54 protein-coding genes, 1 rRNA gene and 1 pseudogene (1 of these 56 running past the window's edge) are annotated in these 57,671 nt (G+C 46.8%); 25 read left to right on the top strand and 31 right to left on the bottom strand.

The genetic code is table 11. From position 1 onward, the window contains the following. The 3 genes and pseudogenes from SHD_RS22115 to SHD_RS14660 form a co-directional block, all read left to right on the top strand. A protein-coding gene (locus SHD_RS22115; RefSeq protein WP_023267842.1) for a transposase domain-containing protein crosses the window boundary here: on the top strand, positions 1 to 484 show its 3' portion. It extends 41 nt beyond the left edge of the window; 484 of the gene's 525 nt are visible here — the last part of the coding sequence; the start codon falls outside the window, past its left edge; it ends in the stop codon at positions 482 to 484. Positions 485 to 502: 18 nt separating this feature from the next. Then, positions 503 to 988 (top strand): annotated as a pseudogene (locus SHD_RS22110) (IS4 family transposase); the annotation flags it as partial. A 423-nt stretch (positions 989 to 1,411) separates the two neighbouring features. Next, on the top strand, positions 1,412 to 2,971 hold the full coding sequence (locus SHD_RS14660; protein ID WP_023267840.1) for a SulP family inorganic anion transporter: 1,560 nt from the start codon (positions 1,412 to 1,414) through the stop codon (positions 2,969 to 2,971). Positions 2,972 to 3,415: 444 nt separating this feature from the next. Here the strand turns inward: SHD_RS14660 and SHD_RS14655 are convergent, their stop codons facing one another. From SHD_RS14655 to SHD_RS14645, 3 genes are all read right to left on the bottom strand, one after another. Then, positions 3,416 to 3,625, bottom strand: coding sequence for a cold-shock protein (locus SHD_RS14655; RefSeq protein WP_011072720.1), 210 nt, complete (start codon positions 3,623 to 3,625; stop codon positions 3,416 to 3,418). A 306-nt stretch (positions 3,626 to 3,931) separates the two neighbouring features. Further along, positions 3,932 to 4,747, bottom strand: coding sequence for a 23S rRNA (guanine(745)-N(1))-methyltransferase (gene rlmA / locus SHD_RS14650; protein ID WP_039978483.1), 816 nt, complete (start codon positions 4,745 to 4,747; stop codon positions 3,932 to 3,934). Between the two features lie 33 nt (positions 4,748 to 4,780). Further along, positions 4,781 to 5,587 (bottom strand): hypothetical protein, encoded by an 807-nt coding sequence (locus SHD_RS14645; RefSeq protein WP_023267838.1) that lies wholly within the window; start codon positions 5,585 to 5,587, stop codon positions 4,781 to 4,783. 175 nt (positions 5,588 to 5,762) lie between these two features. Between SHD_RS14645 and sbcB the strand changes: the two genes are divergently transcribed. Together sbcB and cdd are read left to right on the top strand one after the other, a co-directional pair. Further along, entirely contained in the window at positions 5,763 to 7,175 is a 1,413-nt protein-coding gene (sbcB, locus tag SHD_RS14640) for an exodeoxyribonuclease I (RefSeq protein ID WP_023267837.1), read from the top strand. A 212-nt stretch (positions 7,176 to 7,387) separates the two neighbouring features. Continuing rightward, entirely contained in the window at positions 7,388 to 8,278 is an 891-nt protein-coding gene (cdd, locus tag SHD_RS14635) for a cytidine deaminase (RefSeq protein WP_023267836.1), read from the top strand. Between the two features lie 92 nt (positions 8,279 to 8,370). Here cdd and SHD_RS14630 read toward each other — a convergent pair whose 3' ends face one another. From SHD_RS14630 to SHD_RS14620, 3 genes are all read right to left on the bottom strand, one after another. After that, entirely contained in the window at positions 8,371 to 8,577 is a 207-nt protein-coding gene (locus tag SHD_RS14630; protein WP_039978481.1) for a DUF1289 domain-containing protein, read from the bottom strand. Then, positions 8,561 to 8,905 (bottom strand): VOC family protein, encoded by a 345-nt coding sequence (locus SHD_RS14625; protein WP_023267835.1) that lies wholly within the window; start codon positions 8,903 to 8,905, stop codon positions 8,561 to 8,563. The genes SHD_RS14630 and SHD_RS14625 overlap by 17 nt, the downstream gene beginning before the upstream one ends. Before the next feature lie 73 nt (positions 8,906 to 8,978). Beyond that, positions 8,979 to 9,683, bottom strand: coding sequence for a DUF445 domain-containing protein (locus SHD_RS14620; RefSeq protein WP_011717477.1), 705 nt, complete (start codon positions 9,681 to 9,683; stop codon positions 8,979 to 8,981). Positions 9,684 to 10,035: 352 nt separating this feature from the next. Between SHD_RS14620 and SHD_RS14615 the strand changes: the two genes are divergently transcribed. From SHD_RS14615 to SHD_RS14605, 3 genes are all read left to right on the top strand, one after another. Beyond that, the gene (locus SHD_RS14615) at positions 10,036 to 10,416 is read left to right on the top strand and encodes a VOC family protein (RefSeq protein ID WP_023267833.1); all 381 of its coding nucleotides are present in this window, start codon (positions 10,036 to 10,038) and stop codon (positions 10,414 to 10,416) included. Between the two features lie 231 nt (positions 10,417 to 10,647). Then, positions 10,648 to 13,851 carry a DUF748 domain-containing protein gene (locus SHD_RS14610; RefSeq protein WP_023267832.1) on the top strand — a complete coding sequence of 1,068 codons (3,204 nt, stop codon included), beginning with the start codon at positions 10,648 to 10,650 and terminating at the stop codon, positions 13,849 to 13,851. A 234-nt stretch (positions 13,852 to 14,085) separates the two neighbouring features. Then, the gene (locus SHD_RS14605; protein ID WP_023267831.1) at positions 14,086 to 14,442 is read left to right on the top strand and encodes a glutaredoxin family protein; all 357 of its coding nucleotides are present in this window, start codon (positions 14,086 to 14,088) and stop codon (positions 14,440 to 14,442) included. 59 nt (positions 14,443 to 14,501) lie between these two features. Here SHD_RS14605 and SHD_RS14600 read toward each other — a convergent pair whose 3' ends face one another. Then, on the bottom strand, positions 14,502 to 15,191 hold the full coding sequence (locus SHD_RS14600; RefSeq protein WP_023267830.1) for an energy-coupling factor ABC transporter permease: 690 nt from the start codon (positions 15,189 to 15,191) through the stop codon (positions 14,502 to 14,504). 178 nt (positions 15,192 to 15,369) lie between these two features. Here SHD_RS14600 and SHD_RS14595 point away from each other — a divergent pair, with 178 nt between their 5' ends. After that, the gene (locus SHD_RS14595; protein WP_023267829.1) at positions 15,370 to 15,834 is read left to right on the top strand and encodes a single stranded DNA-binding domain-containing protein; all 465 of its coding nucleotides are present in this window, start codon (positions 15,370 to 15,372) and stop codon (positions 15,832 to 15,834) included. 130 nt (positions 15,835 to 15,964) lie between these two features. On the opposite strand, the gene SHD_RS14590 is transcribed toward SHD_RS14595, so the two are convergent. From SHD_RS14590 to SHD_RS14575, 4 genes are read right to left on the bottom strand one after another with little or no spacing between them, the layout of a single operon-like run. Next, positions 15,965 to 16,144, bottom strand: a complete 180-nt coding sequence (locus SHD_RS14590) for a Trm112 family protein (RefSeq protein WP_011623174.1) — start codon at positions 16,142 to 16,144, stop codon at positions 15,965 to 15,967. Then, positions 16,134 to 17,141 (bottom strand): tetraacyldisaccharide 4'-kinase, encoded by a 1,008-nt coding sequence (gene lpxK, locus SHD_RS14585; protein ID WP_023267828.1) that lies wholly within the window; start codon positions 17,139 to 17,141, stop codon positions 16,134 to 16,136. Before lpxK ends, SHD_RS14590 begins: the two co-directional genes overlap by 11 nt. Next, the gene (gene msbA / locus SHD_RS14580) at positions 17,142 to 18,947 is read right to left on the bottom strand and encodes a lipid A export permease/ATP-binding protein MsbA (protein ID WP_023267827.1); all 1,806 of its coding nucleotides are present in this window, start codon (positions 18,945 to 18,947) and stop codon (positions 17,142 to 17,144) included. Between the two features lie 32 nt (positions 18,948 to 18,979). Continuing rightward, on the bottom strand, positions 18,980 to 21,301 hold the full coding sequence (locus tag SHD_RS14575; protein ID WP_023267826.1) for a DNA internalization-related competence protein ComEC/Rec2: 2,322 nt from the start codon (positions 21,299 to 21,301) through the stop codon (positions 18,980 to 18,982). A 32-nt stretch (positions 21,302 to 21,333) separates the two neighbouring features. Between SHD_RS14575 and SHD_RS14570 the strand changes: the two genes are divergently transcribed. The 6 genes from SHD_RS14570 to SHD_RS14545 all read left to right on the top strand — a co-directional run bounded on the left by SHD_RS14570 (position 21,334) and on the right by SHD_RS14545 (position 25,499). After that, entirely contained in the window at positions 21,334 to 21,843 is a 510-nt protein-coding gene (locus SHD_RS14570) for a DUF2062 domain-containing protein (RefSeq protein WP_023267825.1), read from the top strand. Positions 21,844 to 22,247: 404 nt separating this feature from the next. Beyond that, a complete protein-coding gene (locus SHD_RS14565; RefSeq protein ID WP_023267824.1) occupies positions 22,248 to 23,420 on the top strand; it encodes an NnrS family protein in 1,173 nt (390 codons plus the stop codon). 149 nt (positions 23,421 to 23,569) lie between these two features. Continuing rightward, complete coding sequence (locus SHD_RS14560) at positions 23,570 to 23,974, top strand: phosphate-starvation-inducible protein PsiE (protein WP_011623180.1); 405 nt, start codon at positions 23,570 to 23,572, stop codon at positions 23,972 to 23,974. 148 nt (positions 23,975 to 24,122) lie between these two features. Continuing rightward, positions 24,123 to 24,425: a PilZ domain-containing protein gene (locus SHD_RS14555; RefSeq protein WP_023267823.1), complete on the top strand. Its 303-nt coding sequence runs from the start codon at positions 24,123 to 24,125 to the stop codon at positions 24,423 to 24,425. 77 nt (positions 24,426 to 24,502) lie between these two features. Further along, the gene (locus tag SHD_RS14550; protein ID WP_011623182.1) at positions 24,503 to 25,171 is read left to right on the top strand and encodes an AAA family ATPase; all 669 of its coding nucleotides are present in this window, start codon (positions 24,503 to 24,505) and stop codon (positions 25,169 to 25,171) included. Beyond that, positions 25,158 to 25,499: a hypothetical protein gene (locus tag SHD_RS14545; RefSeq protein ID WP_023267822.1), complete on the top strand. Its 342-nt coding sequence runs from the start codon at positions 25,158 to 25,160 to the stop codon at positions 25,497 to 25,499. Before SHD_RS14550 ends, SHD_RS14545 begins: the two co-directional genes overlap by 14 nt. A gap of 267 nt (positions 25,500 to 25,766) precedes the next feature. Here SHD_RS14545 and SHD_RS14540 read toward each other — a convergent pair whose 3' ends face one another. Further along, positions 25,767 to 26,018 carry a YecH family metal-binding protein gene (locus tag SHD_RS14540; protein WP_023267821.1) on the bottom strand — a complete coding sequence of 84 codons (252 nt, stop codon included), beginning with the start codon at positions 26,016 to 26,018 and terminating at the stop codon, positions 25,767 to 25,769. A 127-nt stretch (positions 26,019 to 26,145) separates the two neighbouring features. Between SHD_RS14540 and SHD_RS14535 the strand changes: the two genes are divergently transcribed. The 4 genes from SHD_RS14535 (at position 26,146) to SHD_RS14520 (ending at position 30,686) form a co-directional block, all read left to right on the top strand. Next, a complete protein-coding gene (locus tag SHD_RS14535) occupies positions 26,146 to 27,828 on the top strand; it encodes a sensor histidine kinase (protein WP_039978479.1) in 1,683 nt (560 codons plus the stop codon). Continuing rightward, the gene (gene btsR, locus SHD_RS14530) at positions 27,825 to 28,535 is read left to right on the top strand and encodes a two-component system response regulator BtsR (RefSeq protein ID WP_023267819.1); all 711 of its coding nucleotides are present in this window, start codon (positions 27,825 to 27,827) and stop codon (positions 28,533 to 28,535) included. The genes SHD_RS14535 and btsR overlap by 4 nt, the downstream gene beginning before the upstream one ends. A gap of 195 nt (positions 28,536 to 28,730) precedes the next feature. Further along, on the top strand, positions 28,731 to 30,179 hold the full coding sequence (locus tag SHD_RS14525; protein WP_023267818.1) for a carbon starvation CstA family protein: 1,449 nt from the start codon (positions 28,731 to 28,733) through the stop codon (positions 30,177 to 30,179). A gap of 138 nt (positions 30,180 to 30,317) precedes the next feature. Beyond that, a complete protein-coding gene (locus SHD_RS14520) occupies positions 30,318 to 30,686 on the top strand; it encodes a VF530 family protein (RefSeq protein ID WP_023267817.1) in 369 nt (122 codons plus the stop codon). A 131-nt stretch (positions 30,687 to 30,817) separates the two neighbouring features. On the opposite strand, the gene SHD_RS14515 is transcribed toward SHD_RS14520, so the two are convergent. Further along, positions 30,818 to 31,861 carry a PQQ-dependent sugar dehydrogenase gene (locus SHD_RS14515; RefSeq protein WP_412085171.1) on the bottom strand — a complete coding sequence of 348 codons (1,044 nt, stop codon included), beginning with the start codon at positions 31,859 to 31,861 and terminating at the stop codon, positions 30,818 to 30,820. A 412-nt stretch (positions 31,862 to 32,273) separates the two neighbouring features. Here SHD_RS14515 and SHD_RS14510 point away from each other — a divergent pair, with 412 nt between their 5' ends. Next, positions 32,274 to 32,726, top strand: coding sequence for a FlxA-like family protein (locus SHD_RS14510; RefSeq protein WP_039978478.1), 453 nt, complete (start codon positions 32,274 to 32,276; stop codon positions 32,724 to 32,726). Between the two features lie 63 nt (positions 32,727 to 32,789). Here SHD_RS14510 and SHD_RS14505 read toward each other — a convergent pair whose 3' ends face one another. The 7 genes from SHD_RS14505 to rssA form a co-directional block, all read right to left on the bottom strand. Then, positions 32,790 to 33,659: a hypothetical protein gene (locus SHD_RS14505; protein ID WP_023267814.1), complete on the bottom strand. Its 870-nt coding sequence runs from the start codon at positions 33,657 to 33,659 to the stop codon at positions 32,790 to 32,792. Positions 33,660 to 33,773: 114 nt separating this feature from the next. After that, positions 33,774 to 34,385 (bottom strand): GTP cyclohydrolase II, encoded by a 612-nt coding sequence (gene ribA, locus SHD_RS14500; RefSeq protein WP_023267813.1) that lies wholly within the window; start codon positions 34,383 to 34,385, stop codon positions 33,774 to 33,776. Between the two features lie 263 nt (positions 34,386 to 34,648). Further along, positions 34,649 to 35,005: a YibL family ribosome-associated protein gene (locus tag SHD_RS14495; RefSeq protein ID WP_011717500.1), complete on the bottom strand. Its 357-nt coding sequence runs from the start codon at positions 35,003 to 35,005 to the stop codon at positions 34,649 to 34,651. 125 nt (positions 35,006 to 35,130) lie between these two features. After that, the gene (gene nrdG, locus SHD_RS14490; RefSeq protein WP_039978477.1) at positions 35,131 to 35,592 is read right to left on the bottom strand and encodes an anaerobic ribonucleoside-triphosphate reductase-activating protein; all 462 of its coding nucleotides are present in this window, start codon (positions 35,590 to 35,592) and stop codon (positions 35,131 to 35,133) included. Positions 35,593 to 35,697: 105 nt separating this feature from the next. Beyond that, positions 35,698 to 37,815 carry an anaerobic ribonucleoside-triphosphate reductase gene (gene nrdD / locus SHD_RS14485; RefSeq protein ID WP_023267810.1) on the bottom strand — a complete coding sequence of 706 codons (2,118 nt, stop codon included), beginning with the start codon at positions 37,813 to 37,815 and terminating at the stop codon, positions 35,698 to 35,700. A gap of 307 nt (positions 37,816 to 38,122) precedes the next feature. Next, complete coding sequence (locus tag SHD_RS14480) at positions 38,123 to 38,818, bottom strand: hypothetical protein (RefSeq protein WP_039978505.1); 696 nt, start codon at positions 38,816 to 38,818, stop codon at positions 38,123 to 38,125. Positions 38,819 to 38,982: 164 nt separating this feature from the next. Further along, positions 38,983 to 39,930 carry a patatin-like phospholipase RssA gene (gene rssA / locus SHD_RS14475; RefSeq protein WP_023267808.1) on the bottom strand — a complete coding sequence of 316 codons (948 nt, stop codon included), beginning with the start codon at positions 39,928 to 39,930 and terminating at the stop codon, positions 38,983 to 38,985. 284 nt (positions 39,931 to 40,214) lie between these two features. On the opposite strand from rssA, the gene SHD_RS14470 reads away from it, so the two are divergent. The 4 genes from SHD_RS14470 (at position 40,215) to SHD_RS14455 (ending at position 43,253) form a co-directional block, all read left to right on the top strand. After that, on the top strand, positions 40,215 to 41,564 hold the full coding sequence (locus tag SHD_RS14470; protein ID WP_023267807.1) for a DEAD/DEAH box helicase: 1,350 nt from the start codon (positions 40,215 to 40,217) through the stop codon (positions 41,562 to 41,564). 98 nt (positions 41,565 to 41,662) lie between these two features. Beyond that, a complete protein-coding gene (locus SHD_RS14465; protein WP_023267806.1) occupies positions 41,663 to 42,100 on the top strand; it encodes a DUF3010 family protein in 438 nt (145 codons plus the stop codon). 58 nt (positions 42,101 to 42,158) lie between these two features. Continuing rightward, on the top strand, positions 42,159 to 42,668 hold the full coding sequence (locus SHD_RS14460; RefSeq protein ID WP_023267805.1) for a M48 family metallopeptidase: 510 nt from the start codon (positions 42,159 to 42,161) through the stop codon (positions 42,666 to 42,668). Positions 42,669 to 42,794: 126 nt separating this feature from the next. Beyond that, positions 42,795 to 43,253, top strand: coding sequence for a hypothetical protein (locus SHD_RS14455; protein ID WP_023267804.1), 459 nt, complete (start codon positions 42,795 to 42,797; stop codon positions 43,251 to 43,253). 352 nt (positions 43,254 to 43,605) lie between these two features. Here SHD_RS14455 and SHD_RS14450 read toward each other — a convergent pair whose 3' ends face one another. The 4 genes from SHD_RS14450 to SHD_RS14435 form a co-directional block, all read right to left on the bottom strand. Further along, complete coding sequence (locus SHD_RS14450) at positions 43,606 to 44,901, bottom strand: peptidoglycan DD-metalloendopeptidase family protein (protein WP_039978476.1); 1,296 nt, start codon at positions 44,899 to 44,901, stop codon at positions 43,606 to 43,608. A gap of 266 nt (positions 44,902 to 45,167) precedes the next feature. Continuing rightward, entirely contained in the window at positions 45,168 to 48,224 is a 3,057-nt protein-coding gene (locus tag SHD_RS14445) for an AAA family ATPase (protein ID WP_023267802.1), read from the bottom strand. Further along, positions 48,221 to 49,423 carry an exonuclease SbcCD subunit D gene (locus SHD_RS14440; RefSeq protein WP_023267801.1) on the bottom strand — a complete coding sequence of 401 codons (1,203 nt, stop codon included), beginning with the start codon at positions 49,421 to 49,423 and terminating at the stop codon, positions 48,221 to 48,223. The genes SHD_RS14445 and SHD_RS14440 overlap by 4 nt, the downstream gene beginning before the upstream one ends. Before the next feature lie 283 nt (positions 49,424 to 49,706). Then, positions 49,707 to 50,477 carry a TSUP family transporter gene (locus SHD_RS14435; protein ID WP_023267800.1) on the bottom strand — a complete coding sequence of 257 codons (771 nt, stop codon included), beginning with the start codon at positions 50,475 to 50,477 and terminating at the stop codon, positions 49,707 to 49,709. Between the two features lie 140 nt (positions 50,478 to 50,617). Here SHD_RS14435 and SHD_RS14430 point away from each other — a divergent pair, with 140 nt between their 5' ends. Then, positions 50,618 to 51,511 carry a LysR substrate-binding domain-containing protein gene (locus SHD_RS14430; RefSeq protein WP_023267799.1) on the top strand — a complete coding sequence of 298 codons (894 nt, stop codon included), beginning with the start codon at positions 50,618 to 50,620 and terminating at the stop codon, positions 51,509 to 51,511. A gap of 55 nt (positions 51,512 to 51,566) precedes the next feature. On the opposite strand, the gene SHD_RS14425 is transcribed toward SHD_RS14430, so the two are convergent. From SHD_RS14425 to rrf, 7 genes are all read right to left on the bottom strand, one after another. Then, entirely contained in the window at positions 51,567 to 51,962 is a 396-nt protein-coding gene (locus SHD_RS14425; RefSeq protein ID WP_023267798.1) for a hypothetical protein, read from the bottom strand. Between the two features lie 35 nt (positions 51,963 to 51,997). After that, positions 51,998 to 52,462, bottom strand: coding sequence for a GNAT family N-acetyltransferase (locus SHD_RS14420; protein WP_023267797.1), 465 nt, complete (start codon positions 52,460 to 52,462; stop codon positions 51,998 to 52,000). Positions 52,463 to 52,534: 72 nt separating this feature from the next. Continuing rightward, the gene (locus SHD_RS14415; RefSeq protein ID WP_023267796.1) at positions 52,535 to 53,137 is read right to left on the bottom strand and encodes a GNAT family N-acetyltransferase; all 603 of its coding nucleotides are present in this window, start codon (positions 53,135 to 53,137) and stop codon (positions 52,535 to 52,537) included. A gap of 337 nt (positions 53,138 to 53,474) precedes the next feature. Further along, positions 53,475 to 54,605: a sodium ion-translocating decarboxylase subunit beta gene (locus SHD_RS14410; protein WP_023267795.1), complete on the bottom strand. Its 1,131-nt coding sequence runs from the start codon at positions 54,603 to 54,605 to the stop codon at positions 53,475 to 53,477. 8 nt (positions 54,606 to 54,613) lie between these two features. Continuing rightward, a complete protein-coding gene (oadA, locus tag SHD_RS14405) occupies positions 54,614 to 56,449 on the bottom strand; it encodes a sodium-extruding oxaloacetate decarboxylase subunit alpha (RefSeq protein ID WP_039978474.1) in 1,836 nt (611 codons plus the stop codon). Positions 56,450 to 56,460: 11 nt separating this feature from the next. Further along, complete coding sequence (locus tag SHD_RS14400; RefSeq protein WP_023267793.1) at positions 56,461 to 56,748, bottom strand: OadG family protein; 288 nt, start codon at positions 56,746 to 56,748, stop codon at positions 56,461 to 56,463. Positions 56,749 to 57,313: 565 nt separating this feature from the next. Continuing rightward, positions 57,314 to 57,429, bottom strand: a 5S ribosomal RNA gene (gene rrf, locus SHD_RS14395). Positions 57,430 to 57,671: the final 242 nt, after the last annotated feature.

The following is a 57,671-nucleotide window of genomic DNA, read 5'->3' as shown; positions in this document are numbered from 1 at the left end:
TTGCCAATCGCAGGATATTGATGTATTCGCCAAACATGTTCCCATGGATTGGGTGGCTGAGGCTGTGCAACAAACTGGCAGGGCATCACTTCGAACCCGTCGTTTCCCTGCAGAGCAAGCGGTTTGGTTGGTTCTAGGCATTGGTTTGATGCGTAACCGCTCGATTCAGCAAGTCTGTGATACGCTCTCACTGGCGTTTCCCGACGCCAAGGGGGAGCTCCCGCCACTGGCGACCAGTAGCATCATCAAAGCCAAAGAAAAGTTGGGTTCAGAGCCCATGCGTTATCTGTTCAAAACAACCGCTGCACAGTGGGAAACACAGTGTGAATTTGATGAGATAGCGGGATTGAAATTGCTCAGTGTTGATGGGACGTATTTTAAGACGCATAACACTGAAGAAAACCATCACTTTGGCTTTGCACAAAGCACGGCTTCTTTTCCCTCTGTGCTGGCTGTCACCTTAATGTCTACTCGCAGCCACTGACTTTCTGATGCGGCTTTCGGGCCTGTTACCCACAGTGAAATTCACTACGCACAGCAATTGGTTGGCTCAGCTCCCGAGCATTCGCTCACGTTGTTTGACCGTGGGTTTATGTCTGCCGAATTGCTCATCAGCTGGCAAGGAAGCGGGACTAACACCCATTGGTTAACCCCGATAAAGTCTAAGACCCGCTATAGCATTATCGAGTCATTCTCAGAGTTTGACCATCTGGTTGAGATGCCGGTATCACCCCAAGCTAAACAACAAGCGCCTTATCAGGGCGAGCGCTGGCAAGCCCGCCTTATCCTTATTCCATCACCCAAAGGTGATATCAAAGGGTTTATCACGTCCTGCCTATGTCCCGACACTTACCCAGTGAACGATTTGCTCAAGGTGTATTGGCAGCGATGGGAGATAGAGAGGGGTTATGGTGAGCTGAAGCAATACCAACTGGAAAATAAACCTGTCCTGCGCAGTAAAAAGAAGGATGGGGTGTATCAAGAATGATGGGGGATCTTGACGACCTACAATATTGTTCGGCTAGAGATGGCAGCCATGGCAGTGCAGCATAACGTTGAGCCACAGAGAATAAGTTTCATTAATGCCCTGTTTTTAATCCAGGATGAGTTTGCTTGGAGCGACAGAGGGAGTCCAGGAGCGATCCCACAGCACTTAAAACGACTGAGGGAAAATGGCAAAAGGTTGATTTTACCCCCAAAGAGGAAGCGGCCCAGCTACCCGCGTGTGGTGCTAAAGAAAACGGTGAAATATCCAAGTAAAAATGCCACTCGCTCTTAAGCGAGTGGCATTATGCACTTGTATGGCTTTTTTATTTTCAGCAAATTTAGCCATATTTAAGGTTTAGCTGAATCGGCTTTTTTGTTAGTATGCGCGGCTATTTTGCCAACACAAATCATTAACAGAGGTTTCATGTTCGATCTTTTTCGCCACAAAACATCTAGTCACAAAGCCGATATTCTCTCGGGGCTGACGGTCGCACTTGCGCTTATCCCAGAAGCCGTTGCCTTTGCCTTTGTCGCCAATGTCGAACCTATGGTCGGCCTCTATGCGGCATTTATTATGGGATTGGTTACCGCACTGATTGGCGGCCGCCCAGGCATGATTTCGGGCGCGACGGGGGCCATGGCCGTGGTGATGGTGTCCTTAGTGGTTGAGCATGGCGTGCAATACTTATTTGCCGCTGTGGTGCTGGCGGGGTTAATCCAAATCAGCGCAGGGATATTTAAACTGGGTAAATTTATCCGCATTGTGCCCTATCCTGTAATGATAGGTTTTGTGAACGGCCTCGCCATTGTGATTTTCTTGGCTCAGCTCGGGCAATTTAAAGTCAAAGATGCCGCGGGGGAATTGGTCTGGTTACCGCAAGAGCCTTTGATGCTGATGTTAGTATTAGTCGCGCTGACCATGGCAATTATTTACTTTTTACCCAAACTGACTACTGCGGTCCCCTCATCCTTAGTTGCGATTCTAAGCGTGACCGCTATCGTAGTGGCTTTAGACTTAGACACCCGTAATGTGTTGGATTTTCTTAAAACCATGAGTGGCGATGAGCATGCAACCATCGCAGGTTCACTCCCAAGCTTTGCTGTTCCACAGGTGCCGTTTAACCTTGAGACGCTCTATATCATTCTGCCCTATTCCTTTATTTTAGCCGCCGTCGGATTAATCGAATCCCTGTTAACCTTAACGGTTATCGATGAAATGACCAATACCCGCGGACGCAGCAATAAAGAATGTATAGGCCAAGGCGTGGGCAACATCACCAGCGGCTTTTTTGGGGCCATGGGCGGCTGCGCTATGATTGGTCAATCGATGATTAACATTAACTCGGGTGGCCGTGGCAGATTATCCGGAATTACCGCGGCTATCGGTTTACTGACCTTTATTCTGTTTGGCGCATCTTTTATCGAAATCATTCCGCTTGCCGCTTTGGTTGGGGTGATGTTTATCGTGGTGCTTGGCACATTCGAATGGGCAAGCTTTAAGTTTATGGGCAAAGTCCCTAAAAATGATGCTTTTGTTATCGTGCTCGTGACCACAGTGACCGTTTTTACCGATCTTGCCTTTGCCGTCTTTGTCGGTGTAGTGGTATCAGCGCTTGTGTTCGCATGGCAACATGCCAAGCACATCAGTGTGAAAGTGACCTCAAATAGTCTGGGCTGGAAAGTCTATGAGCTGAACGGCCCATTGTTTTTTGGCTCAGTGGCCAGTTTCCTCGAATTATTTGATGCCTCGCAGGATCCACAGGATGTAATTATCGATTTCAAACATTCACGCGTAGCCGATCATTCAGCATTAGAAGCAATAGATACGCTTGCCGAACGTTATGTTGCGCTGGGGAAAAAATTGCATTTGGTGCACTTAAGTGCCGACTGTAAAGCCTTACTTCACAAAGCAGGCGATCTGGTTGAAGTGAATTTGCTAGACGATCCCCACTATAAAGTCGCTGACGATAAGCTCGACTCTTAAATAAGCACCTAATAAGACCGCAATAACTGCTAACCCACGGTCTGAAGGTTAACTTCGCTAAAAGATCGTGGGTTTATTTTTACAGGCAAAACAAGACTTGATGTGTATCGATATCTGATAACTTAACTATTAAATTCAACTTCCACTACTCAACTTTGGCTAGATAAATAGGCTCCAAAACAGAGGAAAGGAGGTTAAGAGGTTAAGAGGTTAAGAGGTTAAGAGGTTAAGAGGTTAAGAGGTTAAGAGGTTAAGAGGTTAAGAGGTTAAGAGGTTAAGAGGTTAAGAGGTTAAGAGGTTAAGAAAGAATACAGCCTAATCTACTCACAGATATACAAGGCAAGAGTAAAGAAACTTAAAAGCGACACAAATAAAAAGAGCCATGGTATAAACCATAGCTCTTAAATCCCTTGCTATCAGCGCTTAGGCTAACAGCACTGAAAATTAACCGATTACGGTTACGTTTTCAGCTTGAGGACCTTTTTGACCTTGAGTCACAGTGAAAGACACTTTTTGACCTTCGTCAAGAGTTTTAAAACCGTCAGAGTTGATTGCACGGAAGTGTACGAATACGTCTGGACCAGATTCTTGCTCGATGAAGCCAAAACCTTTGTCAGAGTTGAACCACTTAACAACACCAGTAACTTGAGACATGATATAAATCCTGTAAATAAAAAATTAAAGCCTTAACGGCGGTGGAGCTGGAAAATGCCGGTATTACTTATGTTTACAGGACGAACTGGTCGTATTGAACACATAAATATAAGCCCAACCTTCAAGCTAGTAAGACTATAAACCATTCTAAAGATAAGTCAACATACTGCGACACTTTGAAAAATTTATTTAAACCAAGCCCATCTCAGGTTTTGCCACCGGCTCGCAGAACAGCATGTTCTTACGGCGTAAGCATCGACAGTTAAGCATTTTAAATAATTTATTTCAATAGCTTAAAATCAACCTCTAGACTGAAATGCGATGTACTTCAATCTGAAAGTCTAATTCGCAGCTTAATCCGCTCTGTGCAAATGTGTGCTTTTGTTCGGCCGTAAACTTCCAAGCGTAGGGGGTCATTTCCAGAAAATGGCTAATATCTTGGCTATTATTTAGCTCAAGTTGTGACATAAGGCGCTCTAGGTGTAAACATTCGAACCCCGCAATCTTGGCATCGGACGCGGGATGCAATCTCGGTTCGGCATAAATTTGCTGTTTCAGCGCAAAATGATGTAAAGGCCCTGGCGATACTGTGATCAAAATGCCATTGGGCGCCATGACCCGCTGTAACTCTTCCACCTTCGATGGCGCATAAATACGAATCGCTAAATCGATACAATGCGATGGAATGGGCATTTCGTAGGCGCTCGCCACACAAAAGCTGAGATTCGAGTACCGTTTAGCCGCATATTTTATCGCCGATTTGGAGATATCCACGCCTTGTAATTGGCAAGGATGCACGGCGGTAAGCGCATTGTACAAACGATGGCTGTAATAGCCCTCACCACAGCCGATATCGAGGATCCGCTGCGCCTCGCTGGCATATTCAAGCGCCAACGCATTCACTCTGTCACTTAAGCTTTGATAGTAACCCGCAGTTAAAAACTCCCTACGGGCCAACATCATCTGTTGATTGTCGCCGGGATCTTTGGAATTTTTCTTCTGCACGGGAAGCAGATTCACATAGCCTTCTTTGGCCATGTCGAACTTGTGTGCCTGCGGGCATCCCCAGGTTCGTTCAGTCAAGGTGAGCGGTAAAGCACACAAAGGACATATATATTGCATTGGTTAACTCTATAAATGATTGGAATGTATGGCTTATGCCTCATCTTCCATGAGTCGCTCCACCATTTGCAGTAATTCTGGGGAGGCGAGCAGCTCAAAACATTCGAGCTTCCTTAAGGCTTTATCGATATTCAAACCGTCATTCGCTGCACGATTAAAGTTGGGGCGCTCGGACAGATGCGTATAAGTGCGAAATAACCATTGGCGCTTTTGTTGCAGTAAGGGATCAAGTCGCACTGCCTCTTCGGCTAACCCCGAATGACTATGCCCCAACTCTCCCCGCAAAAACGCTTGTAGTTCGAGCCGCACTTGCTCAATTTCAGTCAAACATACTGCCAAGTATTCAGCGGTAGCATTATAGTCATATTCCCGCGCTAATATCGCTTTCGCCATCATCAACACTTTGGGCTCATGTAAACCTCTTCCATCGGACTCGAGGGCGACCAGCTCAAACTTAGAGGCTGCTTGCAGTGACACACTGATCCCAGCCTGCGCATCGACTTTAATAACAATACCCGCCCGCAGTTCCTGCGCGCAAAATTTGGGTGCTGTGCCTAGACGATGGTAAAGCCGAACTCCTTGCCCCAAGCGTCTTGACGTTGATGAAGCACAACCTGTCGCTTCTACTATCTCGGCATTGAGTTTGAGTCCTAAGATAGGCTGAAAGCGGACGGCAATCTGCGGCTGCGGTGTTTCAGACACCACAATCAACTCGAGCAATGGTCCCCCCATCGCCTCAAGCACAATAAAATCACTGATATTGCTGGGCAAGGTTAAGGTCAGCGTCGAGCTCTGCCCAACGTCGAGTACCATAGGTTCATTAAGATATTGATGATGCATAAGACTCATTCCCTGTTCTAAGGGGAATTGTAACTGCCAACCGAGGTAAAGATCACCTCTTAAGCGCTTATCTTTTCAATATAATTTCTCAATCTCTGTTTTTGCTAATGAATATTGCAGTGAGTTTAAGTGTTAAGATGCTATCATTCGATAAAACCGTCATTTGATTGAAATTATGTATACAGCATCTCAGCCAAGTATTTTTTGGCACGATTATGAAACCTTCGGAGCTAATCCCGCCAAGGATAGACCGGCCCAATTTGCCGGGATCCGCACAGACTTAGATCTCAATATCATCAGTGAACCCGAGACTTTTTACTGTAAACAATCAACGGATTATCTCCCCTCGCCCGAAGCCATTTTAATCACAGGGATCACACCACAATTAGCCAATTTAAAGGGGTTGCCTGAAACCGAGTTTATGGGCCGTATTCATACACTCTTTAGCCAACCGAATACCTGTGTCGCAGGCTATAACTCCTTACGTTTTGACGATGAAGTCACCCGCTACGGTTTCTACCGTAACTTTATCGACCCCTATGCCCGCGAGTGGCAAAATGGCAATACACGCTGGGATATCATCGATTTAGTCAGAGCTTGCTATGCGTTTAGACCAGACGGGATCCATTGGCCATTAAAAGAAGATGGCTCGACCAGTTTTAAGTTAGAGCACCTGACGCAAGCCAATGGTTTAAGCCATGAAAAAGCCCACGATGCCATGTCCGATGTGTACGCCACCATTGCCATGGCCAAACTGATTAAAGAAAAGCAACCCAAGTTATATCAATACTATTTTGAGCTGCGCCGTAAACAGGCCGTGAGTGCCCAAATCGATGTGTTGAATATGCAGCCGCTTGCCCATGTAAGCTCCAAAATCAGTGCGCAGCAGGGGTGTACAACTCTTATTGCCCCCGTTGCCCACCATCCAAGCAACAAAAACGCCATTATTTGCGTTAACTTAGCCATGGATTTAAGCCCACTATTTGAGTTAGATGTCGAGCAAATAAAGACTCGCATGTATACGCCAAGAGCCGAACTTGCCGCAGATGAGTTACCTATCCCAGTCAAACAAGTTCATCTTAACAAATGTCCTTTTATTACCTCGGCCAAGATTTTGGATGATGCCCAGGCAGAAAGACTCAATATCGATAAAGCCTTTGCGAGAGAACAATACAAACGCTTAAAGGCTCACCCAGAATTGCGGGAAAAACTGGCACAACTCTTCGAGCATGAAGGCGAAGTCACAACCACAGATCCTGACTTAATGCTGTATTCGGGTGGTTTTTTCAGCCCCGCCGATAAAGCCAAGATGGAGATCATTCGCCATACCTTGCCACAAAATTTAGCGGCGCTGGATCTGCAGTTTGATGATGGACGCATACCCGAGATGCTGTTCCGCTATCGGGCACGTAACTACCCAGAGCAGCTGAATGATCAAGAAGCTCAGCGTTGGCGCAGCTTCTGCCAACAACGTTTGAGCGATCAAGATTATTTACTCAAACTTGAAAATCTGCTGCAAGATACCGAGGGTGATGAACACAAACAGAAGTTACTCGCAGCCCTGTGTCACTATCTACGCGGGCTCTAAAGCTACACGCACTCTACAACACTGATAGCGAATCGCTAAGCAGAGAGTTCAATCAGATAAGACAGTTATTTAACGCCAGACATTGATAACTTCTTTCAGTTGTCACTTATCTGGCGTTAAATTGAGGTATAAACGCGAACTAAATCGCATTTATACCGTAACAAAATTACTAGAATGTTCTTCCATGAACTTAACAAACAAGGAGTCGGGAAATGCAAGATAGATTTATCAAAAGCATAACCCAGCTGCCAACCCCATTGGCTGACGCATTAATTCCGCTTTTACATCAAAACTTTGCGGGACATATTAATGCACAGCAACTGGCAGAGTTAGTCCAAAGCAGCAAAATGACTGAAGCCGAAGTATTACTAGCGCTACTGCCTATTGCCGCCGCCTTAGCGAAACCGCCGATCAGCGAGTTTTATGTCGGCGCGATTGCCAAAGGGAAAAGTGGTGACATCTATATGGGCGCCAACCTAGAACTCCCCGGCGAGGCCCTGTTCCACTCTGTACATGCGGAGCAAAGCGCCATCAGTCACGCATGGTTAAGTGGCGAGAGCCAAATTGTCGACATGATAGTCAATGCCAGCCCCTGCGGTCATTGCCGTCAGTTTATGAACGAACTCGTCGAGGGTGGCCAAATCAAGATCCATTTGCCCTCGCAAGACAGCCATTTACTGTCCTATTACCTACCCTATGCGTTTGGGCCGAAGGACTTAAATGTGCAGTCACCCTTGCTGGTCAAGCAGGAAACAGAATTTGCTCTCGATAGCAGCGATCCTATGGTGATCGAGGCGTTAGATCATGCGGGCTTAAGCTATGCGCCTTATACCCATAGTTACGCGGCCGTTGTATTGGAAACCGCCGATGGTGCAACCTATTGTGGTCGCTACGCTGAAAACGCGGCATTTAACCCTTCGATGCTGCCAATGCAGATGGCCCTATCGAATCTCACTCGACATAACCGTGATTTTGGCGAAATTCGCCGAGCGGTGTTGGTAGAATCATCACAGGGAAAAATCAGTTTAGTGGGCGCAGCAATGGATGCTTTACATGCCGTTGCCGCCATTGAGCTGGAACATATTGTGGTTGACCCCGTTTAACCCCCGTTTAACGAGAATCCTACGGCGCTTTAGCTTTATCCCTTCGTATTCACTAACGCGCCGTATTTTTCTCTTACTATTAAGTCACTTAGCTAACGATTAGCGCTTCGTTTTGTCTCGAATGCAACCTTTCGCTCGGCCATTCTGAAATAACAGTCATTGCGCTGCGACTGCGTCATAGTGCGCCAAGCTAAAATCTCATCCAAATGCCTAAAGCAGCCCATACAGATATCTTGCTCATCAAGGCAGCAATTTCGCACACAGGGATGTTCGAGGTGGTTACTATGACCAGACCGCATATTCGTTGCCAGCTGGCTCAATAAAATGAAAACGCCGTCCGCCGGGGAAGCTGAAAATATCTGTACTGATAGCGCCGCCCGCTGCCTTCACCGCTGCTTGTGTCTGTTCTAAGTCCTTGCTGTACAACACGATCAACGGACAACCTTTTTCGAGGTTAAAACTCACCTCAGCTTGATAAAAACCACCCGTGATCCCCGCATCAATAAAACAGCTGTACTGCGGGCCGTAATCCTCAAAGCGCCAACCAAATACCGTATTAAAGAAGGCCTTCGAAAGACCAATATCTGTGGTGGGGATTTCTAAATAATTAATACTGTGATGATCCATAATCTTCCCTGCTCATGATTAATCAAACAAAAAGGGAGCCAATGCTCCCTTTAGTATGCTGGCTATTGCCAGATTAACCTTGTACTAAGGCGGCGACAAGTCCGATGGCGCCACCAAATACCCCGCCCCACACTACGAGCCAGCCTAAATGTGTTTGGATCATCTCCTGCACGATTTGCTTAACCATTTGCGGCGTTAATTCATTTAGGCGTTGTTCAACGATATTGGCGATCTTCGTTTGTAGATCGGCCATTACATTCGGCTGTTCAATTTCTTGTTTCAATAAGTTGCGGAACTGCTCACTCTCGGACATTTCCACCAAAGAGGCTTTCATCTTCTCGATAAAGGGTTCCTTTAACGGCATTAACGCCTCTGTACCGCCAAACATAGATAACATGCCCCCGAAGGAAGATTGTGCCACAGTATTAACTAAGGCATCAAAGGATGGCGCTAAGTCCACTTTATCAATCACAGGCGCTAAATCGATTTGGCTAATTCCCTCTTTTTCCGACAGAAAACGGTCGATATTCTCAGTGGTGAAGAACTGTTTCATCATAAGATGTGCAATCCCCGCTTTGAATTCTTCAAAACGCGATGGCACGACGCCCGAACCGTACAAACCTGGGACCTTCTCAAACAGCATATACACCGCAAGCCAGTTAGTAATGGCGCCAGATAAAGCAAATAAACCAACATTAAACAGAATGGGTTGGCTCAATGCGTATCCCAATGCAACGCAAATGGCCGCTAGCACATTTGTCACTAAACTCTTATTCAATCTTACTCCCCTCTTAAGCTATCGATGCGATTGCAAATGGCGCTAGTTTAACAAGCGAAGGGGATGTAGGTCTAATGCTGAAAAAGGATGAGAAATGGAGCCGAATACCGATAAAACATCGCGCAAACCCAGCTAACTCAAGCACTAGCTGGGTTAGCCTTACATCGCTAACAGCGAGTGGGGTCAATGAGGTTATTTCATTAATTAACATTAACTTAGTTTAATGATTTTTAGGAAAAATAATTGCAGATTTATCGCGCAGCTTAGGAATTATTGAAAAGCATCGTCTACACTGAAAGTGACCATTGCATTACAACATGACTCAATAACTTAAAACATAAGGGCTGCGCTTATGGACTCTGCATTTAATACCGCTGGAGCTTTAGGTTGGCATGAACTCACAACCCACAATACCGAAGAAGCCATGCGTTTTTACGGTGAAGTATTTGGTTGGCAGTTTAGAACGGTAAAAATGCCCCACGGGCAGTATCATTTGATCGAAAATCAAGGCTTGGGTATTGGTGGTATTACCGATAATCTGATCCCGTCATTGCCTTCTCATTGGACTGGCTATGTTACCGTCGCCGATGTGGATTTGGTCGCAATAAATGCCAAAAAACTCGGTGGTGATATTCTCTTTGGCCCAGAGGATATTCCTAAAGTGGGCCGCTTTTGTTGGATAAAAGATCCACAGGGCGCCATTATCGCGGCGATAAGTTACCTCTCAGCCTAGAGCGCCCCTCTTGCATATAATTACGCTTAATAGGCAGATAAGGTTACTGCTGTGAGCAAAACGTTATCTTTTAATATTGCTTGACGTTCAAACTCGTTACCATAAGGTAATGCTCAGATTTAATTGGAAAAACTAAAAACAACTCATGTACAGATGAGCATTATTCGCTAGAATAGTCGCATTTATTGATAGATTTCGCGCCTACGTGCGTATTGGAGCCTTAATCTCACTATGTTGACTCAGCTATCACGGTTAAAACTGGCGTTCTTTAGCCGTCCTCGATACCAACGAGTTCTCGCCTATTTAACGATAATCTACTTAAGTTACCTGATTATCCTTGGACTGGTACTCCCCAAGGCCGTAGTGTCTTTCGCCCCAGAGAAGCTTGCAGAAGTACTGGGTCGTCCTGTGACATTACAGAATATGCGGGTCAATCCTTTTACCTTCCAAGTCAATATCGAACAGTTCGAAGTTAAAGAGAAAGATAATCAAGCTTTTGCGGGATTATCTCAGCTGCAGTTTGAAGTCAACTTTTGGCAGTCGGTATTTAATCAAGCCGTGGTGATTGATCATATCCAGCTGCAAGGTCCCTTCGCCAATATGAGTCGGTTTCAAACCCAAGGGAAAACCCAGTTTAACTTCGACGATATTATTACCACCCTCAATCAGGCTAAAACGCCGAGTGAGCCTGAAACCGCTACAGAAAGTACCCACCCACCGCGAGTGATATTAGGTGAATTCCGCTTAACGGCGGGCAAAGTCAAATTTGATGATAAAATCACTAAGGCTTTGGTTGATTACCCCAATATCAACTTCAAACTCAGTCAGTTAGATACTGAGTATTTGATGACGGCCAATCCGGCTAGCCCTACAAATACTCAAGCGACGACATCTCAGGATAAGCCTACAACTCAGGCCAACTCTACATCGAATCCTGCGAGCATTCTGCATAACCAATTTGTCGCGCAGTTGCAGGATGCCCATGCGGGCGAAGTCAGCCTTGCCGGACAATTCCAGCTTTTCCCTTTTAAGCTTGTCGGGGATGCACAGCTCGCCAAACTGCAACTCGCCCCACTCTGGCCATTTGTAGCTGACCAATTCAAGGTAAAACTGGCGGCGGGTGAACTCAGTATCAGCAGTCATTACCAAGTTGAGTTACCGACGGATGGTAACCTACAACTTACAGCCGATCGCAGCCAAGTGATTGTAGAGAAAGTTGATTTACTCAATGGCGACCAGTCCGTTATCGCCTTACCCTTGCTAGCGATTGATGGAATTAACCTCAACCTCACCAAGCAGCGCGTCGACATTAAGCAAATCCACAGTGAGGGCTTAAGCCTTAAAGCCAAGCTGGATGAACAAGGCATCGATTTAGCGCAGCTGTTAATGCCAAAAACTATGGCTGCCAGCACAGATACCATAACGCCGAACATGTCAGTTGAAGCACAAACACCAGAGGCGACAGTTGAAACGAACGCGTCAGTCGCATCGGCTTCACAAGCGGTCTCGGATACGAGCGCAACCGAACAGCAAGATGCTTGGTTAGTGACTCTGGGCGGCCTGAGTATCGAAAACTACGATATTCACCTTGAGGAACATAAACTCACCCAAACCGCACAGCAATGGCGTGTTTATCCCCTTAATTTTACAACACAAGCCATTGTGAGTGATTTAAAAGCGCCCATCGAATACGAGCTTTCCTTTGCTCTAAATGATAAAGGACGGTTTATCTCCAAGGGGCAAGTCGATGTGCCCAGTGAGTCAATTAACGCTGACCTTAAAGTCGAGCGGCTCGCCTTAGCCCAATTCCAACCTTACCTTGCGCCCTATGTGAATATGCAGCTCAGCAGCGGCCTGTTCAGCAGTGAGGGTAAGCTAAATGCCGACGGTAAAGGCAAAGCGATTTATCAAGGCAGTGTTGAACTGGATGATTTGAGTATCCTCGACAACATTCGTAAAGCCCCTTTGGTTAAATGGCAAAAAATGCATATTAATCAGCTCGATTTCGACCAACAGCTGAATAAAATTAATATCGACCATTTAAGCTTTAATCAGCCCTACGCTAAGGTAGTTATCGCTAAGGATCGCACGACCAATATCAGTAATCTGATTGTGGAAACGCCTGCGACTGACGCCCCTAAGACGACTGCGACAACGGCCAAGACAGAGGTCAAGCTGCAGAGCAGCCCCGATGCAACGGCTAAGCAGCCCGAGTTAAGCTTAGATATTCAGAAAATCAGCTTTAACCAAGGCTCGGCATTTTTCGCCGATAACTCACTCACGCCTAACTTTGCCTCTGGCATTGAGCAGCTTGAAGGCAATATCAGCCACTTATCCTCCAAACCCGGCACTACAGCATCGGTCGATATTAAAGGGAAAATCGATCGGTATGCGCCAGTGACCTTAAAAGGGGATATTAACCCACTACTGGATAAGCCTTATCTTGACTTAGACCTAGTGTTTAAGAGTGTCGAGTTAACCTCTGTCAATCCTTATTCAGGCACCTATGCAGGCTATTACATCGATAAGGGGCAATTATCCTTAGCACTCAACTACAAACTGGAGCAAAACCAACTCAAGGGCAGCAACCACTTAGTGATTGATCAGCTCAAACTAGGTAAACGCAGCAACAGTGACTTAGCCACCAGTTTGCCCGTGACATTAGCGATTGCTCTGTTGCAGGACCGCCACGGCGTGATAGACCTTGGGATGGAAGTCTCCGGCGACTTAGACTCCCCCAGCTTTAGTGTCGGCAGCATTATCATGACGGCCATCACCAATGTGATCACCAAAGCCGTGACAGCGCCCTTCTCTTTCCTTGCGGGTCTGGTAGGCTCAGATGAAACATTGGATAAAATCCCCTTCAATCCAGGGCAGTTTGTACTCAGCCCAACTGAGCAGGAAAGCTTAGATAAACTTGCTAAAGGCTTGGACGATCGCCCAATGCTCAAATTGAGTCTTGAGGGCAGCGTGGATGCCGTCAAGGATAGCCAAGCGATTGCCGAGCGCATGATGAAGCGCAAGCTGGCCACGCTAGCCAATCTGCCACTGACGGAATTACCCGCAGATCTCAGTCCGAGCCAATTCCCAAGCGAAGGCCCTCTGGCCGATGCGCTGGTCAAACTGTACGAGCAGGAAGTCAAAACCAATCCGGATGATGTGAAAGACACTATTGTTGCCGAGACCAAAGATACGCCACTGAGCAAAGAAGAACTCACCACTCGTTGGCATATTGCGCTGTATAACCTTACGCTCAAAGCGCAAACCGTCAGCCCCGATAGATTGGGAGATTTAGCGCAAGAAAGAGCAAAAGCGGTTAAAGCCTATCTTGTCGACAGTAAAGGGATCGCGCCAGAGCGGATTTTCCTACTCGAGAGCCGCGTCACCTTGAGCCAAGATGCGGCGCAGGTGAATATGAGTATCGACGCAAACTAAATACTCACCAACACCAAAACATGGATAATAAAGCGCCCAGTGATCACTGGGCGTTTTTGTAACTAAAGTCAACTAACTGCGTCAGTCTCAAGTGCTTGGCCTCACGCATCCCTTAGGTTACACTCTGCGGCTTTATGAGAGCGGAATCACACTTCGCCAAGTCTTTTCGACAACACAATGCCCTTTTGCACCACCCATACTGCGGCGCGCTAACACACTTTATTCGAGGTAATTATGTTTATTATTCGCTGGATTTTAGGTCGGATCATTTTGCTACTGAACTTTGTGTTCACCCCAAAGAAGCGCAAACGCCCACAGGCAGAACAACAACAGATTGACGCCCAGACCCAAGCGCTGGCCTTATATCAGTACAATGCCTGCCCTTTCTGCGTGAAAGTGCGCCGCGCTATGCGTCGTCAAGGACTGAATATTCAAACGGTGGATGCAAAACAATCTCCGCACAAAGATGAGCTTATCGCTCAGGGTGGTAAACAACAGGTTCCTTGTTTACGCATCGAAGAAAACGGCCAAGTACACTGGCTGTATGAGTCAAAAGAAATTATTAATTACTTAGATCAACGCTTTGCCTAAATGGAATGCGCGCCCTATGGCGCGCTTTTTATTTGCGCCTTTCTTTACTTATGCCACGTTTATTTACGCCAAAGATATTCGCGATCGGAATAGTCAAACAACCATTGGGGTTGGTACACCACGAGCAACGTCACCGCCATACCATTGAGCAGCGCTTCAGGGAACGCTAATAGCGGGATTAACATCAGATAGTTATCAATCAACACGCCCCAATCATAATCCATTGACAACCACAGCCAGAATGCCCAACTAAATTGATGAAAAACCGTCGACAAGCCAGCGTTAATAAAGGCGCCGACAAAAATAAACACAAAAATATGCTTAGGAAACAAATGATAACTACGGCTGTAGAGGATAAAGGCACAAAACAGCGGAATAGCGATAGCAAATAAGCTAAAAGCCCCAAACTCGGCGGGCTGCTTTAACACAAACACACTGAAAAATGCGCTCGGTAGCAGCAAGGCAACCGTGGCTAAACGCCAACCAAACATCAGTAGGCAAGTGACTATGCCTAAGAAGTGTAAATGCAATCCCACTTGAATACTGGCATTGAGCAACCACAGGGTATTCACTGCAATCAGGGTCAATAACAGCCGCCATTGTAAGCCTTTGTCCTTAAGTACTTGCTGTAGCTCCTCCTTAGGCCAGATGGCATAAATCCACAGCGCCAGTAGCAATAGACTTAGGCACTGCAATGGGCTGATATCCCATTCGATTTGTGCCAAACGATTCGCCCAAAAGTCCAACATGAAAAAGGCTCCCTTAGAGTAACGCCATTCGGCGTTCTAAAGTGGTAAAGAGAAGCGGTAAAGATAATCGCGGTATACGAGAGTGAGTATATCGCGAATAAAACCCATAATTGCATGATATTTCGCGGCATATTAAGGTATTCTTCGATAAGAGAATCACCTAAGAGTAATCCTTCATATGTCATTAAGATCGATAAGTCTGACACTGCTGAGCTGCTTTACCCTACTCGCCTGTAGCAGCGCCCCAATAGATCCCGCTGAGTTTGCCGGAAAATTTAAAGATAAACTCACCACAGATCTGCGCGCCGATGGGCTAAAACTCTTTACCTATCAAGCCGGTTTAGCCGAAGACCAATCGAAAAAGGATAATGCCGAGCGCTCCTTCCCCCACGAAGAACGCATGCGCCAAGTCGCCCAAGATCCTAGAGAGCAGCGCCGCAGCCGTAAAGAGCAGGCCGACTCACTCGAGATTTGGGGCAAACAGGTGGAGCTGGGGTTAGAAAAAACCTTAGAAATGACAGGCTATTGCCGCGAGGGTTATTTCGAATTGAGTCGAAATATTGAATCGGGACGCGGTGAAATTCGTGGAGAGTGTAAAGAAGGCGCCACCGAGGAAGACAAACAAAAATTTGCGCGCTTTTAGCAAGCTTGAGTGCTTATCTTTATCAGCAAAAAGATAAAAAATAAGGGCGAAGTTATCGCCCTTATTTCAACGCTTTACTTAGCTAACTCACTGAGCGCTAAATCAAAGCCTCAATTCATTTAGTCTGAAATTAAACCGCTTCGTTTAAGGGAACGGCACGGTTTTCGAGTAACACAGGGATCCCATCCGTGATTGGATAGGCTAATTTGTCTGCCTTACAAATCAATTGCTGCGTTGTTTTATCGTATTCCAATTTTCCCTTGCACACAGGGCAAGCGACTATGTCTAACAGTTTTTTATCAAACGCCATGGGATTTTCCTTGTTTAGCTGCAGCCACAGAGCGCACACGGCTCAGCAGCTGTTGATCAAATTGTGGCGATAGCTTGGCATCCACAGCCAAATACCACCAGTTTTCTTGTGCAAAATCGCGACATTTAACCGCATCTTTTTCTGTCATCATCAGCGGCCGAGATGCCGCAAGCTCGCATAACGTTTGTTTGTCGTAGGCTTGGTGGTCATCAAAACCATGGGATAACGCGAGTTTAAACCCTTGCTGAGTTAACGTCTCAAAAAAACGCGCTGGATGACCAATACCTGCCATTGCCACCAAGGGTTGCGTCGGGTCAAACACGGCCTCTGCCTTAGGATTGACTGGTAGCACTGCACTTGGACTCAGCTGCATCTCATATTGATTAGCCTGAGCGGGCCCACCATTGACCACCACAAAATCCACTTGATTTAGGCGCCAAACACCTTCCCGTAGCGGCCCTGCGGGGAGCAAATGACGATTCCCTAAACCGCGCTTTCCATCAATCACCACCAACTCAATGTCACGGCCGAGGGCGTAATGCTGCAAGCCATCGTCACAGATAATCACATCCACGGCAAACTCTGCCAGCAACGCCTTGGCGGTATCGACACGTTTGGCTCCCACCACCATAGGCACACCTGTACGTGCGACTATCATGGCGGGCTCATCGCCTACTGCCGCCGCGCTATCTGCCACGGTAACGACTTTGACCCCTTGGATATCCGCACCATAACCACGGCTGATCACACCTGGGTTAAACCCCTGCTGCCGTAGCAACTCAATCAAATAGATAACGGTAGGCGTTTTACCACTGCCGCCAACGGTAATGTTCCCCACCACAATAACGGGTACGGGTAATGGGGTTTGGGATTTGAGTCCCAAGCGAAACAAGCTGCGACGAATCGCGGTGATTAAAGCGAATAGCACAGAAAACGGCAGCAAGAGCCACCGCAATGGGTGACCCTCGTACCAAATTTTATTCACCAGCGCCTGCATTTAGCTACCAAACTGCATTTGGTATAACTTGGCATACATGCCGCCAAGTTCCAGAAGGGATTTATGGGTACCGCGCTCAACGATACGGCCTTGGTCGACCACTAAAATTTGATCGGCACTTTCAATGGTCGACAAACGGTGAGCAATCACAACCGAAGTGCGGTTTTGACGAAGATTATCCAGCCCCTGTTGAATCGCCTTCTCAGATTCGGTATCGAGTGCCGAAGTGGCTTCATCGAGGATCAGCACTGGCGCATCACGCAGCATAGCGCGGGCAATCGCGATACGTTGTCTCTGGCCGCCCGATAATAACACGCCGTTTTCACCCACTTGGGTGTCTAAACCTTCAGGCAGTTGCTCGATAAATTCCATCGCATGGGCCAAGGTCGCCGCTTGGATAATCTGCTCGCGGGTCGCTTCACCGGGATAGGCATAGGCGATGTTGTTGGCAATGGTATCGTTAAACAGGGTCACTTGCTGCGACACAAGCGCCACTTGATTACGCAATGATTTCAATGAGTAATCATAGATGCTGACATCATCAAGCAGAATATCGCCAGATTCCAAGCCTGTATAAAAACGCGTAACCAGACTGGCGATAGTGGATTTACCCGAACCAGAACGACCGACTAAGGCCAAGGTTTGCCCTTGGGTCACCTCGAAGTCGATATTATCTAAGGCGCGGCGCTCCTGCCCGTCGTAGCTGAAGGACACATTATCGAAACGTAAGTTGCCCTTAGCACGCTTGACGGTGTAAGTACCCGTATCGGATTCAGGCAAAGTGTCTAACAGTTCAAAAACCGTGGTACAGGCCGCGATACCGCGTTGAAATTCGGCGTTCACACGCGTGAGGTTTTTGATGGGTTGCAGCATGGCCATCATAGCGCCGAGAATGGTCGCGAAGGTACCTGCGGTCAAATCGGCTTTCATGCTATCAAGGCTCGCCGCATACAGCACAAAGGCCAATGCGAAAGAGCCAATCACCATGATCAGCGGCTGGCTAATCGCCTGTGCTACGGCGAGTTTCATATTTTGATGACGGTTTCTGTCATTCACTTTGGCAAAACGCGCCGTTTCGGTTTCTTGTCCGCCGAAGGCCAAGACGTTTTTATGGCCTTTAATCATCTGCTCGGTAGCGGCACTGACATCGCCCATCGCCGTTTGGATTTGTTTCGATACCTTACGGAAACGACGACTCACAATAGTGATCACCAATCCCATAATTGGGCCAATCACTAAAATACACAGAGAAAGCTTCCACGAGTTGTAAAACATCAGCGCAAGCATACCGATAACCGTTACCCCATCGCGCACGATAGAGATCAAGGCACTGCCCGATGCACGGGCAATTTGCTCGGTATCGAAGGTGACTTTTGAAATCAAGTTCCCGGTGTTTTCTTTATCCATGTAGCTTACGGGCAAGCTCAGATAATGCTCAAACACTTGCTGACGCATATCCATGATCAAACGGGCACTCATATAAGAGATACCGTAGGTGGAGACAAAGTTCGCAAAACCACGCAGGGAGAACATTAAAATAACTACTATCGGCGCCATTAATAACACTTGGTTATCGGCATGAAAGCCTTGGCTAGTGGGGAGTGCGATACCATTACTGATCGCAGGAGTGCTGCTAGAAAAGCCTTTATCGATAAAAGGCCCGATAAAAGAAATAAAGGCCGCGTCGACAAGCCCATAAACAATCAGGCCGACAACGGAAAGCAAAAACATGCCCTTCATCGGTTTGAGATAGCACAGTAATCGCTTGAAAACTGTCCACATTTCGTCTTTAGGAGATGCTGTCATTGAAAACACTAAATTATGGCAAAGTTCTCATTCTACTCTGGATTAATCAAGTCACCAAATCTAAACAAGCGGTTATACCAAAATGGCGCCAAATCACGCCGATAGGTCTTCACCTCAAGCCGTCCAGCAGCAAAAGAAACACTGATCTGCCCTTCTCGCCCCGTTGTAAAATAATCAATATTCCGCGCTTGATAACGCGCAACCACATCGGGCTTGGGGAAGCCATAACGATTATTAAGACCTGCAGGAAACAACACTAATTCAGGAGCGACAGCATCGATAAAGGCTGGGGTTGATGAGGTGCGGCTGCCATGGTGCGGCGCAATTAATACTTGGCTTTTAAGCTCGGCGCCTTTGAGTGCTTGCTCAATCAGTACCGCTTCGGTTTCCTTTTCAATATCACCGCTCAGTAACAGACTGTGCACACCATCGTCGATACGCAACACGCAGGAGGCGTTATTCCCTCCCTTGGCCGTCTGAGGCGAGATAAAGCTTAACCTTAATTGCTGCCACTGAATTTGCTGCGGCAAACAAGGCATACCCTCTAAATGAGCCACATCAGTTATCCAGTTTGCCCTAGGATAAGCTTTGGACAACACCTCGGCACCGCCGGCATGGTCGTTATCGCCATGACTCACAACAATATAATCCACCAAAGCTAAGCCTTTACTGCTAAGAAACGGGATAATCACCCGCTCACTATAGCTAAAATCCTCACCAAAGGCGGCGCCCGTATCATAGATAAGTGCTCGCCTATCCTGCTCAATCACCACGGCTAAGCCCTGTCCGACATCGAGTAGATGCAATGTCCACTGAGGGGAAGATGGTTCAGTCATACGTGGAAAAAACACTAATGTGGCCGGAATAAACAGCAAGGTGATGGGTAAATGCCATAGTCCATATCGACTATGATGCGGAAGATAACGCCATAGAATCAAGGCCAACAATACGCACAGACTGGCCCCGAGCAAGGTATCTGAGACCGAATGCCAATGGACGGGCAAATTACCACTAAGTTCCAATAACTTGCCATAGGGTAACACGGTGAAATCAGCCAGATGGAACAGCCCAAACCATGCTTGACCAAAAAACGTGCCTAACCACCAGAGGATAAACGCCAACATAGATAAGGGGATGACGACAAGGCTAAACCAAGGCACCACCAGCATATTCATCCACAGACTGTGTACGCTAAGGCCGCCGAAAAACACCGCCTGCACTAACCCTAACACCAGACTTAAACGCCATTGAATCGACCAAAATTGCGCGAGTCTCCCTCTCGCTTTTGCCCTAAAGGTGGCTTTACCTTCAGCGGGCTGAATACGAGGTGCGCTTTCCAAGGTATATAAAATAATCGCCAAGGCGCAAAACGACAGCCAAAAACCTGCACTCAAACAGGCAAGCGGATCGAACAAAAGCACAATAAAGAGTGCAAACAGTAAACGGTCCCACGCACTCGAGTAGCGTCTTAATAAACTCAGCAGCATGATCAATAAAATCATCACTAACGCGCGTTGAGTTGAAACCGCAAATCCCGCTAAATAGCTATAAAATAAAGCACTACCTCCGGCGAGCAATAGTGCAATCACTAGATTGCGTCTGCTGGGATGCGCCGCGAAGCGGCTTAGTAGAAACAGCGTGCATATATAAACCCAAGCGGTGATCACCGACAAATGCAGCCCAGATATCGCCACTAAATGCCCTGTTCCCGTTTGCCTTAATGCCTGCCACTTACTGGCTGGTATGAGTTGCTTATCGCCCAAAATCAGCGCGAGCAAAATATCCCCCTGCGCGAATGTCGACAACTTAGGGGACAATTGGCTAATCAGATGATTCCGTAATGAAAAATGAGTCGTGAGCAGTTGGGCATGAATGACTCGTCCTTTGCCAACAATATGCTGACTAATCAATTGTTTTTGCTCGTTGTAGCCACCTTGATTTAACACGCTTGAGATACTTTTAGGCATCAGCGTGAATGACCAAACTTGCCCCACTTGCACCGCTTCGGGGGATTGCCAAGTTAATCGTAACTTAGCCCTTGGCCAGAAGATTAAATTTGGTTTATCGACAATAATATCGAAGCTAACCCAGTCGCTGTTTTGACTAACTAGTGATATGATTTCGCCCCTCACTTGAACTGGCTGTAGTGATAAAGGAAGATCCTGCCGAGATAAAATGAAGCAAAACCCTGTGAGCCAAAACACCGCAAAGAGCGCGCCGGACAAAGTAGACGCTTTTTTGAATAAGACGAGCGCCCCAAGGCAAAGATAGGGTAAATAACTGATTGGCAGCAGCGACGGCCACAACATCGCTGACAGTAAAGTGGCACTAAAGCCAAAAATGAATCCATTCATAGTGAATTAAGTTAAGACAGCAATTTCAGCCTATGCCAAAAAAATTAATCAAAAAGTATATGCCTAAGCCTGAAACCCTGCGTGAGCACAAACACCTACGCATTTTCGGTCGCTTATTACATAACCCCAATCTGTGGGCGCTTAATCGCCGCTCTGCCCCGGGGGCCTTTGCCATAGGCTTGTTTGTCGCTTGGATCCCAATGCCGTTTCAAATGGTGGTCGCCGCCGCTTTCGCCATCCTGTTTAATGTCAATATTCCCGTCTCTGTCGCATTAGTGTGGATCACCAACCCGCTGACCATGCCGGTGATGTTTTATGGTGCCTATTTATTAGGCGCGAAAATTCTTGGCCATGCGCCGCAGGAGTTTGCCTTTGAAGCCAGCTGGCAGTGGATTGAATCTTCATTAGCCACCATTGGCCCTCCATTTTTACTTGGTTGCTTAGTGTTGGGAGTCATATTTTCCGCCTTGGGATACCTAACGATCAGTAATCTGTGGAAATACTCCATCATGTTTAAATGGCAAAAACGTAAGACCAAATAATTTGCCGAATCTTTGCCGCACCATCCCGCCGCTCGCCCGTATTTTATTGAAGTGCATCTAAGCGTATCTAATCATTTTGATTAGCGCTTAGATGCCTTGTTAGTGATTCAACTTAGATACATTCACTTAACTTATTGAATTGGATCTCGTCGTCAGGCTCACCCAAGATATTGAACAAGTTACCCCATCTCTGCATGACCTTCTCCCCTCACCTGTAACACTTGCCGCTTACTAAACTTAAATCGCTAATATCGACTTCAATCTAAGTGCCAATCCGTCACATCTAACAGCAAAATAAACACCTTTCACGGTAATAAACCCAGCGTTACTCACAAGGAGATATATACATTCATTTTATTTGCAGCTTAAAATAAGCCCATGCTAACCACTAAAACTTCATTCTTATGTTGAACATTGATGAACCAGCCCACTTACAACCCAAAGTAGCCTTGTTTCGCTTAGGTTTTAGACCCTTTTTCCTGTTTGCCAGCCTATTTAGTCTCTTAAGTTTGGGTATATGGGGCGGTTTGCTCTCCGGCAAATCGTCACTGCCAACTACACTCAATCCACTCTGGTGGCATGGCCATGAGATGATTTTTGGCTTTGTCTGCGCAGTGGTTGCAGGCTTTTTACTGACGGCCGTTCAAAACTGGACGGGACGCCCTGGCATTAAAGGTTTGCCTTTAGCTGGACTATTTTTAGTCTGGCTACTACCTCGGTTGCTGTTCATATTGCCCTTCAACATTCCGCTGGTTGTCATAATGGTCATCGATCTGCTGTTTTTACCCTTAACGGCGGTCTTATTAGCCATTTCAGTGATTGAGATTCGCCAGTGGCGCAACTTTGTGTTTATCCCCATTCTAAGTTTACTCACCGTCTTCAACGGCGTGAGTTATTACGGCTTAATGACTAATCAATTGAATTGGATGAATAACGGACTATACGCCGCGGTGATATTGGTCGCGGTTATTGTTGCGCTGCTCGGTGGACGGGTGATCCCATTTTTCACTGAGCGTGCAACTAAGTGGCAAAAAAAGTCGCCAATCCCAGTGATAGAGTATTTAAGTTTCGCGAGTCTATTAGCCCTAGTGCTAAGTCTCTTTTTAACAGAAACATTATTCACCCGAGTTATTGCTGGCATCGCAGGCTTAGTAATCTTAATACGTTGGTCTCGCTGGGGATGGAATGCAAGTTTTCCTGTGCCACTATTATGGTCGCTGCATTTTAGTTACTTGTGTATCCCTATCGGCCTAGGGTTGATTGCAGCAGGACTACCACTTTCCGTTGGCATGCATGCTATTACTGTTGGGGGATTAGGCGGAATGATCCTTGCGATGATGTCACGGGTATCACTAGGGCATACTGGGCGCCCACTTTCGCCACCTCGCCCTATGGTGCTCGCTTTTGGCTTAATACTGTTAGCCACTGTACTTCGCGTCTTGGCAGGAGTACTCAGCGCTTGGTTTATCGAACTCATGCTTGCAGCGATTACCTGCTGGATATTCGCGTTTAGCTGTTTTAGCTACTGCTATGCACCTATGCTTTGCCGGATAAGAGCAGATGGTCGCCCTGGCTAAAGCGGCGTCTAAAATCACGGCGCTTTGATTCTGTGGCTCAACAAGCAATTGCTATCTTGTGAATTGAGTCACAGAGAATCGCGCCTCTTTTCCCTATTCAAGATATTTTTACTGTTACTATTTACAAAAATATTCAGTAGGGAGTAACTATGCCATTTTATCGTCAGTATGGTGCTAAAGGCTTAAAGGCCGTTGAACACCTAGTATTAATCATCATCGCGATTGCAACAGTTGTCGCTATTGGCCAAGAAATTGTTCATGTTTTCAATGTAGGTGCCGTTGCCCTAGCCGATTTGCTGTTACTGTTTATTTACCTCGAAGTGCTCGCCATGGTCGCGAACTATGCAGAATCAGGCAAATTACCAGTGCGTATGCCACTTTATATCGCCATTGTCGCCCTTGCGCGATATTTGATTTTAGATATGAAAAGCATGGACGACTGGCGAATTGCAGCCATCTCACTCTCCACCTTGATCTTAGCGGCAACAGTTATCGTGATCCGTTGGGGTCAATTAAAAATGCCTTATCCCAAAAATCAAGAATACGACAATTAAATACTGCAATGCGCCATTACCACCCACAGTAATGGCGCGACTCCCCACATAAAAACCCCACTAAAGACCGCTTGTTCACATTGGTATTCTGGCAAAAAGCAATTATGCTAGTTTTACTGAGATCAATTATTTACGGGGCAATTGAGTTATGGGTGAACATCCAGTTGGATTTACAGAAAAACGCAGCTCGCTTCGCGTCGATATGGAAGCCGAGCGCGTCCTACTGCATTGGACAGACAGTGAAGGAATTGAACACTCTGACGAAGGTGTTTGTATTGATTTAGCCCGTCGAGGCATTCTATTCGATTATAAAAAACCATTTGCCCTTGGCGAATTAGTGAAGGTGACATTTAATCCTGAAACCTCGCAGCAAAATTGTGTAAAAGGCCAAGTTTGTCGCTGCTCAAAACGGCATGATCAAAGTTACCATGTCGCCATGCAGTTGCTTTAATTTTGATCGAGTTACGCAGGGTCGATTGAGCTGTTCTACACTGAATTAGTTGGACTATTCATTCAAGGGACATAGCTATGATATTGCTGGTGGGTGGAGAAAAAGGTGGCAGTGGCAAGAGTTGTCTCGCACAAAATCTTGCGGTTTACATAAAACAAAAATTCGCTGCTAACGTATTAATGGTTGATTGCGATCCACAACGTACCACATCCGACTGGATCCAAGCTCGAAATAACGACCCTAGCCTCCCAGCCATTAACTGTATTCAGCTCTACGGCAAAATTCGTAACGATCTGCTCAGTCTGAATGAACGATTCGACTACGTTATCGTTGACTGCGGTGGTCAGGATAACCTTGCAATGCGCGCCGCCATGTCGGTAGCAACTTATGTTGTTATTCCCCTTAGGCCCAAACGTCGCGATCTAAAAACTTTACCACATATGGAAGACATGCTCAGCACCTGTAAGATGGTTAACCCCAAAATGGTGGCCACCATAGTGCTCACCCAATGCCCCGCCCTACCAACGCAGGTCAAACGTATTTTAGAGGCCAAAGAAGTGGTGCAATCCTTCGGCCTGCGAGTACTCAACTCAGTCACTTTCTGCCGCAATATTTATGATGACAGTGAAGAAAAGGGATCGTCCGTAATGGAAATTGAGCCAGATGGAAAAGCGGCCGACGAGATCCGCGCAATTGTGGATGAGCTGTTCACCTTACCTCCAGAAAATAGTTATGAGCTTAACTGATCTTAAACGTAAGCAACCCAAACAGGCCATTAAGGCAGTTTCGGTTGATGATTTTATTGAAGATGCTAATAACTACGCTTTAGGTAAAGCGAGTATTCTCAAGGTTGACTCAACACAACCTAAGGGCTTAGATAAAAAGTCCGCTAAAATTTACCGTCACGCCACTTTTACCTTGACCGAAACCAGTATTTCCCAGCTAGATTACCTTGCAAAGGAAACCAAGATCGCCAAGTCCCGTTTACTACGTATTCTGATTGATGAGTTCAGTCACAGAACGGCTGAAGAACAACTCAAAGTAGTCAATAAAAGTAAGAAAAATGAGGGTTAACCCTACTCTTTATACATTGTTATTAACGGTTATCGTGAGTGATAACGGCTTAAGTTTTCTACAATAAAACTGCCGCGATGCAAACAGCTATAAAATCCCGCTTTAGAGAGATTTAATTGGCCGCAACCTAATGCAGCCAATGGTTCTAAACTGGACTGACGCTATATCAACTAAGGTTAATTAGCCTAGGCTCATATGAACCTAGACTGCAATTAGCCTCCACTTCAATTAGCTAAGCTTCGATTAGCAAGAGTACTTTGAATCATCTCAGTGGTGTGAATGATTACACTGCCGCCCAGCCACCAGAGTCAAACCTTGCTCCGATTCCAGCATTTTCCCTTTGCTTAACAACAAACTGATTAACTCTTCTGCGGTAAGATCTTCGGCGCTACAAGTGTGGTAACGCGCATTGTCGCCAAAGGTTTGTGCCATCAAGGCGATAAACTCAGGCTTTAAAAGCGGATTTTCTTGCGCTACCATCAGCGCCATAACGTCATGACCGTGAATAGAATCGGACATAGCCTCTCCAAAAGATGCAAATAAGATTAGGCTTTATATCCGAACTGTTGAATGTTAACCCTGATCTTGCGCACATTCTGCGATTTCAATACTCGCGCTGACCGCTGTGACAATAAAGTGAGCCATTATGTCTTTAATCCTGCTCCTAACCCAACAGATGTCACTCTACTTAGTGATAGTGTATTTAGTCAGTAAAACACCGCTTTTTAAATTATTCGCCGAAACTTCGCCGCGCCTGCCCCACAAAATTTTTATTTATCTCGTATTTTCCAGTTTTTGTATCATGGCGACCTATTTTGGCGAGCAAACCTCGGGCGCTATTGCCAATACTCGCGCAATGGGCGCCGTATTAGGTGGTTTACTCGGTGGACCTGTCACTGGCTTATTAGTCGGACTCACCGGTGGTTTACACCGCTATAGTATGGGTGGCTTTACCGATGTAGCCTGCGCTATCTCCACCACCCTTGAGGGGCTCTCAGCAGGAATGATCAGTTTTTACTTGCGCCGCGCAGGTAAGAGCGAGCTTATCTACAATCCACTGTTAGTTTGCCTAGTCACCTTTTACGCCGAAATGATGCAGATGAGCATTATTTTACTGATCGCTCGCCCCTTCGATGATGCTTGGGAATTAGTTCGGCAAATTGCGCCACCGATGCTCTTGGTTAACTCCATCGGTGCGGCGCTGTTTATGAGCATGATCCGTGACCAAAAAACCATGTTCGATAAACTATCCTCCAGCTTCTCGACCAAGGCGCTAAAGATTGCCGAGCGCAGCGTTGGTCTACTTTCAAAAGGCTTTAACGAAGAAAGTAGCGGTAAGGTCGCGCAAATTGTGATCCAAGAGACCAACGTCGGTGCTGTGGCCATTACCGACCGCGAAAAACTCTTGGCTTTTATTGGCATAGGCGCCGACCATCATATTCCCGGCACACCGATTTCCTCAAAAATAACCCTTGAGGCCATTAACCAGAATAAAGTGATGTTCGCCGATGGCGTAGAGATGCCCTATTCCTGCTCGATTTCGAGCCAGTGTAAACTCGGCTCTAGCCTGGTGATCCCGCTTCGCAGCGACACCGAAGTCATTGGCACTATCAAGTTATATGAGCCTAAAAATAAGCTGTTCCTGAACATTAACCGCACCTTAGGCGAAGGGATTGCGCGGCTATTGTCGAACCAGATCCTCTATGGCCGCTTTGAGCAGCAACAAAATCTGCTGACCCAAGCCGAGCTCAAATTACTGCAAGCTCAAGTGAATCCGCATTTTTTATTTAATGCACTCAATACCATCAGCGCGATTATCAAGCGCGATCCTGATATGTCGAAGCAACTGTTACAGCAATTGTCGCAGTTTTTACGGATCAATTTAAAACGCACTACGGGTTTAGTCACTCTCGGTGATGAGCTGGATCACATCGCGTCCTATCTCACCATTGAGAAAGCCCGATTTATTGATAAATTACAGGTCAATATCGCTATCCCTGAGTCACTCTATCACTGCAAAGTACCTGCGTTTACCCTGCAGCCCATCATTGAGAATGCCGTCAAACACGGCACCTCCCATATGATTGAGCAAGGGCAAATCAAGGTGACAGGCCGGATGGAAGAGCAGGTTTTGGTCTTAGAAGTCACTGATAATGCGGGGCTTTACCAACCCATTATTGGTTCTGAAGGGCTAGGCATGAATTTAGTCCATAAACGGATCCAAAACCTGTTTGGCGAGCAGTATGGCATTCAGGTGGAATGCGAGCCGGATGAGTACACCAAAGTCACCATCCGCTTACCCATAGAACAGACGGAAACTAGCACGTGATCACTTGTTTAATTGTCGACGATGAATTGTTTGCCCGCGAAGAACTGGCCGATCTGCTTGGTCAAGAAGCCGATATAGAGATTATCGGCCAATGCTCCAATGCGATTGAAGCGCTGCAAACTATTGCCAAAGAAAAACCTCAATTAATTTTTCTCGACATCCAAATGCCGCGGATTTCAGGCATGGAGCTGATTGCCATGCTTGATCCCGACACTTTGCCCAAAATCGTGTTTGTGACCGCGTTCGATGAGTTTGCAGTCAAAGCCTTTGATAATCATGCCTTTGATTATCTACTCAAACCTATAGATGCCGAGCGCCTCAGCCAAACCTTGAAACGAGTGCGTAAGGATCTTACGCCACAAGCCGTAAATCTTATCGCGCCAACGACGCTGGAGCATTTACCCTGTTACAGCGGCAGTAAGTTAAAAGTGATCCCCATTCAAGATGTTGAATATGTGTTTAGCGATTTAAGCGGTATCCATGTCGCCTGTACCAAAGGCAAGGTCCACACTCAGCTCACACTAAAGGTGTTAGAGGAAAAAACGCCGCTAGTGCGCTGTCATCGCCAGTATCTGATTTCACCCAAAGCCATTGCCGAGATAGAACTGCTCGATACTGGCGCCGAAGTCACCACCCTACTTGGTGACAAAGTACCTGTGTCTCGCCGCTATCTAAAAAGTCTTAAGCAATTGTTTGGCTTTCAATAGCCAGATTGTTAACTGCGTATGCTCATATCCTAACCACTCGGGGCGTTCAATACTTATGAATGACATACGAATGCAACCGCTCGCCCCATTCTATTGCCGCTGAGTCAGCGTTATCGACCTCTCACCCAGTTAGCGCTGTTTTGTGTAAACAACTTGTTTACACTCTGCACAACTCAAAATGGGGAGATAACTAAAATGATGTGGTTCCTACTCTGCGTCGGTCTATTGATCGGCGGTTACTTTATCTACGGTACCTTTGTTGAAAAGGTATTTGGTATCAACGAAAAACGTCAAACACCTGCTTTTAGCCAAACTGACGGTGTAGACTATGTGCCTATGTCGAAAGGCAAAGTGTACTTAATCCAACTATTGAATATCGCGGGTGTCGGTCCAATCTTCGGCCCAATCCTAGGTGCGCTTTACGGTCCAGCAGCCATGCTGTGGATTGTGATCGGTTGTATTTTTGCGGGTGCGGTGCACGATTACTTCTCGGGGATGCTGTCGGTCCGTAACGGCGGCCAATCTGTGCCAAACCTTGCGGGTAAATACTTAGGTAAGAGCGCCAAACACTTTATGAACGTGTTTGCCATTATCCTGCTACTACTTGTGGGTGTAGTATTTATCTCTGCGCCTGCGGGTCTGTTAGGCAAGCTAACTGGTTGGGATGTCAGCATTTTCGTTGCGATTATCTTCGTTTACTACCTGATTGCGACTGTGGTACCCGTCGATAAAATTATCGGCCGCTTATATCCTTTCTTCGGTGCGCTGTTGTTCTTTATGTCCTTTGGTTTAGCCTTCGCTATCATGCTATCTAGTGAGCATTCTTTGCTACCAAATGTACAAGCGGGCGACTTCTTCCAAAACTTAAACCCTAAAGATATGCCTCTGTGGCCAGCGCTGTTTATCACCATCGCTTGTGGCGCGATTTCAGGTTTCCACGCCACACAATCACCGCTGATGGCTCGTTGCGTTGAAAACGAAAAGAATGGCCGTTTCGTGTTCTTTGGTGCCATGATCGGTGAAGGTATCATCGCCCTACTCTGGTGTGCGATTGCGCTGTCTTACTTCCACGGTGTTGAAGGATTAAGCACTGGCATGGCGGGCAACCCTGCAAACGTAGTATACGAAGCCTCTACCGGTCTATTAGGTGCTGTCGGTGGCTTTATGGCCATCCTTGGGGTAATCATTCTGCCAATTACCTCAGGCGACACCGCTTTCCGCTCTGCCCGTTTGATCTTGGCTGAGTTCTTTAAAATGCCACAGGTTGCGTTACCAAAACGTTTAGTCCTGGCCATCCCATTATTTGTGATTGGTGGTTTACTGACTCAAGTCGACTTCGGCGTGATCTGGCGCTACTTCGGTGTTGCTAACCAAGCGACCGCAGTATTAATGCTCTGGACAGCCTCAGCTTACCTACTGCGTCACAATAAACTGCACTGGATCACCACTATTCCAGCGATGTTTATGACGACCGTGGTTATTACCTTCCTACTCAACTCGGCAACCTTAGGCGCGGGCTTACCTATGACCCTGTCTACCATTGCTGGAAGCATTTCAACCTTAGTAATCACAGCGTTATTGATTGTGAAAACCAAAGGTAAAGGTGAAGTCGATAGCGACGGCGAATTACCCGATGAAGCCTAATTTCGAGCAAAACCACTAGAAATATCGCAACTCAAATTAAACGGGCACTCATCAGTGCCCGTTTTTTTATCCATCACCTTAAGCCTAAGCCCATAATACTGGTATAATCCCGCCATTGTTCACGGCAGTTTATTCAAGATGACTCAAACAAATAACCCATTACACGGCATCACACTCGAAGCCATAGTCACCCAACTGGTGGAACACTATGGTTGGGAAGAGCTCGGCGCGCGCATCAAAATCCGTTGTTTTACTGAAGATCCGAGTATCAAATCGAGCCTGCGCTTTTTAAGAAAAACCGACTGGGCGCGGGAAAAAGTGGAATATTTGTATTTAAAAACCAATAAACTGCCGCTGCCCGCCGCAAAATCATCTAACGCTCCGGCGAAAACAGCGGCCAAGAAGCCTACCAAACCAGCACAAAAATCTGCTCAGGCAAATACGGCCACATCGTCACCTGCAACGGATGGCCAGATCAATAGCCATATCTGGGGCAAGCGCGACTAATTTCGCGAGAATATTCAAAAGCGCATTCACAAGAACAGACAAAAATGCGCGGGATAATTCACTCGATTATCCCGCGCATTATCTTTTAAGCAGTTTATCTGTAGGATTTACGTTTAAGCCTTAGCTATCGGCTACTTTGACTGCGGATAAGTCACACGGTAAATAGCTCCAGCATAATCATCCGAGACGAGTAAACTGCCATCGGCTAATTCAGCAAAGGCCACAGGACGACCAAAGGTTTGTTCATCCTGCATAAAGCCGGTTAAAAATGGGGTGTATTTAACCACCTTGCCTTGTTCTATCGTCGCCACGGCCACTTTATAACCCGCTTTTTTAGTGCGATTCCACGAACCATGCTCAGCCACAAACAATTGCTGTTGATAGTCCTGAGGGAATTGTTTACCCAAATAAAAATGAATGCCGAGCGGCGCCACATGGGCTCCTAGGGATAGCGCCGGTGCAGTGTATTTGGCTGGATCTTTACCTTGACCAAACTCAGGGTCAAGAATCGTACCTGCATGCACATAAGGAAAGCCAAAATGTTCACCAGAATAACTGACCTTATTGATTTCGCAGGGAGGAATATCATCGCCCATCATGTCGCGGCCATTATCGCTAAACCAAAGAGTTTGAGTGCCGGGCTGAAAATCAAACCCGACAGAATTACGAACGCCTTGGGCGATAGTGGTTAATTTTTTGGTCTCAAGATTAAGCGAGAAAATACGCCCATAGCGTTCATTCTCCGCGCACACATTACAGGGTACGCCCACTGGAATGATTAACTCGCCTGTCGGGGAAACCCCTAATACTTTCCAGCCATGGTGGGTTTCACTTGGAAAGCCATCGAACACCACCTCAAATTTGGGTGAGTTTAAGTTGTTATCTATATCCTTGAATCGAATGATGCGCTCCACTTCGGAGACATAGAGATCGCCATCTTTGATGACCACCCCCGAGGGTAGTTTAAGGCCTGAGGCAACCAGGATTTTCTCATCGGCAACGCCGTCTTGGTTACGGTCGATAAGAGCATAAACATTCCCCGCCTTCATTGAGCCCGCATAGACAATGCCTTTATCGGATACGGCAATTTCGCGCGCATTTTCAACATCATCAGCGAATAAACTTACGTTAAAACCTTCTGCAACCGTCAGTTTATCTAAAATATTCTTGGCCATTACCGGCGCAGAAATGCTACTCAAGATACTGAGGGATAAGAGGGAAACCACCTTAAAACTGGTTGTCGTGAGTAGTACGGCGCGTTTTTTATGATCCATTGACTCGTATCCTAGTAGGGTAAAATTATTGTCGTACAATTAATTGGCCTACGTTACCTTAGATATACCGTATTACCAAATACCCTGATTTAGCATGTCAATCCGATGGGGAAGTTTCCTTAACAAATAACTCACGGCCAATTTGTCCTGTTCTCAATCCCACATATCGCGTCCTTTACAAAATTAAGGGTAAAAATCTGCTTGAGTTTTTTGTCCATCTGCCGATAACTCACTAAAGCACACTTGGCACTCACATCTGTTAATCTATTGAACATAGTTGAGCGGCCACATTGAAGTATTTAAGGAATCTATCGTGAACATTAATGGATTAAATACGACTGCAAATAGCAATGCCTTCAAATCTGTTTCCAGTGCTTATATCACTAGCACTGCAACAGCTAGCTCAGCCGTTGAGAATTCGTCGGCAGAGACCGATACACAAGAAACTGTCAATATTTCCAATGCTGGAAGACAAGCCCTCGCAACCGAGGTAGGCGCATCTCTCAGAGGTCAAACAGCAGAAAAACTGCAACAAACGGAAAGTACTGAGAATGAAGAGCCCAAATCTATCATTGATGAACAAATTAAACGTTTGAAAGAGCAAATCAAAGCATTGCAGGAGATGCTTACGAAACTTGAAGGAGATGATTCCGAAGCAGCGGATCAGCAACGTAAGCAGCTACAGGAGCAAATTATGCAGCTTAGCAATCAAATCGCCGTGTTAATGGATAAGAAAATGCGGGATGCACAAAAAGCCGCTGGCTAATACTGAGTATCAATATGCTATAAATGTTTGCATATCAACCCTTCATGAGCTTAGTGATGTAAACTAAATAGGGAAACTAAATAATAAACGCCAGATATTTAATCCATCACCGGTTCGATAACTGATGCCAATTCTATCTATGCCGAGGAGATCGCCCCCCAAAGGCTTAGAAAATGCTAGCGTAGCGCCAAACTCGTAGCTACCGGAGACTATGGTTTCATCTTCAGCATTTTGGGTAAAGTCCAGCTCGTTGAAGTACCAATAACCGACTGCAAAGACTCTCGGTTGCATCTGAATATTCAACCATTGCCAGCGGGGTGACAGGCCAATATCGACCCCGGTTTGCAATACCGCAAATTGGTCGGTTAATTTCCCAACCCGCTCACTGTAGCCTGCAAACCTTAACCTCGATACCCAAACGCTGTCTTCACCGACGAGGCTGAACCCATACAGGCTACTCACGCCCGAGGCTAAAATAGCCACGTTTGCATCGGTTTCAAAATTCGTCCCGAAACCCACATCCAGATAGGCTTCCATCCGCGTGTTTGCCGTTGCCTGCCAATGGTGCTCAATGCCCGGCGTCATCGTCATTGTCCCGACCGAGGAAGGCAATTCACCATCGGTAATATCTTTGGCTAAGTAGTCAAAAAAACCGAAGGATAAGGGTAAACGCAACCAAGTTTGACTACTTTCGTCCTTTAAGAAATCAAAGCTTAAGGGAATGCTCACCACAGTGGCATTTTGATCGGCGGCACGATACACACCCGTACCTAGATAACTGCCAAAGGCATAAACAGAGTTGGGATTATTTTGGCCATCAATCGGTGATTCGGGGCTCATTTGAGCAAACGACTGAGATAGCACTGCGTTCAGCGGTGGGGCATGGCTTGCAATGGGAGCGGTCGACGCCAGCAGTGGGAAGACACATCCCATTGATAGCGCCGAACAGCAACAGCATTTAACGAGTAACCGGCTAAAAATGGTCTTCAATTTATGCAAACAGATCCTGATTTGCTAAGCCTAATCGGTTATCGCTTTGGTTAAAGATTACTCTTCATCCGTAAAATGATACTCAGACATCATATGCCCAAGTTCGGTGGATTTGGTCTTTAAGTAAGCCTCATTGTAGCGGTTCTTACCGACTTGCAGGGGAACACGCTCAACCACTTCGATGCCGATTTCCTTCATCGCTTTGACTTTGCGAGGGTTATTGGTCATTAAGCGTACATGCTTCACGCCAATTTGTTCAAGCATAGGTTGGATCATATCGTATTTACGCATGTCCGCCGGGAAACCTAATTGCTCATTTGCCTCAACCGTATTGGCGCCTTTATCCTGCAATTCATAGGCACGGATCTTATTGAGCAGACCGATACCGCGGCCTTCTTGGCGCAAATATAAGATAAACCCACTGCCGGTTTCGGCAATGTTTTGCATCGCAGTTTGCAGCTGGAAGCCACAGTCACAGCGTAAGCTGAACAAGGCATCGCCCGTGAGACACTCAGAGTGAATACGGCCTAATACGGGGGCATCGCTACTTAGGGTGCCAAATGTGAGGGCAACATGCTCTTTACCGGTTTCGGTATCTTCAAAACCGTGCATGGCAAAAACGCCCCAGGGAGTGGGTAATTTTGACGTCGCGACATATTTTATCGACATGACTTAACCTTAACGACTACTCTCATTCCATGAGACGGAAGGAACATCCATAAACAAAACGATGATTGGGCTCTTCGCCTACTGAGCGCCTATTCTAAAGCGTTTTCCGTAATCACGAAATACTTTAGTAATTTAATCAACTATAAATCGAAACCTGTGGCGCTATCACGGGTATAGCTCAATCTGTCGAACAACCATTCAAGGCGCTGCAAAATAAGCATGTGCCTTATTTTGCAACTCAATGAATAACTTGCCAATAAAACTTAAAACTTAGCAGGAGCAAAACCCGTCACTTCGGTTAAGCCCATTTCTCGCCCGAGAGCCGTCATCGGATGCACAACCACTAGGCCTTTGACTGACTTTTTCAGTTGACCCATGTCGGCTTGCTCAGCTTTGGTGAGGGCGCGGTGGAATGGCAAGTGTTGAATATCTGTACCTTGCTTTTGTAAAAGGCGCGACTGCTGCGTTTTTACACTATTGATTTGCTTAGTGACCGCCGCAATCTCGCGTTTAAATTGCGCCACAATCACGGCATCGCCACGTTGCTCTGCTGCCGCCAGTTTACGACGAAACTTATCTAACTTATCGTTAAGCTGCTGCAGTTCTTGCTTTAAATTCATCATGTTACCTTAAATTACTTAAGTGAATCCCAGTCGATATTTACCCCATTTTGGGCCTGAATGTCTGGGTCACTGTGTCAAGGTGTGGGATTATAACAGCAAGTTAGCGATCCTCGTTACCGCTTTTATAAGAAACGGATCACCTGATTGCTGCTGCCACGGTATGGCAAACTCGGATCGGCAAGGCTCTGTTCGAATTTACCATCCACCAGCACGTCCACATATTCCAGTACCGCACGCTGCTTATCCGTTAGCGCATCCCAGGTATAACCTGTCCAGAGCCAAATATCTTTACCCGGACATTCGGTTTTCACCCGCTTCACTAACGCGAGGATACTCTCAAGGTTGGCGGGTAAGAGTGGATCGCCCCCAGAGAGTGACAAGCCGCGGCGCACAATGCGCTCATCCTGTAGATCGGCAATAAGCGTATCTTCCATTGCCTTATCAAACAAATGGCCTGAGCGCACATCCCAAGTACTTTGATTATAGCAACCTCGGCATTGGTGCTCACAACCTGACACAAATAGAGTGACCCGAGTGCCAGGACCGTTTACCACGTCAACGGGATAATATTGGTGATAGTTCATTGCTGCATCCGCGCTAAAGCCCAATATGGTTAGGGGCTAAAGATCAAAGCACAGTCGCCACCAGTGCGACTGTGCCAGTGTAACAAAACAAACAAGGCAAAAGTGTTACAAGTGTTTGATCCTGCGTTTCACTTCTTCTTGCTTGCCATGGTTGAATGGTCTGGCGTCGGGGCTACCTAAGTAACCGCACACTCGGCGGGTGACAGATACACGGCTTGGCTCGTGGTTACCGCATTTAGGGCAAGTAAAACCTTTACTGGTACAACTAAACTCACCGGTAAAACCGCAGTCGTAGCATTCATCAATCGGCGTGTTAGTGCCGTAGTAAGGCACGCGGCTATAGCTGTAATCCCACACATTTTCGAGCGCTTCGATATTGTGCTGCATGTTGGGATACTCGCCGTAGCAAATAAATCCGCCATTGGCGATCGCAGGATATGGCTGCTCAAAATCAATTTTATCGTAGGGATTCACCCGCTTTTCCACATCCAAATGGAAGCTATTGGTGTAGTAACCCTTATCGGTTACGCCCGCAACCACGCCGAATTGGCGCGCATCGAGCTTGCAGAAACGGCTGCAGAGGCTCTCACTCGGGGTGCTATAAAGGCTAAAGCCATAACCGGTTTCGGCCTTCCATGCATCGGTAGCCGCTTTAAGGTGCGCGACAATCGCCAGCGCTTTTTCACGCAGCTTGGCATCATCAAACACATGGGTTTCGGTGCCATAGAGCGCATTGATGGTTTCATGTAAACCGATATAGCCTAATGAAATCGATGCCCGACCATTTTTAAAGATTTGGGCGATATCATCATCGGCGCGCAGGCGCACACCACAGGCGCCTTCCATATACAGAATCGGCGCAACTCTTGCTTTAACGCCATTTAAGCGTTCGATGCGAGTATCTAATGCACGGCGGGCAAGTTGTAAACGCTCATCTAAAATACGATAAAACTCAGCCTCATCGCCATTGGCCTCGAGGGCCACTCGGGGCAAGTTTAAGCTCACCACCCCAAGATTATTGCGCCCTTCATGGACCAGCTCGCCATTTTCTTTGTAGGAGCCTAAAAAGCTGCGACAGCCCATTGGGGTTTTAAATGATCCCGTGACTCTTTCCACTTGCTCGTAGTTCAAAATATCAGGATACATGCGCATGCTGGCGCATTTTAGGGCCATTTGTTTGACATCGTAGTTGCAATCACCGGCCTTGTGGTTAATGCCATCACGAATCGCAAACACCAGTTTAGGGAACACGGCAGTCTTACGATTTTTACCTAGGCCCGTCATACGCACTTTCAACATGGATTGCTGAATTAAACGCGACTCCCACGAAGTGCCAAGACCAAAACCAAAGGTGACAAAGGGCGTTTGTCCATTGGCGGTATGTAAGGTATTCACTTCATATTCAAGGGATTGGAAAGCATCATGACATTCTTTTTCTGTCAGCGCCGTCGCATAGGCCTTGGCATCTTTTATCTGCCAGTTGAGTGCCACTTGATAATGTTTGTCATAGCTCTTCGCCACAAAAGGTGCGAGCACTTCATCGATACGGTTAATCGTAGTGCCACCATAAATATGGCTCGCCACTTGGGCAATAATCTGCGCCGTAACAGCAGTAGCGGTGGAGATGGATTTTGGAGTCTCAATTTCGGCGTTGCCCATTTTAAAACCGTGGGTCAACATGCCTGCCAAATCAATCAACATGCAGTTAAACATCGGGAAAAACGGCGAATAATCGAGGTCGTGATAATGGATTTCGCCAAGCTCATGGGCGGCCACTACATCCTTAGGCAGAATATGGCTCTTGGCGTAATGCTTCGCGACTATACCCGCGAGCAGATCCCGCTGGGTTGGGATCACTTTAGAGTCTTTATTAGCGTTTTCATTTAACAGCGCGGCATTGCTTTGCTCGACTAAACCACGGATTTCGAGATTGAGTTTACTGGTCGCATCGCGGCAAATGTCTCGGTCGTGCCGATACTCGATATAGACCCGCGCCAAGGATTTGTAAGGGCCTTCCATTAAGAGATTTTCAACCGCATCCTGTAAATGGTGGATCTCGACTTCTGCCAGATTCGCCACTCGCTCCCTCACACAGGCGGCAACCGTCGCGGCATAGTCAGCATCCTCTATCCCAACCGAGTTTGCAGCCGCTATCACTGCATCTCTTATCCTTGTTTCATCAAAAGGTGTGCGGCAACCATCCCGCTTGATCACGACTGGCATTGTTCAGTTCCTCTCCATTTCGATTAAATTTAACACTACATATAGTGCTTCAATAATCAACAAACACAATATGTAGGCAATTAAGCGGGATCAACACCTAAAAATCCATGATCCAGATCATGATTTATCGGATGGATAAAAAGAACAAAGAAGAACTGTAGCCAAGCCCAATGATCTCAGTTTTAAGCCTTGACCTCAGCAGTAAAGCAAGATAGTGAACGCTAAAAAAGATGCTAAATACAGCAAAGGACTGTGACAAAAAATCAAAGTCCTTTGTTTTTAAAAGATTATTGCTGTTTGATTAAGATTAACGCTTGGCTAAGGCAAGATAGCTACTCAGTTGCCCCGATGCCGATTGCTGCATCCCCATGGAGGAAGCCACTTGCATAGTCGATTTAAGCCCCTGCCATAACTGCTTTTGGCTGTCGCTCAGTGTTGGGTTGCTATTTAGATAATCGGTCAACTGGCCAAAGACCTTGGTGGCTTTTTGTGCCAGCACAGGGGATTGCGCATCATCCATATTCGACAACACGTTTTTAGCATCGACTAAGGTGTTGATCATCGGACTGTTTGGTGACTTTTCCGCTAAAGACTTGAGCTCGTCGTCGATAAAGTCCTGCAGGGATTGCTTGCTCGGCTTTTGACTCGGCAAATTAATGCCGTTTTGTGACAGGCGTTCAACCTGTGCATCGGACAAAATACCGTCTTTTTGCAGCCGAGACACTAGGGCCGGAATATCGGACACACTAAACTGGCCATCGGCAAAAAAATCCTTCGACATGGCTTGGATTTTTTGTGCCCTAAGCGCACGGGGTGACAAGGCAATTTCATCACTCGGTTTCGTTTCAGTTTTAGACGTATCCTTGGAGGATGAGTTTGCATCCGTGCTGGACTTTGTATTACTTGTGTCTGTCTTACTCGTGTCCGTCTTCTTGCTGCTTAGGCCATAGGCATCGGCAACACTGCTACGATTCAGATTTAAGGCATTTAAAAGAGAATTCATCGTCAATAATTCGGCATCTAACACTGTGTGATGAAGTTAAAGCAAAAAATAAGCCAATCAAACAGTCACTTGCCTAAATTATTATTCGTTTCGCGGACACGAGCTTGCCAGAACGAACAAAATTTAATCTCGAAACGTCAATACGCCCTGAGTATTCTCACAACTTAGCCTTTCCAAATTGCAGCTTCAATCAAATGCGCCACTTTAGCGACAGCCGCCTCCCCCGCCGCAATCGCCTCGTCGGCACGGTGAAATTCCATGGTGCCAATGTTGGCCACTTCAGGCACTACGAGGATATCGGGCGGATCTCCCATCAAACGCGCCCGCTTATGGCGCTGCTCTAAAATCCCCATCGACTGAGACATCACCGCAATCATACCGGGGTTAGATTTAGTGCCGAGGGAAAACTTATCGGTTAAGCTGCTGACATACTCCCGCCCCCGAGCAAACAAATCCATAAAGCCAGTTTCTTGGCGCGCGGGCATTTCGGTTTCTTCCTTCGGCGCCTTATGGCTGGTCATATTGACGGGTAATACTTGCAGTCGCCCAGAATGAAACCCTTGCAAATCAACGGCTATCACAATATCGACGCCCATGGCACGGCTCACTGACACAGGTACAGGGTTCACCACTGCACCATCGACTAACCAGCGCTCTCCTTGACGCACGGGGGCTAATATCCCCGGCATGGAGCAAGAAGCTCGAACAGCTTGACGTAAATCGCCATGGCGAAACCAGATTTCTTGTCCCGAATACAAGTCAGTCGCGATGGCCGCAAAGGGGCGCTCTAAGTCTTCAATATTGATATCACCAATGCGAGATTGCAGCACATCAAAGACTTTCTCACCACCGATCAAACCACCCTTGCGCCAACGAATATCCATTAACCCGAGGACATCCCAGCTCGAAAAACTGCGAACCCATTCCTCAAGTTCGGTTAAATGATTATGGGCATAGGCCGCCCCCACCAGAGCACCAACTGAACAGCCAGCTACTTTATCAGGTTTGATCCCCATATTAGCAAGCCCATTAAGCACACCAATATGAGCCCATCCCTTAGCGGCTCCGCTGCCTAAAGCAATACCGATAGTCGGTGAAACCCCTTTGCCCATAATTTGTATCCTTTAACAACTCCATGAAATGAATAAGCTAAATTCAGCCCAGATCACTGTCAATCACTAATAATTTATTATTCAGTTAGTCCAGCTCAAGGGTTGCATTAAAGAGCATTTAAACAATCAACATATGTTCCACAAAGTGAGTGTCAAGAATCAATGGCGGCTAGCCATATCTGCGGCGATTTAACGGTTCCAGTAAGATAATGACCAATCAAGATAGCTGAGCATAGTGATTTAAGGCTATAATCTGCCCTCACTCAGATTTAGGGGATATACCTTTGCAGTTTACTGATTTTTCTCTGGACCAGCGTCTGTTACAAAGCTTAAAGCATATGGGGATTGCGACCCCAACCGCCATCCAGGAACAAGCACTGCCTATCGCATTGGCAGGTAAAGATTTAATGGCGTCATCAAAGACAGGCTCAGGTAAGACCTTAGCGTTTTTGTTGCCAGCGATGCAAAGGGTTATCTCCACCCGCGCCTTGACCAAGCGCGATCCTAGAGTACTGATTTTATTACCAACCCGCGAATTGGCCCACCAAGTGTATAGCCAGCTACGTTTGCTGGTTGCCAACACTCAATACAAAGCCATCAGCGTATTAGGCGGTGAAAACTTTAACGATCAAGCCAAAGCGCTGGCAAAAGAGCCGCATTTTATTGTGGCCACGCCGGGACGTATCGCCGATCATTTAGAGCAAAAAAACCTCTTCCTCAATGGATTGGAACTGCTTGTCCTCGATGAAGCCGACCGTATGCTGGATCTGGGGTTTGCACCGCAATTAAAAGCGATTAACGCTGCGGCCGATCATAAGCGTCGTCAAACCTTAATGTTTTCGGCCACCTTAGATCACAGTGAAATCAATGAGATTGCCGCGGCATTACTCAAAAATCCTTCGCATGTGGCGATTGGAGCAGCCCACACTGAGCATCAGGACATTACCCAGCGGATTTATCTGTGTGATCATTTAGATCACAAAGAAGCCCTGCTCACACGTTTGCTCAGCGATGAAACCCACAAACAAGTAATTATTTTTACCGCCACCCGCGCCGATACCGAGCGCTTAGCCAGCAAACTTTCGGCGCAAGGTTTTGCCACAGCAGCCCTAAGCGGCGAGCTGAAGCAGGCGGCCCGTAATCAAATCATGGACCAATTTGCCCGCGGTCAGCAGCAGATTCTGGTGACCACAGATGTAGCATCCCGTGGTTTAGACTTACTTAATGTCTCCCTTGTCATTAACTTCGATATGCCCAAATTTGCCGAAGAATATGTCCACCGCATCGGTCGTACTGGCCGCGCGGGCGCCAAAGGTGATGCAATCTCCCTCGTTGGCCCTAAGGATTGGGATAACTTTAAGAAAGTACAACTCTTCCTTAGAAAGACCTTTGAGATCAGTGTGCTTCAGGGTCTCGAAGGTAAATTTAGTGGTTTAAAAGACAAGCCAAAGACCGCCGCAACTAAAGCGGTCACTAAGGCTGGTACAAAAGCCAAAGCGAAAACCAAGTCAAAAACGGTTAAAACGGCCGCCTCCCGTGACAAACGCTTTATCACCGGGGTTGATGTGGGTGATGCGCCCATGCGTAAAAAACCTGCGGCGCCATTGCTGCAGGATCATGACGACGAGCGTTAATGATTTACTCGCGAGAGTCCATAGTGCAGACTCTCGACATTACGGGTGGGAATATGCTCCTGCCATATGTAAGAAATGTTGATATTTAAAGGTGTAACATGCGAATTTGTGGTGTTGAATTAAAAGGCGGCGAAGCCATTATCAGTCTGCTGAGCTACGAAGGTGAAACCTTCAACGTACCAAGCTGCCGTAAAGTGTCTTTTAGCGTCGCTCAATCCGCCTCAGCGGAAACTATCCGTGAATTTCACTTCGCTTTCCATAAGTTAATGGAAGATTATAAGGTCGATGAAATCGTTATTATCGAGCGCGAGCAAAAAGGCAAACTGGCTGGCTCTGCCACCAGCTTTAAACTCGAAGCCGCAATTCAACTCGGCGATCTGCCAGTGACCTTGTTATCACCAGTCGCAATCAAGGAACAAAACAAACGTAATCCGCCGCAGGTTGATTTTGACAGCTTAGATCTCAAACGCTTCCAACAACCCGCCTTTGAGGCCGCCTACGCTCAGCAAAATCGCCGTATTTTCGGTAAAGCTTAAAGCCCGTGAGCTTAGCGCGGCTGTAGCGCTAAGCTCGTGTTTCCCACAGCTCAAAACAATGCAAACCTTAAAATATTTAAGCGGTTATAGTCCGGATATCCAACGTCAAGTTCAGCAACTACTCGAAGGTGGAAAGCTTGCGGATGTTTTGCTGCGTCGTCATCCCACTGTCCACGAGATCCGCAGCGACAAAGCCCTCTATGACTATACCCAAGGGATTAAAAATCAGTTTTTACGCCAATCCTCTCCCCTGTCGAAAGTGATCTTTGATGACAAAATTAACATGAGTCATCATGCACTTGGCTTACATTCTTACGTCTCCAGAGTGCAAGGGAATAAAATCAAGGCTAAGAACGAAATCCGTATCTCTTCACGTTTAAAGCGCGTCCCCGAACCCTTGCTCAGAATGGTGGTTGTACACGAACTCGCCCACTTAAAAGAGAAAGATCATAATAAAGCTTTCTATAAGTTGTGTACTTATATGGAGCCCGATTACCACCAATTCGAATTCGATCTGCGTTTACTGCTAACCTGTATCGACGCTAATCAATCGCCCTACTCAAACTAAACAAACTTATTCGACTAGGCTCGCATTTTACTCGTCGATTTATCAAGCACAGTTGACTGATAATAATTTTCATTTAGAATAGATCTGTCTTATCCGTTACCGCACTACAGCCGTGTAAAAAGTCGTATGAAAAAGCAAAAGATTGGAAAAAAGCTAGAAAAGTGGTGTAACAAACAGGCCAAGAAACTGCAAAAACAGCTGGCAAAATCCAATCGCCCAGTCGAATTGCAAAACCTTTATTCGACAAATACGCCAATAATTCATGCGACTCATGCTCAAAGAAAAAATCAGCAGCGTAAACACTTAAGCCAATTATTGTCCGAATATTTGGTGAAACAACAGATCCAAACCCTCGATAAGACCGCCCGCAAGAAACAACTAAAATTAGCTAAAGCCCATTTTAGTGCCGCGAATGATGCTAAATTTTTATCATCCGCCGTTATTAAGCGTATTCGTCCGTTACCCACTGAACGCAGTTTTGCACTTCGTCCCTTTAAAAAATCCCCCTGCGGAGGCTGCCCAGCTTTAAAAGGCCGTCTATGTAAATGTGCGTTAAAAGCAATGCAGAAACGTCAGGCCAGTTAATTCATTTGAGTTAACGACTTATTAGCCGTAATCCATCAAACTCAATACACGCTAGCTAGCGCAAGCCATGAGACTCGCTTATTTCGGCACTGACACATCTATAAGCCGATATCTACTTTTATCCTTTCAGTTGTGTATATGCGTGTTAATTCGGCCTACTTCACTCTATCCATCGCTTATTAAAGCAGTAAAGCTCAATCCTTATTCGCCCCAATACCAACCCTATTAAGCTTGTATGTTGATGAACACAGCATTTTCCAGCGGTTATACTAAACGCAGCGCAAATAAAAACGCCGATGACATCAGATTCATCGGCGTTTTTATATTCGGTTCGCTCGGATTAATGAATGGGTTAGCCTAAATTCATTAATGCTTGGCGGCTCTTCACTATATTGGTGAAGGTACGTAATTCTTGATTCGCTAATTGACTTGCCATCGGGATATCGGCTCTCATTGGATCCACTGGCTTACCATTAACGTGGAATTCATAATGTAAATGTGGACCAGTAGAACGTCCGGTATTACCTGATAAAGCAATCACTTGGCCACGGGTGACGCGTTGACCTTTGCGCACTAATGCCTTAGAAAGGTGTAAATAACGTGTACGGTACTTACCACCGTGTTCAATCACAATATATTTACCCGCGAATTGGTGATCGGTGACTAAGCTTACGACACCATCGCCAGGGGCAATAACTTTAGTACCAATAGGCACTGAAAAGTCGGTACCGTTATGGGGTGAAATACGTCCAGTAATTGGATGTTTACGCGTCGGGTTAAAACGAGAACTCATGCGTGGTTGTTTGGCCAATGGAATACGTTGGAAGGCACGCACTAAGCTTTGGCCTTTAGCATCGTAATAACTACCATCGGTATGTTGGAATGCACTAATTTCAGAGCGGCCCGTTTTAATGCTCACGCCTAATATTTGGCTGCTTCCGGTTGCTTCGCCCTCAACATATTGATCATTTACCAAAACAGAAAATTTATCACCCGCACGTAAATCCCGAGCAAAATTCACTTTCTCTTTGAGTAAATCTTCAATCCGCTGAATATCGGCCGCGGCTAAACCCATTTTTTGCGCCGAAACGTAGAATGAGCCTTTAATATCGCCAGTAACAATACGGTTTTGCCACACACCTTCAACGTTAATTTCTTCTACGTTAAAGCTGCCATCTTCGTAACGGGTAAATACCACTTGGCGGGCAGCGTTGAAATACAGTTCTAACTTTTGCAGTTGGCCTTCATTATCCAGCCAAAATTGAATACGGTTACCGGGTAATAAGGTATCGAGCGCTAGAATGTTTAAGTCAGCCTCTAATACTTTATACATGGTTTGCTGATCAACACCGGCTTTAGAAAATAAAGCACTTAAGGTATCGCCTGGCGCAATAACACGTTCAAAATGGGGGGTATTATCGACAATTGGTGCCGTTTCAACAGGCTCAGAAACCTGTGGCAATATCGTCTCAAGATCGAGCGCGACGGGAATACGTTGAGCAGTAGGAACCACATGGTTGGCATTCGGCATTAACATCGCCGCACCGATTAATAAACCACCAACTAGGAGAATATTTTTATGGGCTGAAGATAAATTCTGCAAACGAATTTGCGGAAAATTAGCCAAATTGGGTTTACCTGTCTGCAACGCTTTCACCTTTTGTTATCGTTATTGCGTTATATTTTTGAACCAGTCCCACAGGGGGAAGCCCGAATTTTCCCAACTTATCCCAAAAAACCGATTATGACAAACGCTATTTTGCACTTTTATAGCACTATTTACTAAAAACATGCGTCAGTTAGCACTTTAAACCGATTGTGTGTTCTGTATATAGATGTTAAATAGCGCAAAATCTCGTTTGTCATTTCAATAAAAACAATGCCTTAAGCTAACATTTTTCCGCTTAAGTTAGACTAAGGCAAAATCACCTTGATTTCACTCCCATGAGAGGTTTTCAAGATATCAATTCGGGTGCCTATCTGCTCTTTCATTTCAGACACATGGGAAATCACCCCAATCATCCTGCCCGCCGACTGCAAATCCATCAGAGTTCGAATGGCAAGTTCGAGTGAGTCCTGATCTAGGCTGCCAAAGCCCTCATCAATAAATAAGGTATCGAGTTTTATCCCCCCTGCGTAGGCTTGAACCACATCCGATAAACCTAAGGCCATAGACAAGGCCGCCATAAAACTCTCACCACCACTTAAGGTCGCCACGGGACGCACTTTAGAGGTGTAGGCATCCTCGACTTCAAGCTCCAGCCCTGAGGCCTTATTGCCCTTCGCTCTGTCTTCTTTGCGCAATAACCGGTAGCGTCCCTTACTCATTAAATGCAGCCTCTGCGTAGCAGCAAGCAGCACATCGTCGAGCAATACGCTGAGCACAAAGCGTTGCAGGGAAATTTTGTTGCCCGTATTACCGTTGGCAACATCGGCCAAGGTGCCAATCACAGCGTATTCATCCTCGAGGGATTTGGCCTTTTGATCGACAATCGCCAGCTGAGTTTGGGTATTATTCAGCAACATGAGCCGAGTGTTGAGTTGACTCCATACCTCTTCCGCCGTTTTAAGCTGCGCGAGTCGCTCCGTGAGCAAGGCCTCTAAGGCATCAAGATCGGGTGATGTCGACTCGCTCAACTTGGTTTTAAGCTCAGTCAATTGCGACTGATTTAGGGCGCAGTGCCTATGATAGTTCTCTATGCCCTCAGCCAGCACCTGCATTTGTTCATCCGTTAATAAGGCCTCGCGCAATGCATCTCTATCGGTAAAAGCTGCGTTATCCAGCGCCTTAAGTAGCGCCTGCTGTGCTTGCGCTTGCAGATCTGCGGTAGCATTACAACGCTCTATTGCCGCCGATAATGCCGTTTGCGCCGCCACACTCTGCTGCGTTGCCTGCTGCTGCGCGGTTCTCAATGCATCAATCTGACGTTTTATCTGCTCGAGTTGCTGCTGGTTATTCGCAATCGCTTGATTCAATACCTCCAGTGTTCGGTATTCTTCTGGGATCCTCAGCGCTTTTTCCGCAAATTGACCCGATAACCGCTCGACTTTGCCTTCTTGTTCACGGTAACGCTCACGCTCAAGTTCTAATTGCTGCGTCAACGTCGACTCTTGTTGCTGCAAGGTTTTAATCTGTTGCTGTAACCGCTGTAGCGCTTGCGCCGCAGCGTCCGCCTGTTTCGATTGTAGTGTCAGTTCGTCTAACGTTTGGCGATGGGATTCAAGCGACAACTCAGCCTTATCGCCAAGGGCGGCTGCCAGCTCATTCGCCTGCTGTTGCTGTGTTTCTAATTGTTTTTGCAGCCCGCGATATTCAGCCCGCGCTTTATTGAGATTATCGAGCGCCAAGGCCTCGGTATCCTGCGCCGCCTGCAATTGCAGTTCCGTTGGTAAATCCTCATGGCTCACCGCGGGTTGAGGATGGGCCGAACTGCCACAAACTGGGCATGGCTCATGGGGTTTTAGCTCTCTAGCTAAAATGGCTGCCTGACCTTGGAACCACTTCAGTTGCAAAGACTTATAAGCCGTTGAGGCTTCTTGATATTGGGTATTAAGCGCTTTTCCTTGTGAGCCAACCTGCTCAAGAACCCCTTGAGTATGCGCGACTTTGGCACATATCTGTTGCCACTGCTTGAACTGCTCGAGCATATGACGGTGCTGCTGCAGCGCCTGCGCGGTGGCAAGTTGCTGCTCGCTTTGCTGCTGCAAGGCTGGCAGTTGAGCCTCACAATGGCTGCGCTGCTCCACTAGCGTTGCAAGCGTATTTTTACTCTCCTGCCCCTGCAATTTGGTGTTTTGTAGTATCTCTTTTGCTTGCGCTAAAGCTTGTTCAAGGCTGGCAAACTCAGCCAGCTGCGGCACTAACGCACTGAGATGACTATGTTGCTGCTCAACCTCACGCAGCTTATGTTCGAGGGGAATGATTTCCTGCGCCGCGGTTTCAGCTTGAGCGAGTGCAAGCTTAGCGGCATCGAGTGTCGACTGCGCGCTATCGCGCTGAGTGGCGGCGAGACTCGCTTCTTGCTCCCGCGACAAGGCATTATCTAATAAGGGTTTTATACGCAGTGCTTGCTTGGCGATGTCAAGCCGTGCCGTCTGCGTAGCAATGTTCCCTTGTTGCTCATTCAGGCGAGATGACTCAGCCTGCAATGCCTCTAATCGAGTAAATTCAGCAAAGAGTTGCTGCGCGCTATCACGCTGTTTTAATGCCGCTAAATGCGCCGCAACGCTCTGCTCCTTTGCCACCGTCGCCGCCGCAAACTCAGGTTCAATGCGGCTAAACTCTGCGGCAAGTTCTTCATCGGATGTGAGTGCCGCCGTTTGCAAAATACCGTCACGGCGCGCGCGCTGCTCTTTCACTAAGGCAGCAATATTTGCCGCCTTAGCCTTTAGGGTATCTTCGATGCGTTTATAAATATGAGTTTGAAATAGCTGGCTAAAAATTTGCTCACGCGCCTTAGAGTCGGCCATCAGCAGTTCGCGAAACTTCCCCTGCGGGAGCACCATCACTTGGCGGAACTGCTCCACATTTAGGCTAGTTAATGCCTCGATTTCGGCCGTGGCGTCTGACACTTTACTGGCGACGATAAGGGTTTCACTGCCGTCTGGGGCAATCTTATACAGCTGTGCCTCACTCTTTTGTACCGTTGAGCCATCACCGCTTTTCTTTAGTCTTTCCTGCTCGGGGACGCGGCGAATACGATAACCCGTACTGCCTAATTGAAAACTAAAAGTCACCTCGGTGAGCAAGCTATCATCGGCCATATCGCAGCGCATCTGGCTGCCTTCGCGCTCGTTACCAGTGGTTTTGCCATAAAGTGCAAAACAAATTCCGTCGAGCAGCGTGGTTTTGCCCGCGCCAGTTGGCCCGTTGATCAGGAATAAGGGGTTATCCCCCAGTTCGGTAAAATCAATGGTTTGAGTCGAAGCAAAGGGGCCAAAGGCCGACATTGACAGCGTGAGTGGCTTCATGCGGATTGCTCCCCTTTTGCTGCAACGCGAGTAGATCCAACGCTATCCCCTTCATCCCTGTGAAGCTTAGTTAAAATCTCATCCATAACCGCTTGCTGTGCATCACTCAATTCCTCGCCAGAGACTTGGCTGAAAAAATCACGGAACATGGCCATCTCGCCTTTTTTGATATGGTCACGGTTGAGTGCAACGGCCTGTTCGCCCGCCATTAATCCTGTACGTTCTAGATGCAGCACATTGGGATAGACACTGCGCAGTTTGCCCATGGCATCTAAAATAGCGTGCTTATCGAGGAGTCTCACCATCAGATAATCCTCACGCTTGGCATCGGTTATCCCAAGGTCTAACAAATGCGCCAATTCCCCTTCGATAATCCGCACATCGCGTAGTGCGGTTAAGGGCAAGAGTTGGATCTGCGCCGGAGTTTGCGCAGCAACGTCCACTAAAGTGACTGACTTGTGTTGATGCTGTTCGCTAAAGGAGTATTTCAAAATCGAGCCGGAATAACGCACATGCTCGCAACCTTTATATTGCGGTCCGTGTAAGTGGCCGAGGGCAACATAGTCAAACTCACTAAAAAGCCGTGGGGAAATTTTATCGGCGCCACCAATACTCAATGGCCGCTCGGATTCAGACACACTGCCACCATCTAAAAAGCAATGACTAACCACGACTTTAGGTAACCCTTGGCTGTCGTGGGAGTGGACTTGTTCTAACAGTAGCGCCATCGCCTCTTCATGGCTGGATACGCTGAGCCCCTTAGCATCCGCCTCAAATACTTGACGCACGGTTGCAGGTTCTGCGTAAGGCAGCGGATAAAAGTAAGCATCACCACTTGGGCTAGCTAAGCGGATAGGCGTTAAATCGGCCTGCAGTGGCCCAATAATGTGCAAACCACTTGCCGCCATTTGTTTGGCCGCAAAGCCTAAGCGTTCGTGCCCGTCGTGATTTCCGGCAATCATCAGCACTTGTAACCCTAACTCGGTGATGAGGCGATTAAGCACCTCATCGAGCAAAGCCACGGCGCTGGCAGGAGGAATCGACCTATCGTAAATGTCCCCGGCAATAATCACCGCATCGACAGCATGCTCTTGTGCCAATGTCACAATTTGATCAAGCACATAGGCTTGGTCTTCTAAGAGTGATTGATTGTGTAACTGGCGGCCAATGTGCCAGTCCGAGGTATGGATAAATCTCATCGTTATTAAACCTTAAATGGATACTAAGCCGATTCTATCGCGTGGGTGTTTACCGTTTAACCTGCGAAGTTCCAGCACAAACGCTGGGCAATAACACCGCCAATTGATCCTAAAAACACTTTAAAAATGCTAGGTTATCCTAAACATTGCTGCGGAGTATAGCCAATACCAAAGGAGTGAAGAGATTTACAGCAATAAGGCCGAAAACTGTGCTCATGGGACTATGCAGCACAAATAGGCAATCGGCCTTATCAAGGGAGAGGCAAATACGATAGCGGCTAAATCAAAACAGGTGATATTGGCTCGCCAACAGTTTCACACTCATGGCCAAGGACATAGTCACCACCAATGGCTTAATGATCTTAGTGCCCTTGGTCACGACTAAGCGCGAACCTAAGGTCGCACCGATTGCCTGTCCGGCAAGCATCACTAAACCAAGCACCCAAATCACTTTGCCGCCTAAGGTAAAGAAGATAAGCGAAGCGATATTGGTCGAGAAGTTTAACACCTTGGCGTGTGCCGTCGCTTTTGCCAGACCAAAACCGGCCAAGGTCACAAAGGCCAGCGCGAAGAAACTCCCTGTGCCTGGGCCAAAAAAGCCATCGTACAAACCCACACCGAGCGCGGCGGTAAAGGCAAAGGCAGTAGGCGTTAACACTTGGTGACGGTCATCTTCCGAAATCTTTTTCGAAAACAGGAAATAACAACCAATCGCGAGAATTAAAAAGGGTAAGACTAATTCCAATACTTTGGCATCGACCAACTGCACCAGAATCGTGCCTAAGGCGGCGCCCGCAAAGGCACAGATAAGAGACAGTTTAACGGCCTTCAAATCGACCAATCCCTTACGCACAAAGTACAAGCTCGCAAAAAAGCTGCCACCGCAGGCCTGTAATTTGTTAGTTCCAAGTGCCACCGCTGGCGGTAAACCCGCCCACATTAACGCAGGGATAGTCAGCAATCCCCCACCGCCGGCGATAGAGTCGATAAACCCCGCCACCATAGCCACGCCAAAGAGTAATGCCGCAATTTGTAGAGTCAGTTCAAATTCCATGATTGTTATTATTGAGTAATAGGAGCTAAGGCTTCGCATTAGACTGCGTTTGCCTTATAAACGCAAAGGAGTTATTGTCGCGCCAGCGTGAGTAAAGCTCACACTAAATCCCTTATCATTTACTCGATTCGGATACGCCTATGTTTACTTCCTTGCCGCCCCTCAATGCATTACGGGCATTTGAGTCTGCCGCCCGCTTGCAAAGCATGACTCTTGCAAGCAAAGAGTTACATGTCACCCACGGCGCCATCAGTAAACAAATCCGTGTATTAGAAGAATTCTTAGGTTTTGCCCTCTTTGTGCGCCTGCATAAAAAAGTCGCACTCACGGACGAAGCCAAACGCTACTTGCCCCATGTGCAAGCGGCTCTGCAAACCTTATCAAGCGCCACAGCCGATTTACGCAGCCAAGGTTCACGACCACAAACCTTAGCCATCAATGTGTTACCCAGTTTAACCATCAACTGGTTAATCCCCCGGATGGAGCAATTTAAATCTCGGCATCCGCATTTGTATGTGGATCTCTCGATTGGTGACTTTGCCGTCGACTTCAGCCAGGGTCGTTACGACATCGCCATCCGCAGTAGCACTCAACTCCCCAGAGGGGTTAACTACATCAAACTGATGGATGAAGACTTGTGCTTAGTGTGCGCACCGTCACTCGCGCCTAAGCTCAAAAGCATCGAAGACATCAATCAAGTTACGCTGCTGAAACACACCACACGGCCAGAGCTTTGGGAATATTGGGCAGATAAAGTGGGACTGGTGCTCACGCAGGCGCAAACTTTTGGCGTCGAGCATTTTTATATGTTGAGTCAAGCCGCAGCCAGTGGCATGGGCGCTGCGCTGATCCCACGTTTTTTTATCGAAGATCAATTGGCCAATGGCAGCTTGGTGATCCCGTTTCAAGCGCCTTTTACCAGCCCATACGCCTATTACTTACTCACGCCCAAATCCCCTAGCCTGCCGCTAAAAGTTCAAGCCTTTATCGATTGGATGCTCGATCTGTTCGCGGCCTATCGAAACCAAGCCTGAACTTAAAATTCAAAAACCACCCGAAGGTGGTTTTTGTGCTTGGATTCTAACGGCCTTACATGGTCGCCATGGTCCAATAGTCGAGACGTTTTTGAGGATCGGCTAACAGGTTTTTACACTCTTCTTTATATTTACCCATTAAGGCACCTAAATTACTAGAACCGCCTAAGCTCTTAATTTGACGCTCTTTAGCCTCAGCAACGCCTTTAGTAACCTCAGCCTCTGACTGATATTTCTTCGCTAAATTTTCTGCTTCAACTTTAGAGGTTTTTAAGCGCTCACCAACAGCCTGCATTTGCGGTGCATTCATAGCACCAATCGCTTCAGAGCTAATTTGATAATAGGCTGCACATTCAATGGCTTCTTTAGCCAAAGCCTTTTCTGCTTCATCGGCCAAGGCACTGTGGCTCACGGTCAACATAAGGCCTGCAATAGCAAAAGCTTTCAACATTGATATCGTCCTTTTTATTGGTAATTTAGAATAAACTACTTAAGCTGCGAGTTTAGCTCAAGTTCATAGGTTAAAAATTTATTTTCACGGATAAATCCAAGTGCTTCGTATAGCCCTTGTGCACGAATATTTTCTTTTTGAGTCTCCAGTACCAAATAACTCGCCCCATGGGTGCGCGCATAATCTGCTGCTCGCTGTACTAGAGCCCTCCCCAGCCCAACACAACGTGCATGTTGAGTCACAAACACATCATTAAGAATAAAAATGGGCGCTAATCGAAGTGATGAAAAACTCGGATATAACTGCACAAAACCTAATCCCATTCCTTGGGGAGAGCGTGCAAAAAAGATCACCGATGAACCTTCATCCAAACGAGCCTGAATAAACAGTCTTGCCGCATCTAAGTCAGCCTGACAACCGTAAAACTGCCGATATTCATTAAATAACACGGCAATATCAGCACTGTGGGATACATCAGCTCGAGTAATAATGTTTGCCATCGGCCTTTGAACCTCAAATGAATTTGTGTCGACGTTTCACTCACAGCATCGAGCGAACTTCATCGGTTGATATCAAACTAACGGTCGCTGTTGTAAGCGAAATATTAGGTTTTGCTTCACGGTCATCCACTCTGAATCGATAATGGAATACACAACCGTGTCACGAATAGTGCCATCCTTAAGAATTTTATTATTACGCAACACACCATCTTGCTTAGCTCCTAAACGGGCAATGGCCTGACGCGAGGCTTGATTGTGCCAATGCGTTCGAAACTCCACCGCTATCGCATCAAGGGATTCAAATGCAAAGGTGAGCAGCAATAATTTAGCTTCAGTATTGATCCCTGTGCGCTGAGCACGTTTAGCGTACCAAGTGTAGCCAATCTCTACGTGGCGATGTTCTTTCTCCCAATGGCAGAGACGAGTACAACCAACGACTTCCCCTGATACTCTATCGCGCACTGCGAAGGGGAAACTTTCTCCGCGCGCTTTTTCTTCTAAGGCTTTTAACACGTAGGCTTTCATCGCACTCGGCTCTGGTACGCTGGTAAACCATAATTGCCATAGTTCACCATCCATCACGGCTAAGCTCAGTGCCGCCACATGGGACAAAGATAAAGGCTCGAGAACAACATGCTCACCTGTTAAACAATTCGAAAGTTCACTATTGTCCATTATTTCATCCTTATGCCATCTCAGATTAAAAGTGTGTTCTTGCGCACATTTTTTATTAGCCTAACATTTATAGAAAATAAAAAAACCCACAATTTCAACGTGATTTGATAAAAATTGTATTAGGACCATTGCTAAGATTTTCTTAAGCTTCGTATTTGAAAATGACAGGTTAATGAATATGGCAAAGCGCTTTAACCGTTAAGAAAACGACAAAGGCGGCAAACATCCGCCTTTATTTGAATCATTTAAACATAAGGCCTGCCAATACATTCACGTACTTGGCAAGCCTTTATGGCTATTATGGATGAACTAACATAGTGATGTTTAGCTCATCGAGTTAACCAAGTACCGCAAGGAGGATCCCTGCCGCAACCGCAGAGCCTAATACTCCAGCAACATTTGGCCCCATGGCGTGCATCAGCAAAAAGTTATGGTGATTAGCTTCTAACCCCACCTTATTCACCACCCTTGCCGCCATGGGCACTGCCGATACGCCCGCCGCGCCAATTAACGGGTTGACCTTACCGCCGGTTAATTTGCACATCAGTTTTGCCATCAGCACCCCTGCAGCGGTACCAATCCCGAACGCCAACGCACCCAAAACCAAGATCCCTAAGGTTTCGACGCGCAAGAATTGCTCCGCAGAAAGTTTAGAACCGACGGCCAAGCCTAAGAAAATCGTGACGATATTAATCAGCTCGTTTTGCGCCGTTTTCGATAATCTATCTACCACACCCGACTCACGCATTAGGTTGCCAAGGCAAAACATGCCAACCAGAGGAGTCGCTGCGGGTAAGAATAGAATCGTTAAGCCCAATACCATCAGCGGGAAAATGATCTTCTCCTTTTTACTCACCTCCCTAAGCTGCTCCATCTTTATCTCACGCTCGGCTTGGGTCGTGAGTAAACGCATGATCGGCGGCTGGATAATTGGCACCAGCGCCATATAGGAATAGGCCGCCACAGCAATCGCTCCCAACAACTCAGGCGCAAGCTTAGAGGCAAGGAAAATCGCCGTTGGTCCATCCGCGCCACCGATAATGGCAATGGCAGCGGCATCCTGCATGGTAAATTCAAAACCAGGCACCAGATTTAGCGCTATCGCCCCAATTAAGGTTGCGAAAATCCCAAACTGCGCCGCTGCGCCAAGTAGCAAGGTCTTTGGATTGGCAATCAGCGCACTAAAATCTGTTAGCGCTCCTACCCCCATAAAGATCAGCAGCGGAAACACCCCAGTTTCAATCCCAACATGGTAGGCGTAATACAGCATACCGCCCTCATCGGTAAAACCCGCGTTGGGAATATTTGCCAGTACAGCGCCAAAACCAATGGGCAACAGCAGTAGGGGCTCAAAGCCACGCACGATCGCAAGATATAACAGCAAGGCGCCAACAGCCATCATTAGCGCTTGCCCTGCAGTAAAATGGGCGATGCCCGTTTCGGCCCAGAAAGCCAGTAAACCATCCATAACAACTCCTAGGCTAAGGCCAATAATTGAGAACCCACTGCAACCGAATCCCCTTCTTTCACAAAGAGATGGGTAATAATACCATCCCCCTGTGCGCGGATTTCGGTCTCCATTTTCATGGCCTCTAGGATGATAACGACATCGCCGGCACACACCTTGTCACCAATGCCGACATGCACTTTGAAGATATTGCCCGATAGCGGCGCACTCATATTAAGTTTCACTTCACTGGTTTGAGGCACTGGTGCAGCGCTCGACTGAGAAGGATTAGTTTGACCAAGCTGCTGTCCACCTTGCCCTTGAGCTTGGATCTGGCTGATTTCGCCGCCCTCGGCAACCTCAACCACATAAGTTTGCCCCTCAACCGTGACGGTATAGGTTTCGGCCTCACGCGGCGTAGCAGGTAACACTGGCGCAAGTTCGGGTTTTGGCTCAAAGGCGGTTGGATCGTGACGGTGCTTTAAAAACTGTAAACCAATCTGCGGGAAGAGCGCATAGATGAGTAAATCATCGTCCAGAGACTTTTCATTACTCTCTGAGACCAGACTAATACGCTGATCCTGCACCTTTGATAATAACTCCGCACGCAAGTTCTCAAGTTCTGGTGAAAGTAAATCCGCAGGACGGCAGGTTATCGCCGCCGCGCCATTAAGCACTTTGGCCTGCAACTCTGGATTAACTGGGGCTGGAGTAGCGCCATATTCGCCCCTTAACACGCCTTCAGTCTCTTTCGTTAACGATTGATATCTTTGCCCCATCAGCACGTTGATAACCGCCTGTGAGCCAACAATTTGCGAGGTTGGCGTAACTAAAGGCAGAAAACCTAAATCCTGACGTACCCTAGGGATCTCCTCCAGCACAGCATCGAGCTTATCGGCCGCGCCTTGTTCTTTGAGCTGACTCTCCATGTTCGTCAACATGCCACCGGGCACTTGAGCCCGAAGAATGCGCGAATCAATGCCCTTTAATGCCCCTTCAAACTTGGCGTACTTTTTCCGCACTTCACGGAAATAGGCGGCAATCTCTTCAAGCAAGGCAAGATCATAGTGAGTTTCACGCTCAGTCTCAGCCACCATGGCAACCACGGTTTCAGTTGCCGTATGACCATAGGTTTGGCTCATGGAAGAAATCGCGGTATCGAGCACATCGATTCCTGCCTCTATCGCCTTTTGATAGGTTGCGGTACTCAGGCCTGTGGTGGCGTGGCAATGCAATGAGAGCATGAGTTGAGTTTGTGATTTTAAGCGACTGATAAGCTCAAAGGCTTCCATCGGCTTCAGCAGACCCGCCATATCTTTAATACACAGCGAATGACAGCCCATGTCCTCAAGATGCTTTGCCATATCGACCCAAGTATCAACCGTATGAACAGGGCTGGTCGTATAGGAAATTGTGCCCTGCGCGTGCCCACCGACGTCACGCACCGCTTTTACCGCCATCTCGAGGTTACGCACATCATTCATCGCATCAAAGATACGGAACACATCGACCCCATTGGCATGGGCACGTTCGACAAAACGTGTCACTAAATCATCGGCATAATGGCGATAACCCAAAAGGTTTTGTCCGCGCAGTAACATCTGCTGAGGCGTATTGGGCATTAACTTTTTCAGCTCACGGATCCTATCCCAAGGATCTTCACCCAAATAACGGATACAGGCATCAAAGGTCGCTCCGCCCCAAGACTCGAGCGACCAAAATCCCACTTTATCTAGCAGAGGTGCTATCGGAAGCATGTCATCAATGCGTAAACGCGTTGCTAAAATAGACTGATGTGCATCCCTCAAGACAACATCGGTTAACTGTAATGGCTTAGACGCCACAATCGAATTTACTCGGTTCATATGGCGCTCCATTATCTAGCCTGAGAACGATACTGCTGGACGGCTAAGCTGATCGCTGCCACCAATTTAGGATCTAAAGTGTTTGCACCTCCGGTTGAGCTCGCATCATTTACCTTTAAGTCAACCTTCACTTCAGGTTCTTCACGACACCACTTAGCAACCAGATTCACAGCTAATATCAATACACTTAAAAATAAATAGACCAGCCCCATCCCCAATAACATGATGCCAACAGCGTCTAATAACTGTTGCGTTAGCTCCCCTTTCACTGTCCTACCTCCTTCGCCCTTAACCAACATTCGCGTTTTAAATTTACAACTACACAACATCTCCATTGATAACAAACTCAATCGTCGAATGTAAATTGGTAAGACCAATTTACATAAGATCAGCAGCAAGTGTCTGAGGGATCCTTAGTGAACGACCGATAAAATGAATATTCGTTAATGAAACGACAAAGCAGAAATTTTTATTGAGGAGTAAGGACGGAATGAAGATACCAGCCAAGATGAAACCAAAAGCAAAAATAGGCTGACAATAAGGTTCTGACTCACCCTTAAACGAGCATACAAAGAGTACAAGCTTTAAATTTACTGATTAGTCCTATAAGGACAAAAATCAAAGAGGTCTCAATGCGCTACAGTATTTAGACCAAGCAGCCATTTAAATGAATGATGCTAAGGGTGTTGTAGAATGAAAAAACGGAGCAAAGAGGGGCTCTCTGTTTATATTCCGTATGAGGCGATAAATTAAAGAAGAGAAGTCAGTGATTAGAGAAGTATTTTGAAGAATAGAACGTTAAAATTGAAAACACTAAATGCAAAAAAGCCAGCTTATGCAGCTGGCTTCATTGTTTAATTAGGCGCTTGGCGATGACCTACTCTCACATGGGGAGACCCCACACTACCATTGGCGCGATTGCGTTTCACTTCTGAGTTCGGGATGGGATCAGGTGGGACCACAATGCTATTGTCACCAAGCAAAAAATTGTCTGGAACAATTTTTAACGCGCTTTAGCGCGGCCCCTTGGGGTCAACTACAGGGATGTAGTTGATAAATTGTTATTCCAGTAAATTCGGAAAGCTGGTTTGAGTTGCACTTCTTAAGTGTTTGTATTCGTCTAAGAACTCGCAAAACCCATCTGGGTTGTATGGTTAAGCCTCTCGAGTCATTAGTATCAGTTAGCTCAACGCCTCACAACGCTTACACACCTGACCTATCA

It is taken from the genome of Shewanella decolorationis S12 (assembly GCF_000485795.1).
Lineage (GTDB): Bacteria > Pseudomonadota > Gammaproteobacteria > Enterobacterales > Shewanellaceae > Shewanella > Shewanella decolorationis.
The sequence above is the reverse complement of the archived record's forward strand: the minus strand, read 5'-3'. Positions and strand labels throughout refer to the sequence as shown.

What these genes read in the sequence shown, in the direction of transcription:
- cdd (WP_023267836.1), top strand. Translation starts at nt 7,388, where the DNA reads ATGCAAGATAGATTTATCAAAAGCATAACCCAGCTGCCAACCCCATTG.
- SHD_RS14575 (WP_023267826.1), bottom strand. Translation starts at nt 21,301, where the DNA reads ATGAATGGATTCATTTTTGGCTTTAGTGCCACTTTACTGTCAGCGATG.
- SHD_RS14520 (WP_023267817.1), top strand. Translation starts at nt 30,318, where the DNA reads ATGACTCAAACAAATAACCCATTACACGGCATCACACTCGAAGCCATA.
- SHD_RS14550 (WP_011623182.1), top strand. Translation starts at nt 24,503, where the DNA reads ATGATATTGCTGGTGGGTGGAGAAAAAGGTGGCAGTGGCAAGAGTTGT.
- SHD_RS14595 (WP_023267829.1), top strand. Translation starts at nt 15,370, where the DNA reads ATGTCATTAAGATCGATAAGTCTGACACTGCTGAGCTGCTTTACCCTA.
- SHD_RS14425 (WP_023267798.1), bottom strand. Translation starts at nt 51,962, where the DNA reads ATGTTGAAAGCTTTTGCTATTGCAGGCCTTATGTTGACCGTGAGCCAC.
- SHD_RS14455 (WP_023267804.1), top strand. Translation starts at nt 42,795, where the DNA reads ATGAAAAAGCAAAAGATTGGAAAAAAGCTAGAAAAGTGGTGTAACAAA.
- oadA (WP_039978474.1), bottom strand. Translation starts at nt 56,449, where the DNA reads ATGAACCGAGTAAATTCGATTGTGGCGTCTAAGCCATTACAGTTAACC.
- SHD_RS14460 (WP_023267805.1), top strand. Translation starts at nt 42,159, where the DNA reads ATGCAAACCTTAAAATATTTAAGCGGTTATAGTCCGGATATCCAACGT.
- SHD_RS14545 (WP_023267822.1), top strand. Translation starts at nt 25,158, where the DNA reads ATGAGCTTAACTGATCTTAAACGTAAGCAACCCAAACAGGCCATTAAG.
- SHD_RS14535 (WP_039978479.1), top strand. Translation starts at nt 26,146, where the DNA reads ATGTCTTTAATCCTGCTCCTAACCCAACAGATGTCACTCTACTTAGTG.
- SHD_RS14525 (WP_023267818.1), top strand. Translation starts at nt 28,731, where the DNA reads ATGATGTGGTTCCTACTCTGCGTCGGTCTATTGATCGGCGGTTACTTT.
- SHD_RS14435 (WP_023267800.1), bottom strand. Translation starts at nt 50,477, where the DNA reads ATGGAATTTGAACTGACTCTACAAATTGCGGCATTACTCTTTGGCGTG.
- SHD_RS14570 (WP_023267825.1), top strand. Translation starts at nt 21,334, where the DNA reads ATGCCAAAAAAATTAATCAAAAAGTATATGCCTAAGCCTGAAACCCTG.
- SHD_RS14600 (WP_023267830.1), bottom strand. Translation starts at nt 15,191, where the DNA reads ATGTTGGACTTTTGGGCGAATCGTTTGGCACAAATCGAATGGGATATC.
- SHD_RS14410 (WP_023267795.1), bottom strand. Translation starts at nt 54,605, where the DNA reads ATGGATGGTTTACTGGCTTTCTGGGCCGAAACGGGCATCGCCCATTTT.
- ribA (WP_023267813.1), bottom strand. Translation starts at nt 34,385, where the DNA reads ATGTCGATAAAATATGTCGCGACGTCAAAATTACCCACTCCCTGGGGC.
- SHD_RS14440 (WP_023267801.1), bottom strand. Translation starts at nt 49,423, where the DNA reads ATGAGATTTATCCATACCTCGGACTGGCACATTGGCCGCCAGTTACAC.
- msbA (WP_023267827.1), bottom strand. Translation starts at nt 18,947, where the DNA reads ATGACAGCATCTCCTAAAGACGAAATGTGGACAGTTTTCAAGCGATTA.
- SHD_RS14565 (WP_023267824.1), top strand. Translation starts at nt 22,248, where the DNA reads ATGTTGAACATTGATGAACCAGCCCACTTACAACCCAAAGTAGCCTTG.
- SHD_RS14605 (WP_023267831.1), top strand. Translation starts at nt 14,086, where the DNA reads ATGTTTATTATTCGCTGGATTTTAGGTCGGATCATTTTGCTACTGAAC.
- SHD_RS14645 (WP_023267838.1), bottom strand. Translation starts at nt 5,587, where the DNA reads ATGCATCATCAATATCTTAATGAACCTATGGTACTCGACGTTGGGCAG.
- SHD_RS14445 (WP_023267802.1), bottom strand. Translation starts at nt 48,224, where the DNA reads ATGAAGCCACTCACGCTGTCAATGTCGGCCTTTGGCCCCTTTGCTTCG.
- SHD_RS14560 (WP_011623180.1), top strand. Translation starts at nt 23,570, where the DNA reads ATGCCATTTTATCGTCAGTATGGTGCTAAAGGCTTAAAGGCCGTTGAA.
- SHD_RS14430 (WP_023267799.1), top strand. Translation starts at nt 50,618, where the DNA reads ATGTTTACTTCCTTGCCGCCCCTCAATGCATTACGGGCATTTGAGTCT.
- SHD_RS14615 (WP_023267833.1), top strand. Translation starts at nt 10,036, where the DNA reads ATGGACTCTGCATTTAATACCGCTGGAGCTTTAGGTTGGCATGAACTC.
- nrdD (WP_023267810.1), bottom strand. Translation starts at nt 37,815, where the DNA reads ATGCCAGTCGTGATCAAGCGGGATGGTTGCCGCACACCTTTTGATGAA.
- SHD_RS14480 (WP_039978505.1), bottom strand. Translation starts at nt 38,818, where the DNA reads ATGAATTCTCTTTTAAATGCCTTAAATCTGAATCGTAGCAGTGTTGCC.
- lpxK (WP_023267828.1), bottom strand. Translation starts at nt 17,141, where the DNA reads ATGCAGGCGCTGGTGAATAAAATTTGGTACGAGGGTCACCCATTGCGG.
- sbcB (WP_023267837.1), top strand. Translation starts at nt 5,763, where the DNA reads ATGTATACAGCATCTCAGCCAAGTATTTTTTGGCACGATTATGAAACC.
- rlmA (WP_039978483.1), bottom strand. Translation starts at nt 4,747, where the DNA reads ATGCAATATATATGTCCTTTGTGTGCTTTACCGCTCACCTTGACTGAA.
- SHD_RS14555 (WP_023267823.1), top strand. Translation starts at nt 24,123, where the DNA reads ATGGGTGAACATCCAGTTGGATTTACAGAAAAACGCAGCTCGCTTCGC.
- SHD_RS14540 (WP_023267821.1), bottom strand. Translation starts at nt 26,018, where the DNA reads ATGTCCGATTCTATTCACGGTCATGACGTTATGGCGCTGATGGTAGCG.
- SHD_RS14415 (WP_023267796.1), bottom strand. Translation starts at nt 53,137, where the DNA reads ATGGACAATAGTGAACTTTCGAATTGTTTAACAGGTGAGCATGTTGTT.
- SHD_RS14610 (WP_023267832.1), top strand. Translation starts at nt 10,648, where the DNA reads ATGTTGACTCAGCTATCACGGTTAAAACTGGCGTTCTTTAGCCGTCCT.
- SHD_RS14420 (WP_023267797.1), bottom strand. Translation starts at nt 52,462, where the DNA reads ATGGCAAACATTATTACTCGAGCTGATGTATCCCACAGTGCTGATATT.
- SHD_RS14495 (WP_011717500.1), bottom strand. Translation starts at nt 35,005, where the DNA reads ATGAATTTAAAGCAAGAACTGCAGCAGCTTAACGATAAGTTAGATAAG.
- SHD_RS14505 (WP_023267814.1), bottom strand. Translation starts at nt 33,659, where the DNA reads ATGGGATGTGTCTTCCCACTGCTGGCGTCGACCGCTCCCATTGCAAGC.
- SHD_RS14630 (WP_039978481.1), bottom strand. Translation starts at nt 8,577, where the DNA reads ATGCGGTCTGGTCATAGTAACCACCTCGAACATCCCTGTGTGCGAAAT.
- SHD_RS14400 (WP_023267793.1), bottom strand. Translation starts at nt 56,748, where the DNA reads ATGTTGGTTAAGGGCGAAGGAGGTAGGACAGTGAAAGGGGAGCTAACG.
- SHD_RS14515 (WP_412085171.1), bottom strand. Translation starts at nt 31,861, where the DNA reads ATGGCCAAGAATATTTTAGATAAACTGACGGTTGCAGAAGGTTTTAAC.
- SHD_RS14465 (WP_023267806.1), top strand. Translation starts at nt 41,663, where the DNA reads ATGCGAATTTGTGGTGTTGAATTAAAAGGCGGCGAAGCCATTATCAGT.
- nrdG (WP_039978477.1), bottom strand. Translation starts at nt 35,592, where the DNA reads ATGAACTATCACCAATATTATCCCGTTGACGTGGTAAACGGTCCTGGC.
- SHD_RS14625 (WP_023267835.1), bottom strand. Translation starts at nt 8,905, where the DNA reads ATGGATCATCACAGTATTAATTATTTAGAAATCCCCACCACAGATATT.
- SHD_RS14590 (WP_011623174.1), bottom strand. Translation starts at nt 16,144, where the DNA reads ATGGCGTTTGATAAAAAACTGTTAGACATAGTCGCTTGCCCTGTGTGC.
- rssA (WP_023267808.1), bottom strand. Translation starts at nt 39,930, where the DNA reads ATGGGCAAAGGGGTTTCACCGACTATCGGTATTGCTTTAGGCAGCGGA.
- SHD_RS14660 (WP_023267840.1), top strand. Translation starts at nt 1,412, where the DNA reads ATGTTCGATCTTTTTCGCCACAAAACATCTAGTCACAAAGCCGATATT.
- SHD_RS14655 (WP_011072720.1), bottom strand. Translation starts at nt 3,625, where the DNA reads ATGTCTCAAGTTACTGGTGTTGTTAAGTGGTTCAACTCTGACAAAGGT.